We start from the raw sequence: 57,671 nt of genomic DNA, 5'->3' as shown, positions 1-57,671 counted from the left end.
GACCATGGTCCGGAACTTCAGGACCTGGAACTCCCGGCCGCCCAGCCCCACCCGGGTGTGCCGGAACAGCGCCGGCCCCTCGCTCGTGGCCCGGACCGCGACGGAGATCACCAGCATCGGGATCGCGAGGACGGCCAGGACCACCGCGGCCAGGACCCGGTCGAAGACGTTCTTCACCACCTGGTTGATCCCTCCGAAGGAGGGGTGGTCGACGTGCAGCAACGTCATCCCGGCCACCGGGCGGACGCTGATGCGCGGCCCGGCGACGTCCATCAGCGAGGGGGCGACGAACAGGTCGGTGTCGGTGATCTCCAGGCTCCAGGCCAGCCTGCGCAGCGCGGCGCCGTCCAGCTCGGGGCAGGCCAGTACGGCCACGGCGTCGGCCGACGTCCTGGCCACCACGTCGGCGACATCGGTGAGGTCGCCGAGGATCGGCACCCCGTCGACGTCGGGGAGCTGCCCGGCCGCCGCCCCGCCGGGCAGGCAGGCCGCGACCACGCGCATGCCGTACCGGGGCTGGGAGCGCAGCTCCATCACCAGGTCGAGCACCGACGCCCGGTGCCCGACGGCCACGACGCCGTGGGCGGCCTCCCCACTCGGGTCCTTACGCCGCAGCCAGCCGCGCAGACAGCGGCGGAAGGTGAGGGTGAGCAGGATGGCCAGGGGCAGCATGGCCATGACGATGCTTCTGGCGATCATGATTTTGGTGACGTAGGCGCCGATCGCGACGACCGCCGCCAGGCCGAGGCCGCCGTTGAACACCAGCCGGACCTCCTCCAGACCACCGGCCTGGACCCGTCCCCGGTAGGCGCCCACGAAGGACATCGCCACCGGCCAGGCGAGCACCAGGCCCGCCGAGAACACCATCTCGAACCAGGGGACGTAGCCGCCCCACCACCACCTCGCTCCGAGCACCACCTGGTAGGCCAGCAGGGCAGAACCGAGGTCACCGGCGACGAGCACGCGCGTGATCGACCGTCTCCGCCCTCGCCGGGGGGCGAGGGGTAAGGGGAGCAACGCGGACAGGTGGGCCGTGTTGCGCTCAGTCGACGTCGTACTCATACGATCTCACCTTCTTGCCGGACAAGCACAAGAAGGACGCATAATCTCCACCTCAGGTTTACTTGACCACCAAAAACACCAAAAGTCACACTATATGTGACGTTTCCCTCCCAGCATATGGGGCACCCCGCCGCCCACGCCGTCCACCCCGTCCCTCAAGGAGAGCCACGGCCGGCGGCGCCGGCGGAATGGTCTGAGCGACCGGGGAAGCAGCGGGTGGCCGCCGGGCCGCACCACGTGCGACCGGGGCCGCGAGGCCGGGACGACGCGGGCGGGACGACGCGGGCGGGGCCGTCGTTGTCGGCCGGCAGGGGGAGCCGGGTCACCGCGACGGCGGCGCGGACCCGTCCCGCTCTCGCCTCTCAACGTACGAACACGTAAGAAGAGACGGATGGCAGGTCAGTCAGGCTTACCTAGTGATCAAAAGTCACATGAAGGACAATCATTCCCACTGTTCACCCGTGCTGAGACCTCCCGCCGAGGATCCGGGTGACCACGCGCCGCATCATCGGGCGGGCGCTGCGGACGGCGGTGACCAGCCCGGGCAGGGGGTCGTCGGCGGCGAGCCAGGCGAACTCCCGCCTTCCCCCCTCCGGGATCCGGTACTCCCGCACCGCCTCGCGCCGATAGGCGATCCGGGCCGGGACGTCCAGGTTCTCCACGATGATCCTCCGCCCCTCGACCTGCCTCCCCGGCGGGACCGCCTGCCCGGTGAGCGTGAGGTAGTGGGCCCGGACCACGTCGATCCCGGCCTCGGTCTCGAAAAGCCGGAACTGGGCCCCCACCCGGGGGTTGAAGTCGAGCAGCTTGTATCTGCCGTCACGGTGGTCCAGCCGCCAGTCCAGGTCGGCGATGCCGGAGTAGCCGCTCTCCTTGCAGAGCCGGGCGGTCAGGGCGGCCAGCTCCGGATTGTCCACCGAGTAGGCGTACGTCGTCACCCCGACGTGCGGCGGCCACGAGCGCACCTTCACCCCGGTGAAGGCCGCCACGACGTCCCCCTGCCCGTCGCAGCAGACGTGGGCGATCCAGTCCGTCGACTCCGGCCGCGGGAGATACTCCTGGACCAGCGCGTACGGCGCGGCGGGCCACCCCGTGGCCAGCTCGCGCAGCTCCTCCGGCGTGCCCACCACGGTGGAGCGGTTGACCGCCGGCGCGGCCAGCCGGACCCACGGCTCGGAGTTCTTGATCACGACGGGGAAGACGAACTCACGGACGATCTCGTCGATCTGGTCGCGCGAGGTGACCAGCCGCGACTCCGGCGCCGGTATGTCGTAGCGCCGGCAGAGCCGGAACATCTCGTGCTTGCTGGCCAGCAGCCGCGGCAGGTCGCGCGGGACCGGCGGCAGGATCAGGTGTTCCGACAGGGCGTCGGCGTGCTCGGCGAGCAGGATCGCCGCCTCGTCGTCCGTCGCCACCGCCACCGCCCGCCCGGAAAGCGACGAGGCGATCTCCCGCAGCCCCCGCACGAGCCGCTCAGCCGGTTCGGCCCCGGTGGTCGGCCAGACGGTCCGGCCGGACCGGTGCCGGGAGAGCGCGGCGGAGGTGAGGCGCCCCTCGGCGATGACGTGGACGGGAACCCCGAGCCGTCCCAGTGTCCGCACGACGCCGACGGCGCCGTGATGAAGCGGATAGTGCCCGACCTTGATGAGGAGGGCGGGAACGCTCGGGTCCATGATCACTCTTCGGACTCGGATCCACTGTCGGTGGCGATGTAACCCACCACACCGCGCAGCCTGCCCACCGAGACGGCGCCCTGGCGCAGCAGCCGGGGCACGGCGGTGGTCAGGTCGAGAATCGTGGACGGGACGTTGTCGGCGCACGGGCCGCCGTCGAGATAGACCGCCACCGAGTCGCCCAGCTGCTCCTCGGCCTCGGCGGCCGTGGTGGCCGCGGGGGCACCGGAGCGGTTGGCGCTGGACACGGCCAGCGGGCCGGTCTCCTTGAGCAGTTCGAGGGCGACCGCGTGCAGCGGCATCCGGAGGGCGACGGTGCCCTTGGCGTCCCCCAGGTCCCACGACAGCGACCGGTTGGCGCGGCAGATCAGTGTGAGCGGGCCGGGCCAGAAGGCGTCGACGAGGTCCTGGCCGTACGGGCCGAGGTTCTCCACCAGGGCGGTGGCGGCCCGTACGGTGCCGACCAGCACGGGCACGGGCATGTCGCGACCGCGCCCCTTGGCCTCCAGCAGGGCCGTGACGGCGGCCGGCGTGAACGCGTCCACACCCACGCCGTAGACGGTGTCGGTCGGGAGCACCACGAGCTCGCCCCTCGGCACGGCCGTCGCGGCGTCGGCTATACCGGCGGCTCGCTGTTCGGCGTCTGCGCAGTCATAACGTCGGCTCACGGCATGCCATCCTATTCGTGACCTATTCTTGACCGAAACGGGCGGTGACGAAGCGATCCCTGCGAGTGAGGTCCTGACGGCTGCGGACGTCGCGCCAGCCGTTCTCCTCGGGGAAGATCAGGTAGACCGGGGTTCCCTGCTCGTCGGCGTGCTCCACGGCCACGAACCCTCCGGGACGGAGCAGCCGCCTGGCGGTCCGCTCCACGGCCCTGACCTCGTCGAGACCGTCGCTGCCCGAGCCGTACAGCGCGCGGTGCGGATCGTACTCGCGCACCTCGGGGTCGCGGGGCACGGCGCCGGGCGGGATGTAGGGCGGGTTGGAGACGACGAGGTCCACCTGCCCGTCGAGCTCGCGCAGGGCGTCGGCCAGATCCTCCGGATGCAGGTGGACCCGGTCCTGCCCGTGCTCCAGGATGTTGCGCTTGGCCCAGCGGTAGGCGCCGGGGTCGACCTCCACGGCGTGCACGGTGGCCAGCGCGACCTCCTGGGCGATGGAGAGCGCGATGGCGCCGGAGCCGGTGCCGAGATCCACGACCACCGGCGAGGCGACGTCCATCTCCCGCAACCGCTCGATGGCCCACCCCGCCACGACCTCGGTCTCCGGGCGCGGGACGAACACGCCAGGACCGACCTCCAGGGACAGGTAGCGGAAGTACGCGCGGCCGGTGATGTGCTGGAGCGGCTCACGGGCCTCGCGCCGGGCGATGCCCTCCCAAAACAGCGCGTCGAACTCCGCGTCCGCGACGGTGTGCAGCTCACTGCGGCGCACCCCATGGACAAAAGCGGCGATCTCCTCGGCGTCCGTGCGCGGCGACGGCACACCTGCCTCGGCGAGCCGGGCGGTGGCGAGGGCGATCTCGTCCAGCAGAAAGGTCATGGGCGCGTTCTATGAGTGGTCCGCGAGCTTCTCCGCCATCTCGGCGTCGAGGAGGGCCTGGATGACGGCCGTGAGGTCGCCGTCCAGAACCTGGTCAAGGTTGTACGCCTTGAAGCCGACCCGGTGGTCGGAGATGCGGTTCTCGGGGAAGTTGTAGGTGCGGATGCGCTCGGAGCGGTCCACGGTCCGGATCTGGGACTTGCGCTCGGCCATGGCCGCGGCGTTGGCCTCCTCCTCGGCGATGGCCTGGAGGCGGGCGCGGAGGATCCGCATGGCCGACTCCTTGTTCTGCAGCTGGCTTTTCTCGTTCTGGCAGGAGGCCACCACACCGGTCGGAACGTGCGTGATCCGCACGGCCGAGTCGGTGGTGTTGACGCTCTGGCCTCCGGGACCACTGGACCGGTAGACGTCGATGCGGAGATCGTTGGGGTCGATCCGCACGTCGACCTCCTCGGCCTCCGGGTAGACCAGGACACCGGCCGCGCTGGTGTGGATGCGCCCCTGCGACTCGGTCACCGGCACGCGCTGCACCCGGTGCACGCCGCCCTCGAACTTCAGCCTCGACCAGACGCCGTCGTCGCCCCTGGCCTTCATCGCGACCGTGACATCCTTGTAGCCGCCCAGGTCGGAGGGGGTGGCGTCGATCATCTCGGTCTTCCAGCCGACCCGCTCGGCATACCGGAGATACATTCTCAGCAGGTCACCGGCGAACAGCGCCGACTCCTCACCGCCCTCGCCCGCCTTGATCTCCATGATGATGTCCTTGTCATCGTTGGGATCACGCGGGATCAGCAGATGCCTGAGCCTGTGCTCCAGCTCGGGGACGCGGGCCTCCAGCTCCTTGGCCTCCTGGGCGAACGACTCGTCCTCCGGCGCCAGCTCCCGGGCGGTGCCCAGGTCACTCTGGACGCCCTCAAGCTCCCGATAGGTGTTGACGATCGGGGTCAGCTCGGCGTAGCGCCTGCCGAACGTACGCGCCTGGCCCTGGTTGGCGTGCACGGCGGGATCGGCGAGCTTGAGTTCCAGCTCGGCATACTCACTGAGCAGCTCGTCGAGATTCACCGTGCGTCCTCCCTTGAAGTCCGTGCGAAATCCGCCTGATCACCAGGAACGCCGACCCAGGCGCACCCCTTCGGAGAAGCGAGGGGTGGTTCCGAGCCGGCGTCCGGATGTGAGCTACTGACCCGCGGGCTTCTTGCCGAAGCGCTTCTCGAAGCGCGCCACCCGGCCACCGGTGTCCAGGATCTTCTGCTTGCCCGTGTAGAACGGGTGGCAGGCCGAGCACACGTCGGCGTGAATCGTGCCGTTCTTGGCGGTGCTACGGGTGGTGAAGGTGTTACCGCACGTGCAGGTCACCGCGGTGGTGACGTACTCCGGGTGAATGTCGGGCTTCATGTCCTCTAGTTCCTCTCCAAGGCGCGGTCGCCGGGTCGCCACTGTCTCTCGCCGGTGAGGCTTGCGCGCTGTGCACACCGTGGGTGCGCGCGGGCGGGAGCCGGAACCGCTGCGGTTCGGCTACCAGTGTGCCAGATTCTCCAACCACCCCAGGCCACGGACCATTCCCCGAACTGATGGCCCGCGTGTGTAGACGAGTCACATCAGCCCCACTAGGCTCCGGTGCCCAAACCGTAATATTTACCGTTATCTTTACCCGAGTAAGGGGACCAATGATGAGGAACGGAACGCGGTTGCTCATGGCAGCCGCAACGGGGGCCGCCGTCTTCGCCAGCGGTACGGCCTCAGCCTTCGCCACCCAGTCCACTCCCTTCACAGCCACCGCGGCGGCCTGTGACGCCGTCACCACCGACATCTCCGACGTCAAGGTGGGCGACACCTTCGTGCCGCTGAAGGCCGACAACACCGTCGGCTTCGAGGCCACTCTCAAGAAGCCCTTCAAGGACAAGGACGCGAACGGCGCCTGGCCCGTGGAGGGAAACACCAAGCAGGTCGCCCGCTCCGTGACCAAGGTGACCGCCGAGATCACTCGCGCCGACGGAACCGTCATCGCGGCCACCGAACTCGCCCTGCCGAAGCAGCCCGAGACGACGGACACCGAGCACAAGGTCGCCGATGTTCCGCAGACCGCCTCCCTCAAGGGCGACTTCACCATCACCGCCAAGGACAAGGACGGAAAATGGCAACTCCGTCTGAAGATCAGCCGGGTGGGCGCCGACAGCGCGACCTGTAAGGACGTCGACGTCGACCCGCAGGTCAAGTATCTCGGCGCCTCGGTGACCGACCCGGTTGTGATCACCCGCAACGAGGACACCAAGGTGGTCGTCAAGGCCGGCATCATCGGCGCCTCCTCCGTCTCCGCCCGCCTCTTCAGCAACGACGCCACCGACTCCGTCGACCTGCGGCTGGAGAAGGGCAACTCCGCCAACTCCTGGTACAGCACCACCTGGTTCGACAGGGACTTCTCCACCGGCTACTGGACGCTGGAGCTGACCGCGGGACGCGGCAAGGAGAGCGCCAAGTACGAGAAGGCCGACACCTTCACCGTCAGGGCCGGTAAGTCCACGTCCAGGAAGCGCGCGTCGAAGGTCTCGTTCGACGTAACCGCGAACAAGATCAAAAAGGGTAAGTCGATCCGCCTGTTCGGCACCGCCTACCGGGGCGGCTCGGCCTACTCCGGCAAGCTGGTCGAGCTCTACTGCAAGAAGAGGGGCGCGTCCGGCTGGAAGTTCGTCTCCTTCGCGAAGGCGAACGGCAGCGGCAGGTTCGGCAAGGTGGTCAGGCCGAAGTTCGACGCCTACTGGCGTGCCGTGCTCCCGGGCACCGGCAAGACCTACGGTTCCAAGTCCGGTGTCGAGTTCGTGGACGTCCGCTGAACGACCTGACATAGGCGGCATCGCGCCCGTCGCACAGCCGGAGTCCGGCCACCGGGGCAACCGGTAACCGGACAACGCGGAGAACGCGGAGAACGCGACAGCGCGTCACGCCCCCGCGCCACGGCCCCACGCTGTACGACTCGCGTCCCCAACCCCGGGCGCAAGCCGTACAGACGACGGAGCGCGGAACGTCAGCGGACCGCGAGGTCGGGAACGCCCGGTGCCATCGGCACCGGGCGTTCTCTTCTCAGGCGTTCGCCAGGTCCTCCCGGTCACGCCCGCTCACCGCCCCAGATAGGTCAGTACGGCCAGCACCCGGCGGTGGTCGCCGGGGGCGGGTCCGAGGCCGAGCTTGGCGAAGATGCTGGAGATGTGCTTCTCGATCGCGCCCTCGGTGACAACCATCCGGGCGGCTATCGCCGTGTTGGAGCGGCCTTCGGCCATCAGGGCGAGGACCTCGCGCTCCCTTGCCGTCAGGGAGCCCAGCGGATCGTCCCGCCGATAGCGGTTGAGCAGCTGGCCTATCACCTCCGGGTCGATGACCGTCCCCCCGGAGGCGACCCGGCGCACGGCGTCGAGAAACTCCGACACGTCGGCGACGCGTTCCTTGAGCAGGTAGCCGACCGCCGTCGCGCCCCCGCCGAGCAGTTCGGTGGCGTAGCGCTCCTCGACATACTGCGACAGCACCAGGATCGGCAGCCCCGGCCGGAGCGACCTGGCCTCCAGCGCCGCGCGCAGCCCCTCGTCGGTGTGGGACGGCGGCATCCGCACGTCCACGATGGCCAGGTCCGGGCCGTGCTCGGCCACCGAGGCCACCAGCCCGGGACCGTCTCCGGTCACCGCGACGGTCTCGATCCCGCCGTCGGCCAGAAGCCTGGCCAGTCCCTCGCGCAACAGCACCGAGTCTTCCGCGATCACCACCCGCATACGGTCAAGTGTTCACCACTCGCAGGGCAGTTCGGCGCGGATCAGGGTGGGGCCGCCGGGCGGGCTGTCCACGCTCAGTACGCCGTCGATGGTGGCGGCCCGGTCCGCCAGGCCCGCCAGGCCGCCTCCGGCGCCCGGCGCCGCGGCCCCGACGCCGTTGTCGTAGATCTCCACGACCACCCGCCGGCCCTCACGGCTGACCCGGACGGACGCCGCCGTGGCCTCGGAGTGCTTGGCCACGTTGGTCAGGGACTCGGCCACGATGAAGTAGGCGATGCTCTCCACCGCGGCCGGAGGGCGGTGGGAGACCTCCACCGACAGGTTCACCCGCACGGGCGCCCGGGAGGCGAGCGAGGAGAGCGCCGCGTCCAGCCCCCGGTCGGTGAGGATCGCCGGGTGGATGCCCCGCGCGAGGTCGCGCAGTTCGGCGATGGCGGCCTTGGTGCCGGCGTGGGCCTGGGCGACGAGTTCCCTGGCGCCCTGGGGGTCGCTCTCCATCCGCACCTGGGCCCGGCCCAGGTCCATGGCGACGGAGAGCAGCCGCTGCTGCGCGCCGTCGTGCAGGTCGCGTTCGATCCTGCGCCGCTCGGCCTCGGCCGCGTCGACCCCGCGCGCCCGGCTGGCCCGCAGGTGAGCCGCCCTGGCGGCCAGCAGGTCCCTCTTACCCGGGCTCAGCAACCCGACGGCGAGCAGCGCGTGCAGCCACGCCATTCCCCTGGTCGCGTACAGCGCGACGGAGAGGACCCCCAGCCCGGCCGGGACGCAGAGCAGCGCCCCGGGGACGGTGTCGATCAGCAGTCCGTCGATGATCGAGATCGGCCCCCAGCCGGACAGGACGAGCAGCGGCATGAGGATCAGGCCGAACGCGAGACACCACAGGACGGCCGAGACGGTGAACTCCCCGACCCCGACCGGCAGCAACAGCAGCAGGTACAGCAGGTCCTTCCAGGTCGCCGGATCGACGAACATGTCCTTCCAGCGCAGGAGCGGGTTGCCGCCCGAAGACGGCCGGTAGGGGTCGGGGATCACCGTGCCGAAGGCCAGCCGGAGCAGCCGCCGTTCGGCCATCGCCGCGCCGCGCCAGGCGAGCATGGTCAGCGCGAGCAGCGGAAGCCCGATCCAGAGGGCGACCAGGGTCAGCGCGAGCGGGAGCGCGAACACCGGCACGGTGAAGCAGACGATGCCGTAGAACATGCTGAACAACAGGTACGGCACGGCACGCCAGGTCATCGGATCGACGAGCATCCCCAGCGGCCCGTTCGGTCCCAGCGGCACGCGGAGGCGCAGCGGCGTCCGCGTCGCGGACGCGCCCACCCCCGTCTCAGCCGTCATCCGCTCCCCGCCTCCACCCAACCGTGATCGCGGTCACGCCCGGGGCCCCGCCCCGTTCAAGTGTGCCGGAACGCCGGGCGCGGCGGAATGGGGCGAGCAGGCGTCCCGAGGGTGTGGATATCCCGAAGGCCCGGGTCCCGCAGGACCCCGGAGCCGCCGTCCGGAGGCGAGGTCCGAAGACGGGGTCCGAAGACGGCGAACGCCCCGGCCGTGAGGGCCGGGGCGTGAGCCGTACTACGAAAACCGTCAGTCGCGCTCGGAGCTGACCGTGGTCTTCTGGACCTGGAGGAGGAACTCCGCGTTGGACTTGGTCTCCCTCATCTTCTCCAGGAGCAGCTCCAGAGCCTGCTGCATGTCCAGGGCGTGCAGCACCCGCCGCAGCTTCCAGGTGATCTGCAGCTCGTCCTTCGACATGAGGATCTCTTCCTTACGGGTGCCGGACGCGTCGACGTCCACCGCGGGGAAGATCCGCTTGTCCGCGAGCTGGCGGTTGAGCTTGAGCTCCAGGTTTCCGGTGCCCTTGAACTCCTCGAAGATGACCTCGTCCATCTTGGAGCCGGTCTCGACCAGCGCCGTGGCGAGGATCGTCAGCGAGCCGCCGTTCTCGATGTTGCGGGCGGCGCCGAAGAAACGCTTCGGCGGGTAGAGCGCCGTGGAGTCGACACCACCGGACAGGATACGGCCGGAGGCCGGGGCCGCCAGGTTGTAGGCCCGGCCCAGGCGGGTGATGGAGTCGAGCAGCACGACGACGTCGTGACCCAGCTCCACCAGACGCTTGGCACGCTCGATGGCGAGCTCGGCGACCGTGGTGTGGTCCTCGGCGGGGCGGTCGAAGGTCGAGTGGATGACCTCGCCCTTCACCGACCGCTGCATGTCGGTGACCTCTTCCGGACGCTCGTCGACCAGGACGACCATCAGGTGGCACTCGGGGTTGTTCCGGGTGATCGCGTTGGCGATCGACTGGAGCACCATCGTCTTGCCGGCCTTGGGCGGCGAGACGATGAGGCCACGCTGCCCCTTGCCGATCGGCGCGACCAGGTCGATGATCCGGGTGGTCAGGATGTTCGGCTCGGTCTCCAGGCGGAGCCGCTCCTGCGGATACAGCGGGACGAGCTTGTTGAAGTCGGGCCGCTGACGCGCCTGCTCCGGATCCATGCCGTTGACCGTGTCGAGGCGGACGAGCGCGTTGAACTTCTCACGGCGCTCGCCGTCGCGGGGCTGGCGGACGGCGCCGGTGACGACATCGCCCTTACGCAGGCCGTTGCGGCGGATCTGGGCCAGTGAGACGTAGACGTCGTTGGAGCCCGGAAGATAACCGCTGGTCCGCACGAACGCGTAGTTGTCGAGGATGTCCAGGATGCCGGCGATCGGAATCAGGACGTCGTCGTCGCCGACCACGGGCTCGTTGCTGTCGAAACGGTCCCGGCCGCGCCGGTTCCGCTCCCTGAACCGCCCGCGCCGGCCGCGACGGTCGTCGTCGTCGCTCACACCGTGCTGGTCGCCACGGCTCTGCGGACCACGGTCGCCACCACGGTCGCCGCGGTCGCCGGTGCGGTCATTACGATCGCCGCCGCGGTCACGGTCGCCCCGCTCGCCGCCGCGGTCGTTGCCCCGCTCGCCGCGGTCGTTGCCCCGGTCACGGTCGTTGCTCCGCTCGCCGCGGTTCTGGCCCGCGTCGGCGGCGCGCTGGTCGGTACGGCTGTCGCCGCGCTCGCCCCGCTCACGCCGGTCGTTGACGCGCTCGCCGCGCTCGCCCCGGTCGCCGTTGCGGCCACGGCGTTCGCCACGCTCACGGCGGCTCTCGCCACGCTCGGGACGCCCCTCGGTCTGGCCCGCCTCGGCCTGCTGCTCCGCGACGGGAGCGGCGGCGGCGACGGGTTCGGCCACGGGAGCGGGAGCGGAGGCGACCTGCTCGGCCACGGGCTCCACGGCGGCGACCGAGCGGGAACGTTCCCTCCGGCTACGGGCCGGGCGCTCGGCGACCGGCTCGGTCTGAGGGGTCGGCGCCGGGGCTGCCGGGGTTTCCTTGGCGGCGACGGGAGCCGGGGCGCTCTCGGCGGTTACGCCCTGCTTCTCCTGGATGGCTGCGATGAGTTGGCTCTTGCGCATCCGCCCGGTCCCGCTGATGCCAAGACCAGACGCCATGGCCTGCAGCTCAGGCAGCACCATCGCGGACAGGCCGGTGCCGGAGCGACGGCGCGGCTTGGCCGCGGGGCGGGTGGGGGTGTCGCCGGCCGCCGGCGATGCGCCGGTGGCGTCGGAGAGGAGTTCGGTGGTGTCGCTCACTAATGGGTCCTTCCCAGGGGTCGGGCGTGGCCATGATCAGCCAATCGTCCCGGTGGTGCGATCGACCCGGTGGGACAGACCGGGTCGGGTTGCACGTTGCGATCCTCGACGGCCCTTACGGGCCGCCGCCACTGTCGGAGAAGGGCGTACCCAGGCCGTCACCATCGAGATTCGCCGACGGTGGGGCTTGGAGGACACCCCCGGATTGCTACCGGCAACCAGATGTCGAAGTAGATCGAAACGCGCATGTCCCCTCAAACGCCGTCTCTCGTTGCCCCAACCGAATGTGGAGCATTCGGAGGCGACGGATTCGGGGAGGCCACTGCGGCGCTCATGCCCCACGGGGTGGGACATGGTACAGCGATGCGTGGCTGACAAGCACGCACCCAACAAGGGGGCACCTGGTGCGGCTACCAGCCTAACATCACCAGCGCACACAGCTATTCCCTGAAGGTCGAAGAGGTATCAGCGTGTCCCGGGAGGGACAACACAGGCACCGCGGGTTTCGACATCCAGTGGCTGGATGAGCCAATCAGTACCCACTTCCGGTGCGATCAAATCCTGCGTATCCCCTGTGGAAAACGCAAGAATGGTGGGACCCGCTCCCGAGACAACCGTAGGGACGCCGATCCCGCGCAGACGTTGTACCAGATCCGCGGTCTGCGGCATCGCAGGCGCGCGGTAATCCTGATGCAACCGATCTTCGGTGGCGGCCAGCAGCAGCTCCCGCTCGGGCCTGGTGGTCAGTGCCGCCACGAGCAGCGCCGCCCGCCCGGCGTTCGCGGACGCGTCGGCGTGCGGCACGTCCTCGGGGAGCAGTCCCCTGGCGATCTCGGTGGACAACCGGTGCCGGGGAATGATGGCCACGGGCCGAATATCGGCGTGTGGAACCAGTCTCACCATATGCGGTACGTTCGAGTGGTCCGTCCATGCGACGGTCAGCCCACCCGCGAGGCACGGGGCCACGTTGTCGGGGTGCCCCTCGATCTCGGTGGCCAGGGCGAACACGTCGTCGTCGGTGAAGGCGGATACCGTACCGGGGTGGACGTCGGCGGATCCGCCCCGGTGGGGAACGGCCTCGTACGGCGCGCCGGCCAGCGCCCGCGCGGCGAGGATGCCCGCGCAGATCGCCGCGGAGGAGGAGCCGAGCCCCCGCGCGTGCGGGATCCGGTTACGGCAGCGCAGCCGGATGCCACGCGGCTGCGGGACCCCCATCCGGTCGAAGGTGACGCGCATCGTCTTGACGATGAGGTGCCCCTCGCCGTCGTCGAGCTCGCCCGCCCCCTCCCCCTCGACCCCGATGTCGACACTCCCGGGCCGGGGACCGTCGCCGGGCTCGGCCACAGACGCCTCGGCCTCGCCGTACAAAGACGCCTCGACCTCGTCGTAGAGGCCCAGGGCCAGCCCCAGGCTGTCGAACCCCGGGCCGAGGTTGGCCGACGTCGCCGGGACGCGGACGACGACCCTGATCGGAGATCCTGGGCGCGGCCCCCCGGCTTCAGCCGTGGAACGAGCCGGCCCCTCTTGACTTTCGGACATCAGACAGATCCAAACTGCGTGCGGGGCCGGGTTCGCAGCCCGCCTGCGGGGCCCGGGGGAGGGAGGGGCATCGGGGAGACGGTGTCAGGCGAGTTCCAGGGCGACGGCCGCCGCGTGGGCGTCGATCGGGATCGTCACCGGGGTGGGCGCGCCGGAGATGGCCCAGTCCGGGTCCTTGAGACCGTTGCCGGTCACCGTACAGACGATGCGCCCTCCCGGGGCGACAAGTCCCTGGTCGTGGGCCTGGAGCAGACCGGCCACGCTGGCCGCGGAGGCGAGCTCGACGAACACGCCCTCCTCCTGGGCCAGCAGCTTGTAGGCGGCGGCGATCTGACGGTCGGTGACGGCCTGGATGACGCCGCCGGACTCGTCGCGGGCGGCCTCGGCGAGCTTCCAGGAGGCGGGGTTGCCGATCCGGATCGCGGTGGCGATCGTGTGCGGGTGGGTCACCGGGGCGCCGTTGACGATCGGCGCGGCGCCACTGGCCTGGAAGCCGAACATGCGGGGGACCCGCGTCGCGACGCCGTCCTCGGCGTACTCGGTGTAGCCCATCCAGTAGGCCGAGATGTTGCCGGCGTTGCCGACCGGGATGCAGTGGATGTCGGGCGCGTCGCCGAGCGCGTCCACGATCTCGAAGGCGGCGGTCTTCTGGCCCTGGAGCCGGAACGGGTTCACCGAGTTGACCAGCGCGATCGGGTAGTTCTCCGACAGCTTCCTGGTCATCTCCAGGCAGTCGTCGAAGGAGCCCTCCACCTGGAGCAGCCTGGCCCCGTGGACCAGCGCCTGGGCCAGCTTGCCCATCGCGATCTTGCCCCGGGGCACCAGCACCGCGCAGGTCAGGCCCGCGCGGACGGCGTAGGCGGCGGCGGAGGCGCTGGTGTTGCCGGTGGAGGCGCAGATGACGGCCTTCGCGCCGTCTTCGACGGCCTTGCTGATGGCCATGGTCATGCCACGGTCCTTGAAGCTGCCGGTCGGGTTCGCGCCCTCGACCTTGAGGTAGACCTCGCAGCCGGTCAGCGTCGAGATCCGGTACGCCGGGACGAGCGGCGTGCCGCCCTCCAGCAGCGTGACGACGGGCGTCGCCGTGGTAACCGGAAGTCGGTCACGGTACTCCTCGATCAGGCCACGCCACGCCCTGGTCATGATTGCTCCTCCCGCGCGTGGCCACCACGCGCGCCCTACCTGCGCCGTTTGGGTAACGAGTCTACGGGCAACGCTCCCGGCCCCGGGATCCGTTGTCCACCACATGGACACCTCAGGCGTCATTCATCCAGGAAGTCCCGCGTCCGTTGCCCAGGAAACCCTAAGCAAATCCGGGTAGGGTCAACGCGGCCCGAAAAGCGGGAACGCAGACGAGGAGCACCACATCATGACGGGCGGAGCGGCGATCGACCGGCCCCCGATCCGGCACAACGACTACTCCTGCCTGAGGCCGCCCCCACTCGGCGAGTGGACCCCGGCGCTCTCGGTCAGTGTGATCATCCCCGCGCACGGCGGCCAGCGCCGACTCGACCTGACACTCGCCGCCCTGGCCGCGCAGACCTACCCCGGTCACCTCATGGAGGTGATCGTGGTCGACGACGGCAGCGACCCGCCTCTGCGCCTGCCGGAGATCACCCCACCGGGCACCCGGATCGCTCCCGCGGCCCCCGGAGGCTGGGGCATCGCGCACGCGCTCAACACCGGGGCCGCGCTGGCCGAGGGGCACATCATCCAGCGCCTGGACGCGGACATGGTTCTCTGGCGCGAGCACATCGAGGCGCTGGCCCGCTGGCACCACCTGACCGACTACCTCGTCGCCATCGGCGCGAAGATGTTCGTCGAGGACCCGGCGCTCTCCCCCTCCGAGTTACACGACCACGTGCGCGAAGACTCCCTGGCCACCGTCTTCGACCTGTCGAAGGCGCTGGCCAGTTCCACCGAGCAGACGATCATCCGCACCAACGGCCTGCGGGCCAGCCGCAACCCCTACCACGTGTGCACGGGACCGACCGTGTCGATGCGGCGGGAGACCTTCCACGCCGTGGGCGGGGTCGATCCCGAGGTGCTCAGGGGCGAGGACACCGAGTTCGCCTACCGGCTCGCCACGCACGGCGCGGTCTTCGTCCCCGAGCCGGCGGCCAGGGCCGTGCACCTGGGCCTTCCCGCGCAGCGCCGCGACCGGCGGCGGGCGGTCAGCGCGGTCGCCCCCTACTTCGCCCACCGGGTGCCGCTCCGCCGTGACCTGCGCAAGGACCGGGGGCGGCGGTGGCTGGTGCCGTACGTGGAGGTGGTCCTGCGCGTCGCGGAGGGCGAGGGCGGCGAGGAGCGGGTGCGCGGGGCGGTCGGCGCCGCCCTCGACGGGTCGATCGGCGACGTACGGGTCACCCTGGTCGCCCCCTGGTCACAGCTGCCCACAGGACGCCGCCCGGTGCTCGACGACCCGTTCTTCGAACTGCGCCTGCTGCGCGAGTACTTCGCCCACGACGAGCGGGTACGGCTGGCCGACGAGGTCTCCCCCACCCCCGCGCCGACCCCGTTCCGCTACACGGGCCCGGTCTCGGTCCCGCTGGGGCGCGACTCGCTGGAACGGATGATCTCCGCCGTCCAGGACGACCGGTCCGGCCTGCTGGTGATCGACCTCGGCGACGACGGCACGGCCACCCTGGAGCGGACCGAGGCGCTGGGCCGGGCGAGGCTGCTGGACGCCGACGACGTCGTCACCTCGATCAAGGCCACCCACGGCGTACGGCACGGCGACCGAACCCAGTTCTGGCCGGCCCGCCGCACTCCCCCGCCACTCCCCCCCACGCCCGCACCCCCCACCTCCATCGGAGAACCCGCCCCGTCATCCCCCGCCAGGCGGAGGTCCTGGCTCGGCCGACTCCGAGCGGCGATCCGCCCCCGATAAAACGCCCCTCCCTCCCCTGACCCGGTAGACGAGTGGTTCCGGAAACCGCCGGGAAGACAGGCTACGCCGAGCTGACCGCCTCCCGCCCACCCGTGAAGCGAGCGCCTCAACGATGCGCCCGACGCCCACCCCGATCGACAGCCGGGTGCTCTGGCGACTGATCTTCCTAGCTTCGGCCTCGCACTGGCTCCGCACGATCGACATAGCTTGCAAGCACCTCGTCAGGGTCTCGCGCCACGTTGGCCAGCTTTACACGGAACAGATCAGCGTCTCGGGCTGGAAGTCTCAAGAGCGGCCGCCTCAGTTGAGCACTCCACACACCCGGGTCCGGGAACACTTCGAGCTTGGACAGCAAGGGGACGACCTCGACGCCTGTCCCCCAATCGGCCAGCTCTTGCACGTCGATGAGGCAACCACGCGGATAGGTTTTCGCGCCGATCTTCAGCGGTACCTCAAGGAGCTCCACCTGAGATACGACGACGGCACGCCCAACAACTCTTCCCCGGTCACGACCGGGGTTTTGATAGGCGCCGCGTGTGACATAGACGAACAGCTCGTCGCCTGGCTTAAGGTCCCTGACCTCGGAGCGAGCAGTTGGCGGAAAGGCCATGCGCTGCTCGGTGAGCACCCACGCGATAGCCCGTCGTTCCGCAAGCACCAGGAGATAATGATCGACTTGCTTATTCACAACACAACAGCACCCAAACGAAAACGCATTAATCGTCCAATTATCGCCTCACACATGAGCTTCACTTTTCGTACGGCCCAAGAAAGCGCTCACCATTAAAATGGATCAGATGAGTTGGATTATCTGCACACCACGCCTCGGTTTCCCAGGCAATGGCCGATAGATACTTACGCATCTCATTACGAGATGGGAAGCAGGAGACGTATACCAGGCCAGCCGAAGAGCCGGCGAAGAGCGTTGCCAGCTCTTCGTGGCGCTTACTGTCAACAGGCCCATGAGATGACGCAGCCTCCAGCAGGACGAGCCAATTCTTGCCTGGCATATAGACGATCAGGTCGGGCATCTTCCCGTGCTGATCGATGTGGCTTACCCCCAAGGCGGCCAACGCCTCTTTCTCGAAGATGGCAAATTTGGCATCCGCGTCGCCAACATAGAGAACTTGACCGCCCGGCGTGAACTGCGGACAGAACTCTTCAAGTATTTGCTTGATCAGAATGTTCTGTCCGCCGGGACTTAAAGTAAAAGGCTTCCCGGAGGGGAGTACGATTGGAATACGACTAAGCTCACGCGCCCGGGCATACACTTCGATTTGACTGGGAACTTCTGTGAGATACTCTCTGAGTCGCGCTTCAAATACCGAGTCGCCGTAAGACTGAAAAAGCCCAAGCGCCTGAGGGTGAATCCGGTAACAACTCTTGGGGGAGTTGACGGCCCGCTGTGGATCATCCGGATTATGCTCCACCAATACCGCGCCAACAAATTGATGCAAGGTCTGACGGCGAATGGTTTCCCGAGTGTTCGACTTGTAGTCTTTACTCAGCCTTTCACGGAGCCTGGCCATAATTACGTGCGTCGTCATCAACTCGTTGGTGGAGTCGGCCCAAGCCGTCTCAGGGTCGTGGCTTAGCAACGCCAGAAGGGTTAGAGCTGATCGTTCATTGCTCCGCTCCTCATCGAATTTGAGCATCCTCAAGAGGTATTGAGCTTGCTCGATCTTGCGCCTGAGGGGATCATCTTCGATGCTGAACAGACCACCGTCAGTCACGGACGGGCCTCCGCAGTGAGGACGTGTGAAGCAACCAGAGAGTCGATCTTCTCCTGATCGGGCCATGATCCCTGACCAAGAGCAGCGCCCAGACTAGCCAACTGATCGAGTGATGGGTACCGGAGGGACCGAAGATCGGTTGCGTTGACCTGAGTGTGACCGCTGAACATACGGAAGAACTTGTCCACAATCGAACTGTTCAGCCACAAGCAGAGGCCGTAGGAAACTTCGCGATCCAGGCCGCGCTCATTACCACGGAACACGTTGAGGTGGTTCTCAAATCCTACGCGAGGAGCCCTGATATCATCGGGCTCGTAGACCACGGCGACGACTCGACGCCTCTCCTCCTTCGCGGAGAAGCGATTTACCAGTACGAATCGCTCACCCGGAAGAAGCAGCTTTTGGGTATCAGGAAGATCGGCAATAGCTTGCGGCTTACGGAGGGGCAGAGGCCAGCTAACGCGCCCCTCTCTTAGATTTCCCGGATAGATAAGAGGGAGATCTGCCTCTCCCGGCTGTGACTTGATGTGCTCGCGGGCACGGAAGTCCACAACCTTTCCAGTGGACACCTTCATTCCCAGGTCACTTAGTGAACAAGGAAGGTTGGCTATCGCCTCCGCCGTTTCAGTATCACTTTCGTCCGCAGGTATATGAATGAACCGATGAGGATCATCATGCTTCACGACTTCGACATACGAAACGGTGCGAGAAGTAGGCACATCAGCGTATCCTTCGCTGACTGAAAGCACTACCCGCTCTCTCGATCCGGCGCGAGTAGCCGAGAATATGACATTCTCCTGCAGTACTTCCGTGTCGGCGAACACCTTTGATCGCGACTCAAAAACATGAATCCGATCAAGCGCCATACTCTCCAAAAAGAACCGGCGAAACTCTTCAAAATAGGGGCCATTAGCGAAAGAGCGCGGAGTGATTGCCCCCAATTGCCCGCCTGGACGCAGGCTCATTACCCCCAAAGCCATGAAGGCACTATAGATATTCGAGCAGTCGACTCCTTGGGCCGCGAGCGCAAGGCGCTCTTTCTTCTTAGCGCCGAGCTTCTTGTACGGCGGATTCATGATGACCACGTCAAAGCTTTGGGAAAATGGACTTATTTCGCGACTGAGACCTGTCCCGAGCTGGATGAGATCGCCACATATGGCGTTAATCTCTAGCTCGATTCCGTATGGTACGAGCGTTTCAGCACAGTCCTTGAGCGTCTCCTCCAGATGCGGGAACACAATATTATCGATTTCGACTGCAACCACCTCGACACGCCCATGCCATTCCTGACGCGCCAAACGTGCCAGGAACGCGGTTGCGAGAGAACCAACGCCGGCCCCTGGGTCGAGAAGCCGCATGACTTTCACGTCGGCAAAGTGGGGCATCTCTGCAATCAGGTGTGCGGCGAGACTGGGAGTGAAGAACTGGCCCAGCTCGGTCCGCCGCTTCGAGTCGAGCCCAGCGGACACACGCCGGCGGCGCTCTTCAGTACGGCTGACGAGGTCCTCAATCGCGTTCACTCCAGCAGGGTAGCCCTGATCACACCTTTGCCACTCATGATCATTGAAGCCTCTTGACCTATCTGGATACTCCGATAGGTTTTGGGTGCCCCGCCCCTTCCGCTGGTGCGTGGTCGGCGCGGGCCCGGATCGGTCGAAGATCCCCTTTCGGGCCCGCTATGCCAGCGGATTTTCGCTGTTCCGCGCAGCGATCCTCTCGGGTGGCCAGCTCCACCGAGCAGACGATCACCCGCACCGACGGCCTGCGGACCAGCCGCAACCCCTACCACGCGTGCACGGAACCGACTGTGCCGATGCGAGCGCCGCGATCGGCGGCGGACAGTCAGCACGGTCGCCCCCTGGTCAGGGCTGCCCACACGACGCCGCCCGGACTACGCCGAGCTTGCCCCCCCTCCCGCCCCTTTTCCGGGCCGACGCTGTGAGCTGAAGCGCTGTCACGGTGAGGATCCCTGCGGGCAGGCTGTGGCCATGGATTCGGGCTTCCACGGTGAAGTGGCAGACTTCCGACGCGGTTACCCCCAGGCCGTCATCGACTCACTGATGGAGGCGTTCGAGCTGACCGAGGACGACACCGTGGTCGATCTCGGTTGCGGAACCGGCCAGCTGGCTCTGCCGATCGCCGAGCGGGTACGCGCGGTCGTCGGCGTGGACCCGGAGCCGGACATGCTCCTCCGTGCTCGACGCGCCGCGAGCGAGCGGGGCACGACCAATGTGAGCTGGATGATCGGAGCCGACACCGACCTACCAGCGCTGCGCGCACTGCTCGGCGACCGGACCGTGAGCGCGGTGACCATCGGCCAGGCCCTGCACTGGATGAACCACGACGAGGTGTTCCGCGCGCTGGTTCCGTTGGTACGCCCCGGCGGCGGTGTGGCCGTGGTGGCCAACGGAACGCCGCTGTGGCTGCAGGACACCGCCTGGTCGCGAGCGCTGCGCGACTGCCTGGAGAGGTGGTGGGGCCACAGGCTCACCCACGCCTGCGGTACCGACGACGATACCGTGACGACGCTGATCGGCCGGATCAGGGCCGAATCCGCACGGTGAAGCACCAGCCAAACCAGGACACCGCGTTTCACCCGCCCCGCGGGAAACTCATCACCGGCACCGGACACCAAACCCGCGGAGCATCCGGTCGGCGGCCCAACCGGATGCTCCGTGTTCCTGCCTCAGGTCAAGGTGTCGAGGTCGCCGCCCTTGATACCGCCGATGAAAGCACGCCACGCGCTGGGCGTAAAAGTCAGGACCCCGCCGTCAACGTTCTTGGAGTCGCGCACCAGGAACAGGGGATTCTCCGCCTCATGGCCTGAAGTGCCAGAGGCATTGACGACAGCCACTTGCACACAGTCCGCACCGTTAGCACTCAAGCTGCTGGTCCGCCACACAGCTTGCTCAGGAACAGTCATCTCGCAGCTCCCTCCAGCGGATCGATGATCAAAGCTGCTCAGCCACCTTCGCGATGAAAGAGATGGATTCATCGACCCCATACGCAATCGCACGAAGATGATCTAACACGCGCGTATAGCAGTGTACGTCCCTTTCGTCCTCCACCCAGAGGTTACTGGTCAGGGTCTCGATGTAGACCACGTCCTCGTCGTAGCGGGCCGGGAAACTGAGAATCGAGAAGGTTCCCGCCATCGCGGGATGAGCTCCGGAGGCGAAAGGGAGAATGTGGATGGTCAGGTTGGGAAGCTGGGCCAGATCCACCAGATGATGACACTGAGCGCGCATGTCCTCAGGAGAGCCGACCCTGTTGCGCAAGGCCGCTTCGCTCATGATGACCGAGTAGTCGAGAGGTCCGGGCTCCCGCGCGAGAAGCCGCTGGCGGGTCTTACGTGCTTCCACTCGGCGTTCGATCTCTCCCCGAGGCGCAAGATCCATCAAACCGGCGTGAATAACGGAACGAGCGTACTCCTCCGTCTGAAGCAGCCCCGGAATGATCTGAGCCGAGAACCCTCTGATCGACGCGGCTTCGGCCTCCAACGCGATGTACGCGGCGAGTTCTGTGGGGAGGGTGTCACCGTAGGCGTCCCACCACCCCTTGAACCGAGCGTTCCTCGCCAGGTCAAGGAGGATTTGCCGCTTTTCGTCAGGGACCGCGTAGAGATCGAGAAGTACCTGTAGATCCTTCGGCTGAACTCGTCTGGTAGCCGTTTCATAGCGACTGAGCTTGGAGGGGTTCCAGCCCAGCGACTTGGACGCCTGATCACCGGTCAAGCCGGCAACCTCGCGCAGGCGGCGCAGTTCACCCGCCAGCCTGCGGGTTCGGATGGTAGCTGGCCGATCGGCGCTCACACTGACTCTCCCCTGAGTTGAGATCGTTAAGTCTGTCGCCACCTGGGAGACCGGGCAAGCGCCCCGGAAGCTCATCCTGTCATTCAGCTTGGCAATATTGACGATTCTATTGCCAAAAGAGGCGGGGCGCACACATCATGTTCCTACGCCACGTGTGGGTTAAGTCACTCTGAGAAACCTCGGGCCTGCGATTTCGCGTCGCACGGCTGCCGCTCACACCTGTGCGACCTGTCGTATGCCAGCCACCTCGGGAGCCGAGCCATGGACACGCGCGATCCGCAAGAGGAAGAGTTCATCCACCTGGTACGGCTGTGCTGGGACCTGAAGGTTCTCGGGACGCCGACCCTGCTCGTCAGCCCCACTGCCGGTTCGCCGGTTCTGGAGATCCCGTCCGTCGCGGGCGGGCGCACCTGTGTGCGTGTGGTGCGGCGCCCCCGGGGTCCGGTATTCACCTGGCGGCCCCCGGGGTCGACGCTCTGGCTGCGGGGTGAGTGGGTGTGGGCACTCGACGAGCACGCCACGGAGGCGATCATGGCGGCGGTGACCACGTGACGACGCGGGAGAAGACGAGCCTGCGCCACCGCTCACCCCGGACGGCGACGGCCAGGCGATGGGTGCACCTGCACACCCTGCACCAGCGGGACCTCTCCGGGGTACCGCAGTCGGCCGGAACGGCGCGGGCCTGGACGGCGGGACTGCTGGCCGAGCACGTGACGACCGACGTGCTGGAAACGACCACGTTGCTGGTGAGCGAGCTGATCACCAACGCCGTCGTACACAGCGACTCATCCCGGCCGGGCGGTACGGTGACGCTCTGCCTGGGGATCGGCCACGGCATCGTGCACGTGGAGGTCATCGACGACGGCTCGGCCGTCAGCGTTCCCATGATGCGCGCGGCGGACGAGGACAGCGACGGCGGCCGGGGATTGAACTGGGTGAACCTCCTGGCCGACGGCTGGGGCAGCGACCAGGACGACGAGGCGGGAAACGCGGTGTGGTTCCAGATCGCCTACCCGGCCGATCAGGCACCTGTGGCCGCACCGGACACAGACCACGGCGACCGGGCCGGGTGAGAGGGAAGATGCCACCACGTCCCGGCGACCTGGTGCGGATCGTCTCTTTGGAGGGCAACACCTGGACGATGCGCGAGCGGGCCGGGTGGCTGAGCGCTGGACCCCGCAGCCCCCGAGGAGACCGCCCCTGCGCTGCCCGGCACACTGGGGCCGCCGGCTGAGAACGCCCCGCAATTATGAAACGCATCCCCAAGTCAGCAGCATTACCCTAATTCCAATTCAGAGCATAAGCGACAACCACTCCTAGATCAGCTCTAGAGGCTATCCCGTGACGACGTTTCCGCTGTCCAGGCAACTCCACTGGATTATCCCACCAGATAATCGACACCTATTGATTGCGATGCCGACCTCCTTCACAGTGAAGGGTGACGGCGAAAACAAAGCATCACACATGGCAAAAAGGAGCGAATATGGATGAATCTGTCAGCCTGCTGCGCCCGTGGGGTGCCACCCGGCTGGCCCCGTTCCAAGGGCTGGTCGGCATCGGCTACGCCGACCTGGAGCTGGACCCCGAAACACAGACAACCCTTTACTTCGACGAGGCCGGACAGCCCATCGAGATGGGAAAGCACGGCACGAACCAGGCCGTGACCTCCTCCAAGGCGACCGGCGGCGGTGATGGTACAACGCCAACGCCACCCGACGATGTCGCCATCACCGAATACGTGCCCGACTGATGGCGGACCAGCCCGTTCTGGTGGTGACCCGGCTGGATGATCCGACCGCTGACGCGGTCATCTCCGAACTGGGCCGCCGGGGTGTCACGGTGATGCGGCTGGATCCGGGTGACTTCCTGGCAGGCGGGATTGAGCTGGCGGCCCGCTACGGGCCGGGAGGACTGTCGGGAACGCTGTCCACCAGCTCCCGCGCCGTCAGATTGGAGCAGGTCCGGTCGGTGTACTACCGGCGCCCCTCGGAGTATGCGGCCCCAGTCGGCCTGGATGAACAGGACGCCCGGTTCGCCGTGGCCCAGGCCCGGTACGGTCTGGGTGGCGTACTCGCCGCACTACCTGATTGTCGGTATGTGAATCATCCCTGGCACATCATGCGGCATGATCACAAACCTGGGCAGCTGGCCGCCGCCGCGCAACTTGGCTTTCAGGTCTTGCCGACACTCATAACCAACAGCCTCGCCGAAGCTCGCCGATTCGCAGCCGAACAGGGCCCGGTGGTCTACAAACCGCTGCGGATCACCACTTTTCGTCGACATGACGGGCACGCGGCCACCGTGTGGATCCACCTCGTGGACCCCGGCGAGCTGGACGAACGGATCGCGGCCACCGCGCACCTGTTCCAGACCGCTACCCCGGACAAGGTCGCCGACGTGCGTATCACGGTGATCGGTACCGAGTGTTTCGCCGCCCGCATCGACTCTCCCCACCTCGACTTCCGCCAGAACTATGAGCAGGTGACCTATTCGGTATTCGACGTCTCCGCTCAGGTGGCGGACGCGTGCCGCGCCTACCTGGCAAGATTCGGATTGCTGTTCGGCGCCTTTGATTTCGGCCTGAGACCAGACGGTTCGCTCGATTTCTATGAGTGCAACAGCGCCGGTCAGTGGCTCTGGCTGGAAGAGGAGACCGGGCTGCCGATGACGGCGGCCCTGGCGGATCTGTTGGAGACGACCACATGAGCGCCCGCGCCGATGCCTCAGCCGTCGCTCTACGCCGTCGCCTGGCCGATCTTCTCCGGGCGGATGGAGATCTGCGCACCGCGCCGTGGCGCCATGCGGTGGAGCGGGTTCCCCGGGAGCGGTTCCTGGGCGGCCGCGTCTACCGACGTGTGGACGGCCCCGGCGGAACCCTGTGGGAACCGGTCACACCCGCCGAGGTCGGCCAGGCGCGATGGCTGGAGCTGGCCTATGAGAACACCACCTGGGTGACGCAGCTGGATGGCCGATACCGCGAGGACGCCCAGCCGACGCAGGGGACGCCGACCTCCTCCTCCACGCTGCCCGGCCTGGTTGTGAGCATGCTGGAGGATTTGGCGGTGGACGACGGCGACCGGGTGCTGGAGGTCGGCACCGGGACCGGCTACTCCACCGCCCTGCTCTGCCGACGCCTCGGCGATGACCTGGTCACCTCGATCGAAATCGATCCCTCGATCGCCGCCCGAGCCGCCCAGGCGCTTGGCGCGGCCGGATACGCGCCTACCCTGGCCATCGGGGATGGATTGCGAGGACACCGGGCCCGTGCCCCCTATGACCGGATCATTGCGACCTGCTCGGTCCGCACCGTGCCGGCGACCTGGCTCGCCCAGACCAGCACGGGAGGCCGGATCCTGGTCACCCTGTCGGGCTGGCTGTACGGCTCGGGCCTCGTCACCCTGGAGGTGACCGGCGGCGGCCACGCCCACGGCCGGTTTCTGCCGGGCACCGTCTCCTTCATGCCCGCCCGCGCCCACGCCGCCCCGCCACTCAGCGATCTGCCCGCCCGCGGCGGCGAGCAGCGGCCCGCACGGTACGGTCCCGGCATCCTGGACGACTGGATGGGGAGGTTCCTGGCCCAGCTCGCCGCGCCCACCGCCAGTCGCCGTATGCGGGTCACGGACGGCAACGGCGGACAGGCAGCCGAACTGTTGTTCGACCACGCCACCGGATCGTACGCCTGGCTGAGCCCCGTGGGCGAGGGCTGGACCGTCACCCAGGACGGCCCCGTGCGGCTCTGGGACCGGATCGAACAGACCGTCTCCGCCTGGCACGACGCCGACGGACCGGCGCAGCACGAATTCACCCTCACCATCAGCCCGGACACGCAGACCGTACACCTACCCACATCCGGCACCTCGCTGACCTGGACACTACCGCCACAGGGAAACAGGCGACTTGACGGACACCGCCGGCGACGTCCACCACGGCCCGCCAGGTAGCGCACCCGGCCTCCAGATGGCCGCGCCGTACAGGACTGCCCGGTGATCCAAGGTCAAAGGTCGCGGTCAAGCCCACCAACGGCTGGAGGTCGGCGGACGCCATCGCGGACAGCAGATCGGCGACGCCACCACCCAGCTCAAAGGGCAGGGCTGTGCCTGACGGTACCACAAACGACCCCCGGAGCCCCGATGTCGAAACCGGCGACCGCCTGAGCAAACTACGTAAACGAGCCCGGCAACGCCTCTCAGTACGCCGAGCTGGCCATGCTCGCGGGCAACCGGGTAAGGCGGGAGGCAGGGCGTCCCGCCGAACGCCGGTTCGGGCCGCTCAGCGCGGCTCTCATCGGCCCGGAGAACGCCATCATCGCCGGTCGGCCGGGGAAGGCGATCGCTTTGTTCAAGAGGTTGCCCCGCAGCGCCGGTTTGTCGGACCTGTCGACGTGGGACCGTGCCCGCCTGGACGCGGCCCGCGCCCACATTCAGATCGGGGACCCCAGGCGGGCGACCGAGATCCTGTCGGAGTTGAAACGGGCGGCTCCTGAGTGGCTGCGCCATCAGCAGGCCGGTCAGGACACGGTCCGCGAGTTGCTGGATGTCATGCCGCGGTTGACCGCCGAGCAGCGCGCGCCGGCCAGCTTCTACGAGATCACCTGACAGGCAAGAGAGAAAGGGGCGCGTAACGCGCCCCTTCCCTTCCCCTACAGGTTTCTTCTACAACGGCGCGTTACGCTCCTCGACCTGCCTAGTTGCCGTCCGTAGCTTTACCTGCATGGGCGGCACGAATAGGCGTGCATCTCTCGGCCCGTGCGAGGCGGAGGTACTTCAGGCGGAGTTTCCCCGCTACATCATTTGGAGTGGCGATCCACCTGAATGAGGGTGGTGCGGACTTGACTGCCTCTACCCCCGCGGAGTCGCGGGACCTTCTCCTTCAGGGGAAGGCACAGGGCCCAGGCACATTGACGATTCGGTCTGCTGAGGGTTGATTTTCACAGGGCGAATAGGGTGAGCAGATGGCGTGAGGCGCAGCCGTGTCTGCGGCGGGCCTGAGCCATGCTGATGTGACCTTTCTGCCGGAACGCGCCGATCACGAGGTTGCGGATGGCGGCCATCACATGCGGGAGTTGCCCAGTACGCACTTGGCCGGCGTCTTCACGGAAAGTGACGTCACGGACGTAGTACTCGCGGTTCTCCACGCCCCGGTGCTGCCGGGTGTGGTGGTTGACGTCGGCCGGTACCCGGCGGATGGTCCGCTCGCCGGGTGGGTGACATAGCCCGGTGAACGGATCGCGCCGGCAGCCCGGGGGAACGAGCAGCTCTTGCGGCGCTTCAGCGGCCCGGTCGCAGATCGCGGTGATGGAGTCGCCGCCGACCGCGGCGATACCGAAGGTCATCACCGCCGAGATCGCCTCCAGGGGTGCCGGATCTTAGCTGATCTTCGGGAATCGCGCCCTTCTCCGTGCCGTGGTTTGGACAGTTATTACCCGGCTTGCAGGCCGACTCCGACCTCACATCCGCCGTAGGCAAGAATCAAATCCGGTCAAATCCTCGATGTGCCGGGGCCCTGAGGCACGCCGAGCAGTGATCAAATATATCGAAGGCTTCTACAACGCTCGACGACTCCATTCTGCGCTCGGTTGTCGTCCGCCACCAAAAGTGCTCGATGAATGGTCGAAGGACAAGCGGGCCGCATGATAGGGCTGCACATATAGTCATATTTGGGACCGTGCCCGAAACTCGCGGGCTCCTCAGAACGGCATTTCGACAGCCTCGCCGCAGCCAAGGCTTGTGCCATCCTGATGGCAAGACCGACGTACCAGGAGACCTTGTGAACACTACTCCCCAGACTGTGCCTCCCGGCGCTTCTGCCTCAACTCCCTCCGCCGACACGCTCGGGATGTCTGCCGCGCAGGCCCGCAATGCGGTGCTGGAAGAGCTGATCCTCAAGGACCCCGGACAATTTCGTGTGCTGACAGGCGACCGCCCCACCGGCCGCCTGCACCTGGGCCACTACTTCGGCACGCTGCACAACCGAGTACGTCTTCAGGACCTCGGAGTGGAGATGTTCGTGATCATCGCGGATTACCAGGTCCTGACCGACCGCGATGTGGCGGACAATCTGACCGGGCACGTCGAGGATCTGGTACTGGACTACCTCGCCATCGGCGTGGACCCGGCACGCAGCACGATCTTCACGCACAGCGCCGTCCCCGCGCTCAACCAGCTGATGCTGCCCTTCCTCAGCCTTGTCTCCGTCGCCGAGCTCAACCGCAACCCCACAGTCAAGGACGAGATCACCCACTCGCGTCAGTCCTCCGTCAGCGGCCTGATGTTCACCTATCCCGTCCACCAGGCCGCCGACATCCTCTTCTGCAAGGCCAATCTGGTTCCGGTCGGCCAGGACCAGCTCCCCCATCTCGAAGTCACCCGGACCATCGCCCGACGCTTCAACGACCGTTACGGGAACGGCACCGCCGTGTTCCCCCAGTCCGACGCCCTGCTGTCCAGCGCACCGCTCCTGCTCGGCACGGACGGTACGAAGATGAGCAAGAGCCGGGGCAACGCCATCGCCTTGGCGGCCGACGCCGATGAGACCGCCCGACTGCTCAAGGGGGCAAAAACCGACTCCGAGCGCCACATCACCTACGACCCGGCCACTCGCCCCGAGGTCTCTTCCCTCCTCCTGCTGGCAGCTCTTTGCCAGAATCGGCCCCCCCAGCAGGTGGCCGAGGACATCGGCTCTGCGGGAGCCGCTGCGCTGAAGAGGACTGTGACCGAGGCGGTCAACGAGTACCTAGCCCCGATCAGGGCTCGCCGAACCGAGTACGCGCGGGACCGCACCTACCTCCGCCAGACCCTCCGCGAAGGAAACGAGCGAGCTAGGGCTGTGGCCAATGTCACTCTCGCCGAGGTGCGTGCCGCCATGAACAGCAATTACTGACGATCCGGCCCTGTGAGACGCCGTTGTCCTCCTGTGCAGGGAAGGTGTCTCACCACCCGTCGGCTCTGGGGATTCAGGGTTGAGTAGGACGCCCTTGCACGGAGCGTTTTTCATCCTGTCTCCCGGAGTTGGGGCACAAAGATCGCTTTGTTCAGGTGCAGGACACTAGTGTCCTGCACCTGAGATTCGTTGGCAGAAGCGGGCGAGTGAGCCGAGAATCTCTTCGGCCGTCTTGGCCCAGATGAACGGCTTGGGGTCGGCGTTCCAGTCCTTGATCAAGGCGCGGATGTCGGCCTCGAAAGCTTCTGAGGTTGAAAGGCGGAGATTACGGCGGTTCGAGGATGAAGCCGGTCCGAGAGGGCGTTTGATCCCTTTGTGTGGCCTGCGGGCAGGCTCGTCCGGTGGATGGATTGCCGCGTTCGTGGGGTATCGCCGGGTTTTCGTGTCGCGATGATCATCTCATTAGGCTCATGGATGAAATTTTTGGCAGCACAATTTCGACCGGCTCTGGCAAGCATCCTTGCGCCGTTTCATCACGCGCCCGCGAGCTCTTCGCGACATGAACCGCATCTCCGGGCGACGCCCGAACTACCCCTTCACATCGCCCGATTTCTTTCCGGCCGAGGCGAGGGTTCCCCCCAGGAGGACGGCTCCGATGGGCCATGAACGCATGTGTACGGGGAGAGTCACGCACTGGTCTCCGACGCACAAGAGCAGACCCATGTTCACCAGGTCCCGCGCGGCGGCGGCGTATTGCGGGGTCCGGGTCACCTCGGCCCACGCGCATCCCTCCAGAGCTTGAAGGAAGACGTCCATCATGGCGGGATCCTCCACGATGATCCGCCTGCTAGATTCGGGTCGCTGATCGACGACGGACAGGTATTTCGGACCCTTACGGAAGTACAGGAGGCCGAAATTGTTGGAGGAACGCCACTTGCTGACGAATGGACTCCTCTCCTCCAGCACTGTAATGGTGTCAGGGGCGGGGAGGTGATCGAGCTGCGGGATCAGGTCGAGCTGTTCCACGCCCAGGATCAGGGACCAGATGACTCCCGCACCGATCGAGGAACATTCGCGGAGCAACGCGGTGATCCGCACGATCGCGCGATCGGGGAGTGCCGAGAAGTCAGCGGACTCCGCCAGCTGTACCCTGGCGACCGGCACACGGGGCAGGAGCTCCGCCAGCTCGGTGGCCGGGGGAAGTTCGGCCCCGTTGGTGCCGAGGGTCAGCGTCGCGGCCCTGGGCCAGCTCCTAGCCGATGCACGCCCCTGATCCGAAGCTCGTGTCCGGAGTTCACCGATGTCCATCAGCGCGTTCATCATGATGCCGCGACCTCCTTGCCGTTAACCAGCTTCCGGCGGTACGGGTTGACCACTAGGGCGACGCTCACGTACCGTCCCTCGTCCTCGAAGGCCAAGCCGCGATCGACGAAATAACGAAGTATCTCCTCCAGTTCCTCGGCCCCAACGACGTACCCGCTCTCGGCGAGCCGCCGACGTATGCCCTCCCTGGCCGCGCACTGGAACATGCCGAGGTACACGTTGCTCCGGACGTCGTCCAGCTCGATGACTTCCTGCGGCCAACTGGCACGACGGTCCTCGAGGATTATCCTGCCCCGGTCATCGGTCCAGCAGGAGAGGGTGCTCTGCTGGTACGCCTTGGCCCATTCCTCGACTCCCTGCTTCAACTCGTCCTCCAGGGGGCCTGAGATTCCCTGGTTGCCAGTGTCGAACAGGTAGACGAGGTCGTAGAGCTGATCCCGGGGCATCTTGTAGATGAAGTCGTATATTTCGGCCGGACGGCGGAATGTGAATCCCTGAACAGGACCCTCGAAGTAGGGGCTGAACCGCTCCAGCGCTATTCGCCACGCTCCTGTCGGCGGCTGCAGATGCTCAAGTGTGGCGAATTTCTTGAGCACAGTGCGGTAGTCCTCCTCTGTCTCGCCGGGGAAGCCGTAGAGAATGTTCCACGTCACATTGAGACCGAGATCCTCCCCATCGCGCAGCATCCGCACGTTGTGCGCGCCGCTGACCCCCTTGTCCATGAGGCGCAGAACGTGACTACTCAGGCTCTCGATGCCGGGCTGAACGTAGAGGACGTTCGCCTCTTTTAAGCTGCTCAGTTGCTCTCGTGTCATGTTGGACTTGATCTCGTAGTGGATCCTCAGATCGCAGTTGAGGGCGGCTATCGCTGGCATGGCCGTACTGAGGTATTTCATGTCAAGAATGTTGTCCACCATGATCAGGTCGAGGACCTTGTACCGCTCGGCGAGGTTCCTGACTTCTTCAGCGATGCGTTCGGGGGCCTTGCTTCGAAAATTGATGTTCGATCCGTTCAGGCCGCAGAACGTGCATTGATGTACTTCTCCCCACCAGCAGCCGCGGGAAGTCTCCAACACCAGCTTCGGACGGACGTGCTGCTGGAAAAGTGACTTCTCCAGCTCCTGGAAGTAACTGTCGTAATTGGGTGGAGGCACAGCGGCGAACGGCAGCGCTCCCTGGGCGGGCGGATTCACCACTATCTGCCCCTCGTCCCGCCAGCTGAGGCCAGGGATGCCAGCGAAGTTCCGGTCTTCGGCGATGCGCTCCAACAGTGCGGGCAGGGAACGCTCGCCCTCACCACTAACCACGAAGTCGATCTGCTCGAAATTCCGGTGCAGGGCGGGACCTTGCTTTCCGTCGCAGTTGCTGCCGCCGATTACCGTCAGGATGCCCGGTACAAGGCGCTTCAGTTCCTTGGCCAACGCAAGGGACGGCACGTTCTGCATGAAGGTGCTTGTGAAACCGACCACGTCGGGCGGGCCGGTGGCGATCTCGGCCGCGAGAGCACGGATGAATTTCCGGGCGTGCTTCTGCATCGCGGCGGGAACCATTGGGTCCACGTCCCGCTGCCGCAGGAACTCGGAGAACTCATCGACCTTATAAGTGTCCAGATCGTACAGCGCTGAGGTGAACACCCAGTCGCCCACACCGTGGAACACCTGGTCCGCGACATTCTGGTAATCCGCCAACGTGATGACGTCTTTGCTCTCACGCACCAGGTGTTCGGCCCACCGGAGATTGGCATACAGTTCCTCGATGGCCCAGTCGGTGGCGTTTCTGCGGACGCACTGCCCCAGTATTCCGAGTGCGCTGGACGGCGTATCGAGCCCTTGCCACGGCATGCTGATCATCAGGATTTTCATACGATGCCTACCTTAGGATGCCTGTCGACGGCAGAAGACGCTCAGGGTTTTTCGAATGCGGCGACATGATTCGGGGGTCAGGTCCCCGTTCTGACGCTCCTCGTCTCGGCGGCGGGGGCCACATGGGATGCACCACCTCTCAACGTAATCGCCGAATCCTGGCGGGACTGTAGCTGTGCATGTTTGCTCACGACAAGACCCGCACATGTTCGTAGAAACGCACAGATGGCTGGCGATCTCCTCGGTCAAGGCCCGTGCTGTCGGGTCGGGGTAGCGGGCAAGTTGCGAAAAGCCTTCCTCGATGACGGCAAGCACGGAAGGCAGCAGGGGAAGAGCCAGTTCGTTACTGGACAGGTCGAAGGAAATGGACGTACTTCCTGCCGCATTCGACGACTCTGTGCACCGGTAGACCGCTACGCTCTGCAGCGTGCCACGTCCTGCCAACTCTACGTTCACCGCCACAGACTCCTCGTGATGATGAAGGGATGTGATCCGATGTCAGTGATCCATCGCCATGGCTTGCTGGCCTCGCCCAAAGAGCTAAGGACGACCTCGGCGGTGGTGGAATCGCGCTGGCGCAGAGAAGGACAGGGGCGAATTGCGCGGTGCCGAGGTCCTCGCAGGGACCGTCGGTGGTGAGCGCATGCTGTAGCCACCGCGTTGATCGACTCCACGAGGCCCCGATCCACGGGCTTCACTCATTCGTCGCCGTCCGCGATACGCGTGTGTCGAGCAACTCGTAGAGCATTTCGTGGACCGGCGCGGTCCGGCCCGCCCGGTCGGCGAGGCGGACCGCGGCTCCGGTCCATGCTTGGAGTTCCGACGGCTTCCCCGCCAGGATGTCCCGTTGCAACGAGGAGGTCACGTCGGGCTGCTGCCGGTCCATGAGCCCTATCGCTGTGTCCACGGCATCCTCCGGCAGCGCGATTCCGAGCGCGACACCGGTCTCGTGGATTTCCCGCATGCCGGCGATCAGCATTCGCCTGGTGCCGGGGCGCGACCGCAGTTCGCCGATGGTCGCCCCGTCGGTGGCGGCTCCGAGGCTGCCGATCGGCACCAGTAAGAGGAACTTCGCCCAGAGGTCGACCCAGACGTCGCTCGGCTCCGTCGCTGTCATCGAGGCGTCACGGAACACCTCGCGTAGCCGCTTGACCCGATCGGACACGCTGCCGTCCCACTCGGCGAAGCCCAGTGCGGCGGAGCCGCCCACGTGCCTCACCTCGCCAGGACCGGCCAGCGTTGCGACGACCCTGACAGTGCCGGGGAGCACCCGGCCGCGGCCGATTTCAGCCGCGACTTGCTCGGGGGCCTCCACCCCGTTCTGCACAGTGAGCACGGCGGTGTTCTCGCCGACCATCAGGTCCAGTGCGTCGATGGCCACCGGCAACTGCGGAGTCTTGACGCAGAGGAGCACGTAGTCGACCTCGCCGATGTCCTGCGGGCCGTCCGACGCCCACAGGTCCGATACGGACCAACCGCTTGACCCATTGGTGACGTGCAATCCCGTTCGCCTGAGCGCGGCGAGATTTCCTCCGCGGGCAAGAAACCGCACGTCGTGCCCGGCGGCGGCGAGCCGGCCGCCGAGGTAGCCGCCGACTCCGCCGACTCCCACCACGGCGATGCTCGGGCCGCCCGTTTCCCCAGTCATCCTTCCTCGCTTCCAAGAGACTCCGACGACTCGAACCACACGTCCCGCGTGACGTCCTTCCGCAGACCCGTCATCGCGGCAGTCGCCCCCGCAGTCGTAGGGGAAGGGCTTCAAGGCCCCGGCTGAGCGAGCTGTCGGAGATCCAGACGATCTCCTCCGGAGCCACCGCGAGCTCGAATTGCGGCAGTCGGCGCAGCAGCGTCATGAACGCTATCTCGCCCTGGAGCCGGGCCAGCGGAGCGCCGATGCAAAAGTGCGTGCCATGGCCGAAGGACAGGTGGCGGTTTGGCGACCGGGTAATGTCGAAGCGTTCCGGATCGTCGTATACCTGGGGATCGTGCCCCGCGCTGGACAGCGACAGGTGCACGAAGCTCCCCTTGGGTATGTCCACCCCACTGAGTTGCATGTCCTCCGCCGCGACCCGCAGCGAGGCCCAGGCGGCGGACCCCTCGTAGCGCAGAATCTCTTCGATCGCCGAGGGAGTCAGTTCGGGGTTGGTGCGGAGCATTGCGAGCTGCCCGGGATGGCGGAGCAACAACGCCGTTCCGTTTCCCACCATGTTGGCAACCGTTTTGTGCCCGGCGATGATCAGCAGGAGGATCGTTGACAGCAGCTCGTCCTCGCTTAAAACGTCCGCGTCCCTGGCTCTGATGAGCTCGCTCAGCAGGTCATTCCGCAGGTAGGTGCGACGCTCGGCCACCAGTTCGGTGAAGTAGCCCCGAAACTCTCTGCTCGCCCTCTTCAGGTCCGCTTCGGGGTGCTGCAACGGATCCTGGCTAAGGACGTAACTCCATTCCTGGAACAGCGGCCTGTCCTCAACAGGTATCCCGAGGTACTCGCAGATGGTGATGAGCGGCAGCGGCAGAGCGAAAGCACTCAGCAGGTCGATCTCACCCGACTCGGGGAAGGCGTCGATGAGATCGTCGACGATGTCCTGGATGCGCGGGCGGAGTCGCGCGACGGTTCCGGGCAGGAAGGCCCGGCTGATGGGCCTTTTCAGCCGGGTGTGCTTGGGCGGGTCGGCGAACCCCAGGTTGCCGATCACGAGGAGGCTGTTGTCTGCGGCCTTGTCCCGGTACGGGTCGGGCAGGTTCTCGACCTGCTTGGTCAGGCGCGAGTCGCCGAACGCCTGCTCGACGACTCTGTTCCCGAGGACCGCGTACGCCTGGGCGCCGGGGGGGATATTGATCCGGTGAACCGGGCATTTGGCCCTGAGTTCTGCAGTTGCCGCGTGCGGAGACGGCCCGGGATGGGTGAAGAATTCCGGGGGGAGAATGTCCGACATCCTGACTCCTAGGCTCGTGCCATTCTGCTGCCCCCCGCTACCGCCGGGACTATCCACACAACATCTTGGTTCTCCACTTTCGTTTCGAGGCCATTGAGGTCCCTGATGTCGCTGTCGTTCCGATAGACATTGACGTAGCGCCTGACAGACCCTTCTGGACCCATGATCCGTTCAAGTAGACCTGGGCAGGATCGGTCAAGACCAACGAGTACCTCACGGATGCTGTCGCCCTCGACAGGAATCTGCCGCTGGCCGCCGGTCAGCACATGGAAGGCTGCGGGGAGTTTGATGGTCACCACGGGCACCGGAAGACCCTTTCTGGCATCCTGCGAGACCTCAGGCATATCTCATTCTCCTAGATAGGACCTTTTGTTTTCGTTCCGCCAACGCCACACCTATCGCTGGGGCGGCGATTCTACGTCAAATTCGTCGCGGATCGCCAGCGGAATCCGTATGTCAAGGCTTTCGCATTGCCCCAAACTAGACCTCCATCCCGCTACCCGGTGCGCCATTCTGCCACCGCCGCCGCAGATATACCAGATCACGTTCACTGGCCAGCATGTCTGGCCGAAGAGGTATTCATCTATCCTTGTCGGATTTTCGCTGAGCTTCTGGTATCGCTCATGCGGTGGACCGATTTCATGCCAGTTCGGATGCGAATGTATGGACCCCATGAGCTCCAAGCCCTTGGCGGACTGTTTCTTGATCGCTTGCAGCACACCTTTTTTGTCGCACCAGAACCCCCGCCCTGGATTCCTGTACACATTGCCGAACTGTGGGGCGATCGTCTCTTCAAATTCGGCCATGACACTCTCATCGCTGTCGCGAACATTTGTCACGAATTCGATGTCTCCGATAGTTATCTCGGCGCCGTCCGGCTGCCCAAATAAGAGAGCCGAGGCGCGCGGCAGGTGCGTGGGAACTCCGTCGCCGTTACGGCTGTCCAGACATCTCTGGTACTCCTGCACGGCATTGCCGATGAAACGCCTGGCGGGTTCGAGTTCGAAGCGGACGGTCGCCGGAAGATCGCCAAAGATTTCCGCACTGTCGACCGCACTGCATCCCATGGCAGGAGTGCACAATTTTTCATGACTGCCCGTACCTTCCATGCGATTTCCTCGCTGAGATCTTGTATGGGACAGATGGACAGGACTTCTCCATGCTCCACAGAACACAGTAATAACCACTGCCAGGGCATCCATTGTCGGAGAGAAGTCTCATCGTCAGATGATGACTGTCTCCAAAGTGTCATACATGGGCTTGTGTTACAAGTCATATATCACATTTTTTGGAAGTTTAGTACTGCAATCACAGCATGTAAATAAGGTCTGCATGGTGGCGCGAGAATGACTGACCTCTTTGGTTTTGCCTGGCATCCTTATGGCTAATTCGGTCAGGCCGCGATTCCTGATTTCCAATCACCCGAAAAAAGACTTTCTTCCTGCCCAAAAGCTGTCGAGTCGAGTGGAGTTAACCCGGTTTGTTGGACACCTGATCTCTGAGGAACCCTGGTTCCCAGAGGAAGGAATTCACTGAGGCGATCTCAGCAAGATCAATAAGGGCGGTTGCGATTCGATGCCTTCAAAGCGACGTCGGCAGACATGAACCGGGATGGATCGCGATACCCCTGAAACAGGCGTGGAGCTTTCGGTGGAAGAGGTCTCACCACAAGCCGTCATACCGCAACAGGAAGCTCATCGCCTTCCCCCTGGAGCCCTCAGCCGGCGCGCGGGCTCGGCGAGCAGCTCGGCCGGATACCGGCATGTGGCCCGGAACGCGGGCGATCACGGCGGGTGGGTCGGCGCAGGACACAGCGGCCCCTCGACGGGGATCGGCGATGCGTGAATCCATCGCGGAAACGTCTACCAGACTCGCTTTCCGGACTCTACGCTTACGGGCGAACGCTCCGCGTCAGGAGACCGGCGAGGGAAGGAAGACGCATGGGAGACCACTCGGGCAAGCCCGAGCCGCCGCTGCAGCCGTTCACGGTTCCCGGGAAGACGAAACCGGAGTCCGACAGCGGTAAGGACTCGGGCAAGCATGAGAAGCCGAAGTCGAAGTGACCGACGGGGCACCGGAGCGGCGAACGCTGCGTGATCTCCTGCTGGAGACCGGCGTGATGACCCCTGATTGGGTGCAGGCGTATGACGCGGTTCCCCGGGCACTTTTTCTGCCCGAGATGATGTGGCCCTCGGTCGAGGGCCGGGATTCCGCCGTCTCTGCGGTAGGCGATTTCGCCGAGTGGCGCCGCTGGGCCGACAGCGACGCGCCCATCGTCACTCAGTGGGACGACGGCCCCCATTCCGGGGCCACGCGCGGTACGTTGCCGACCAGCTCCAGTTCGATGCCCAGTGTGGTCTTCTCGATGTTCCGGGATCTGTCGGTGTTCGACGGCGCGAAGGTGCTGGAGGTCGGCACGGGCACGGGCTGGTGCGCGGGCCTACTGTCGGCCCGCCTGGGCGAGCGCGACGTCGTCTCGGTCGAGATCGACGAAGCGGTGGCTGATCAGGCGCGCAAGACGCTGGCCGCTGCCGGGTGGCATCCGGAAGTCGTCACCGGCGACGGCCTGCTCGGCTGGCCGGACCGGGCACCCTACGACCGGATTCTGGTGACCGCCGCCGTCCGCGAGGTCCCTCGGGCCTGGATCGACCAGTGCCGGCCCGGCGCCGTGCTGGTAATGCCGTGGGGAACCCGCTATACCGACCAAGACGCCATCGTGCGCCTGGTCGTGGCCGACGACGGCGCCGCGAGCGGACGTTTCACCGTACCCGCCCGATTCATGCAGGTGCGCTCCGAGCGCCTGGAGTGGCCGGAGCAGAGCGACTACATTCCCGATGACGGCTGGCCGGCAGACACCCGCGAGTCGGTGACCGCGCTTACCTCCCCGGCTGTACTGCCGGACGACGCCGACTTCGCCGCCGCCGATTTCATGACCGGCCTGCTGGTGCCCGATTGTGTGTATACCTCGGGGCGGGATCCGTACGGGAGGCTGGCGATGTGGTTGTTCGGGCTGACTGACCTGTCGTGGGCGGCGACTTTCTTCCGTGAGGACGGCTCCGCGGACTCGCGGGTCTACCAGGGCGGGCCGCGCAGCCTGTGGGACGAGGTCGAGGCCGCTCACCGCTGGTGGGACGAGCGGGGGCGTCCGGGGCATGAGAAGTTCGGGCTCACCGTCACCACGGACGGTCGGCAGCGTGTGTGGCTGGGCGATCCCTCCAACGTGGTCTCCCATACGACGGCCGAGCCCGGACAGAGGTGGTGAACGTGTCCATCCGCGAAGCGGAGGCCAACCTGCGACGCCTCGCCCGCCACCGGCGCCGAACCGATGTCGGCGCCGGCGGCCTGGCGGCCTGGCCCACGCCGGGCTGATCCATTCCCGCCGGGATCTTCCCGGCATCAGGAGGACGCCGGAACCACCCTCGGCACTCACCCGGGGTTCTCGTCTATCGGCGGCGGGTGATCACCCGTTTGACGGAGGAGAGCAGGCCGTACTGGACGACCTTTCTGGCGGCGGCCAGCTCCTTGCGCAGGCCACCGACCTCGCGGCGCATCTCGACCGCGCTCTTACGCCAGCTGCCCGCCTCCTCGCGCCACCGGGTCACCTGGCCGCGGAGCCGCTCGACCTCCCCGGTGAGCCGCACGGTCTCCCCGGCGAGACGGGCCACCTCGGCCCGCGCCTCGACTCTGGACCGGTAGGCGCTGCGGCGGCCGGTGAGCGGCCGGGCCTCGGGCAGGAACCCGTAGGTCTCCCCGTCCACCCAGACCGTCCCGAAGGTGTCCTCGACGGCGTCGTCGAGGCACTCCCCCTCCGCGCGCACGATCGCGGCGCGGGCGAACGCCGCGGTGCGCTCCAGCCGGGCCGCGACGATCGTCGTGCCCGGCCCCTCTGCCAGCAGCACCGACACCAGGCCGTACCCCTCTTCCCCGGCCAGATCGAGCAGGCGCGCGAGGCTGTCCTCGTCCGGGACCCACCCCGGGGGCAGCCGGAGCCGGTAGGGCACCCCGGCCCAGGGCTCCGGGCCCCCTCCGTCATCGGCCGGGTACGGCACGGCCGGCACGGCCGGTGGAGGCGAGGCGAGGGTGAACCGCACCCGGGGCTCGTGGGCGTAGTGGCCCCGGATCAGCACCGCGGCCAGGTCCGGGCTGGCCAGCGGCGCGCGGTCGTCGGCCCGGAGGCGGTCCCACGGGCCGGGGACGGTGACCACGACGTCGGGTACGGTACCGGCGAGCACGGCGTCCACGGTCGCGCGGACCTCCTCGTATCCGGGACCGCCCTCACCGCGGACCTCCTCGTGTCCGGGACCGTTCTCGCCGGGGTCGCACGCGGATTCGACCACCACCTCCAGGTAGGGCACCTTCCACTGCCTGGCCGGGTGGGACCGGAGCCAGCGGTAGGCCGGGATCCGGTCGGCCACGAAGGCGTGGCTGACCCGGTCGATCGGCGCCTTGTCCCGCATCCGCATGGTGGGTCCCAGGTGGAAGGCGCGGGCCAGCGGCTCGGGTACGAAGACCGCGCCCGCCTGGGCGAGCCGGTAGCCCATCTCGGTGTCCTGGCCGAGGACGAGGTCGGTGTCCATTGGACCGGCCTGGGCGAGCAGCGCGGCGTTGACCGAGGTGGCGCCGCCCACGTGCAGGCTGAAGGGGCGGGGCGGGTTGCCGGTGAGGCCGCCGGTCCGCTCGATCAGGTCCACCAGCCAGGCGTGCGGCTCGGCGGGTTCGAAGAGGTCGGCCAGGTCGGCGGCGGCGGCCACCGCCTCCGGGGTGGGCGGCGGGGCCGGGGTGAACCGCAGGTAACCGGTCACCGCGAGGTAGGGCGCCGCGTGGTGCCAGCGCATGTGCGCCTCGACCGATCGGCGGTCCAGCACCACGTCGGAGTCCAGCCAGTGGATCACGTCGCCGGTGGCGGCCCGGAGCCCCGCGTTGCGGGCGTGCGCCCGGCCGGGGGTCGCGCAGGCGACCAGCCGGGTGCCGGGCGGCCGGAGGTCGGGCAGGCGCAGCGGGGGTTCGCTGCCGTTGTCCACCACGACGACCTCGGTCAGGCCCGCGGGGTAGGTCTGACCGGCCAGCCCCGCCAGCACCAGGTCGAGTTTGTCCTGGCCGCCGTAGGCGGGGACGACCACGCTGACCCGCAGCGACGGCGTCCAGGCGCCGAGTTCGGCGGGGGTGAGGCTCCGGTAGTCGTTGCCGGAGATCCTCGGGATCACGGGGCCTCCAGGATCAGGCTCGGCCGGAAGCCGTGCCACTGGTTCGACGCGACACGCAGGAAGTGGGCGAGCGGGAGCCGCCAGGTGTGCTCGGTGCTCACCGTACGGCGGAGCACGTAGCCGAGCCCGTGGGTGCGGTAGACACGCGCCCCCGCGGCGTGCGCGGCCTTCAGGAACCCGGCGTCGACGCCGCGCGGCAGCCCGGGAAACCCGCCGAGATCGGCGAACCGGGACCGGTCGACCAGGATGGTGCCCCCGGCCACGTGGTCGGACCAGACCTCGCTGGTGTAGTCGGTACGGCGGATCGTGACGTTCAGCGGCTCCAGGTAGAAGAACTCGGCCGCGACGCCCACGATGTCGGCGCCGGCGTAGGACCTGGCGAGGAGAAGGTCGGCCAGGTGCTCTGGGCCGTACCAGTCGTCGTCGTCCCACTTGGCGACGTACGCGCCGCCCGCCTTGGACGCGGCCAGGTTGAGCACGTCCCCGAAGGGGGTGACCGCGTCGGCCTCGACCACGGTGATCGGCAGGCCGCTCTCCCCCACGGCCCGCCGTACCTCCGGGTGGTCCGCGGCGACGCCGTGCAGGCCCAGCAGGACCTCCACCTCCACCCGCCGCTGCCGGGCGATCTGGGTGAGCGCCGAGCCCAGCAGGTGCGGTCGCATGCTGGACATCACCACGCTCACCGTGGGCGTGGCCGCACAGGTCCTCCCGGTCACCGCCCTGAGGCCGTGGCGGCGCAGCCGTACGCTGTGCTCCTCCCGGCGCAGACCGACCACCGACCGGAGCCCGCCGTCCCCCTCCTCGGGTGTCCAGGCCGCGAGCAGGCGGGCCAGTCCGGGTTCCACCCAGTCCGGGGAGGGTGCCGCGTGCAGCGGCACCCCGGCCGCGGCGAGGGCGGTGACCAGGTGGGCGGGGACCTCGCGGGAGGGCCACCGGACGGTCAGGGCACGTAGCGGTCTGAGCCGGGCGACCTCGGCGGCGTCCAGCCGGTCACCGAGCGGTTCACAGGCCGCCAGCCACTCCTGGCCCGTCCAGGCCAGATCGGCGGTTCTCTCCGGCGCCGATCGGAGGAAACCCTCGGGAGTCGCGAGAGGGGCCGGGGAGACGGAAGTCGGCTGCGCGGGCACCAGGGAAGAATATCGAGGCCACGGCCCCCCTTCCGATCGCACCTCGAACATGACTCCGGCGTTCACTCTCGATCACTCACCGGAGTCATCGAGGGCGCGGGATGCCGCGGGAAGGCCGGTTTCCCCTCCGTCGCCGCACATGCGCTTCACCGCCGGCGGAGCCGATCTTGGCCCCTGGTCGTTCCGGTGGAGACGGGGGACGCCCACCCGGCGGACGGGCCGGGTGGGGTGGGATGAGGCTCAAGAGACCCCTGCCTGTGGGCCGCCACCTATGGAACGTCCTCGCCCTCGACGCGCATGACGCTCACCACGTCACGGACGATGTCCATCTCCCGCAGGCCCTCGATGGTGGCCGAGAGGGCGGCGTCGGTGGCCCGGTGGGTGACCAGCACGAGCTGGGCGTCGTCGCCGTGCCCCTCCTGCCGGACGGTCTGGATGGACACGTCCTGCTTGGCGAACATGTCGGCGACCCGGGCGAGCACGCCCGGCTTGTCGGCGACGTCCAGGGAGACGTGGTAGCGCGTGACGGTCTCGCCCATCGGGTGCACGCTGAGGTCGGCGTAGGTGGACTCCTCCGGCCCCCGCGTCCTCGCCAGCAGGTTGCGCCCCACGGCCACGATGTCGCCCAGCACCGCGCTCGCGGTCGGGGCTCCACCGGCGCCGGCGCCGTAGAACATGAGCTGCCCGGCGGAGCGGGCCTCCACGAAGACCGCGTTGTACGCCTCGCGGACCCCCGCCAGCGGGTGCGTCCTGGGGATCATGGCCGGGTGCACCCGGACCCCGAAGGAACGGCCGTCCTCGGAGCGGGCGCAGATCGCCAGCAGCTTGATGACGTAGCCCATGGCCTTGGCGCCGGCCACGTCCGTCGCGGTGATCTCGGTGATGCCCTCGCGGTGCACGTCGGCGGCGGTCACCCGGCTGTGGAACGCTATCCCGGCCAGGATCGCGGCCTTGGCCGCGGCGTCGAAGCCCTCCACGTCGGCCGTGGGGTCGGCCTCGGCGTAGCCCAGGGCCTGGGCCTCCTCCAGCGCGTCGGAGAAGGACGCGCCGCTGGAGTCCATCTTGTCGAGAATGTAGTTCGTGGTGCCGTTGACGATGCCGAGCACCCGGTGCACGTGATCCCCGGCCAGCGACTCGCGCAGCGGCCGGATCAGCGGGATCGCGCCCGCCACGGCCGCCTCGAAGTACAGGTCGGCGTTGTTGGCCCTGGCGGCGGCGTGGATGGTCGCGCCGTCCTCGGCGAGCAGTGCCTTGTTGGCCGTGACGACCGACTTGCCGCCGCTCATCGCGGACAGGATGAGCGACCTGGCGGGCTCGATGCCGCCGATCACCTCGACGACGATGTCCACGTCGTCCCGGGTGACCAGCGATTCGGCGTCGGTGGTGATCAGGGCCGGGTCCACCTCGGTGTCCCGGCGGCGCGCCGGCCGCCGCACGGCGACACCGGCGAGCTCCAGCGGCGCGCCGACGCGCGCGGCGAGGTCGCCGGCCTGCTCACGCATCAGCCGGATCACCTGGGAACCGACGACGCCGCACCCGAGAAGGGCGACTCTCAGTGCCATGTGGTCGCGCTCCCCGTCTTGTTGGTTCCGCGGCCGGCCTCTTGGGCCGCCCCGGCCGCTCCGCCCGTCCGGCGGTACGGCACTCCAGGTCGTTTCACGCTTGCCCTCTCAGCAGGTCGTCCTCGGTCTCACGGCGGACGATCACCCGGGACTCCCCGGCCTTGACCGCGACCACGGCGGGCTTGGGGAGGTAGTTGTAGTTGCTGGCGAGCGAACGGCAGTAGGCGCCGGTGCCCGCGACGGCGATCAGGTCGCCGACGGCCAGGTCACGCGGGAGCCACAGGTCACGGATGACCATGTCGCCGCTCTCGCAGTGCTTGCCGACCAGGCGCGAGAGCATCGGCCCGGCCGCGCTCTCCCGCGAGGCCAGCCGCGCGGTGTACTCCGCGCCGTAGAGTGCCGTGCGGATGTTGTCGCTCATGCCGCCGTCGACGCTGACGTAGGTCCGCAGTCCTTCGACGTCCTTGACCGTGCCGACCTCGTAGAGCGTCACACCGGCCGGCCCCGCGATGGAACGGCCGGGCTCGACGGTGAGCCTGGGCACCGGCAGGCCGGCGGAGGCTGCCACGTTCACCACGATCTCCCGCAGGCTGTCGGCGATCTCCTTCACCTCGGGGGCGGTGTCGCCCTCGACGTAGGGGATGCCGTAACCGCCACCGAGGTCGAGCTCGGGCAGGGCGACGCCGTGCTCCCGCTTGATCTGCACCAGGAGGGTGGCCAGGCGGCGGGCGGCCACCTCGAACCCGGCGGTGTCGGTGATCTGGGAGCCGATGTGGGAGTGCAGGCCGACGAGCTGGAGCTGGGGCAGCGCGATGATGCGCCGGGCCGCCTCGGCCGCGGCGCCGCTGCTCAGCGAGAAGCCGAACTTCTGGTCGTCGTGGGCGGTGGCGATGAACTCGTGGGTGTGCGCCTCCACCCCCACGGTCACCCGGATCATGACCCGGGGCCGCCTGCCGTGCCTGTCGGCGAGGAGGCCCAGCCGGGCGATCTCCTCGAAGGAGTCGGCCACGATGTGCCCGACGCCGATCTCGACGGCCTTCTCCAGCTCGGCGAGCGACTTGTTGTTGCCGTGCAAGGTGATCCGCTCGGGCGGGAAGCCGACGCTCAGCGCGACGGCGAGCTCGCCCGCGCTGCAGACGTCGAGGCCGAGGCCCTCCCCCATGACCCAGCGGGCGACCTCGCGGCAGAGGAACGCCTTGCCCGCGTAGTGGACCTCGCCGTCGGCGAACGCCTCCCGGTAGTCGCGGCAGCGGGAGCGGAAGTCCTCCTCGTCCACGACGTAGAGCGGGGTGCCGTGCTCCCGGACCAGATCCCTGACGTCCACGCCGCCGATCGTGATCGAACCGTCGACGCGGTTCGACGTTCGCGGCCAGATGGCGGGGTCGAGCGTGTTCAGGTCGGCAGGTGCGTGCGGAGGGCGATCCTCGGGCAGCACTTCGGCGTGCCGGTCACCGGCGGGGTGGGCGAAGCGACTCACCCTATCGAGGCTATCGGACCCGCTGATCCCCATGGGACGGATGACCACGGACCGAGACGCACTCCTCCGAAAACACATGCCTTTTTCGCGCTATTGGCATCCTTGTCAGGATATTTTTACGTTTTATGCTGATCCGGCAGTCAGGACCCGCGGGTCGGCGAACGGTCCCGCGCGACGCGCGGGATATCCCGGGTATCCGGGGATATCCGGCGGGACGGTCAGGACACCTCGTCCGGCGGGGCGCTCCAGGTGTTGCAGGCCGCCATCGTCCCGCCGCTCTCCCCACGGGTTATCCACGCGGCGCTGCTGGTCCCCGAGCCGTGCGACCGCCGGTAGCCCTCCGCCTGGTCGTCCACGGCGTCACTCTCGCCCTCGGCCAGCAGACGCTGGTTCTCCAGGACACGTGGCTCGACCGTCCGCAGCGTCACCGCGGCCAGGCAGTCGGCCTGCAGTTCGAGCCGGCGCGACCACGCCTCGTCGAAGACCTCGGAACCCCGCTCCCCGGCCATCCCGCCGATCTCCTGGACGTGGTGGGCGTACTCGTGGGCGAGCGTGAACATCATGGGAAAGGACCGGTCCTCCTCGACCAGCACGTTGACCACGCGCCGGTCGGGACAGTAGATCCCGGCCCAGTCGTAGTCGTCGATCCCGCAGGCGGCCTCCCCCGGGTCGGCGACCAGCCGTACCTCACCGGGTGGCTCGTAGCCGACGCCGGCCTCCTTCAGCGTGGTGGCCCACATGCGGTCCAGGCAGCGCGAGAGGGCGTTCAGCGTCCTTCTGACATCGGCCTCGGAGTTGTCCGGCAGGGTGTCGCAGCGGGCGTCGATCAGGCCGGTGCCCCGGTAGAGCGGGTGCGTGGCCGCGGCCGAGCGGGGGGAGCCGGGCGCGGTCCCGATCAGCTCTTGGAGATCACCGCGGAGATAGGCCAGGCCGCAGAGGACGACCAGGAAGGCGACGGCCGTCGGCAGCGCCCGCCGGACGACCCCGGGCCGCCGTGACCCACCGGCCCCCCAGCCCAGCGGATCGCTCACACGCCCTCCCAAATATTCTATTTTTCAGGGTTTATCACAACCTGTCGGGTGCCGTCTCGCCAAATACCGCCAGCGTCTCGGCCAGCACGTCCCGTACGGCCCCCGCCAGCCGTACCCGGGCGGCGTGGAGCGCCGTCGGCCCCTCCTCCCCCTTCGGCAGCGCGGGAGCCCCCTCGAACGCGTCGTGGTAGGCCAGGGCGAGCCGCCCGGCGTAGGCCGCCCACCCCGGCTCCCGGCTCCGCCGCCTGCCGTGCACCTCGGCCAGCAGCCTGAGCACCGCCCGATCCCGAGGGCCGTCCAGCAGCTCCGGCCGGAACTCCCCTCCGACGCCCAGCTCCGCGGCCCAGCGCTGTACGGCGACCGCACGCCAGTGGGCGTACCGTACGACGAACCCGGGGTTGCGCCAGGTGCGGGGGAAGTCGGCCCACGGCGACGCCCCCACCAAAAGCCGATCACCGGAGACCCCCCGAGCACCCGAGCCGCCCTCGACGTCCCGGCCGCCCGAGACGCCCGCGGCGTTCCGGACGTTCGAGGCGATCGGAGCGGCCGGGGCGACGGGGGCGGCCGGGCCGATCTCCGTCACCAGCTCCCCGGGCACGGACACCACGATCTCCAGGAGCCCCCCGCCGGACACCCGGACGTCCGCGATCCCGGGCAGCGCGCGCAACCGCGCCGCCAGCTCCCCGGGAGGCCGCTCACGGCGCAGCGCGGCCGAGGAGACGTACAGCGCCTCATCGGCCCACGTCCCTCGCGGGGTCGGCGGCAGGCCGAGGATCTCACCAAGCTGACCGGGCGTCACCCCTGGCAGCCTAGGTCCTGCCCCTCACCGGCCAGACGGGGTCAGGTCGAGGAAGGTCCAGCCGCCGCCGAGCCGTTCGACACCCCGCGCCGTGGTGAGGGATGAGCCGGCGGCGCCCCTCGAACAGGTCGGGCCGCACCGCGCGGTGTGCGACCGAGCGTGCGCGGCGCCGGGCGGGAGCCAGGACGGATCATCCCCGCGGGTGCGGGGCCGACGGCTCGATCCGGGTTCTCCAGTGGTCGCGTTCCGGACCATCCCCGCGCGTGCGGGGCCCACTCACGGGCGTGCTGGAAGAGGCCCACCCGGAACGACCGATCCCCAGCCCGTAAAAACTACACCGGCTCACCCGCCAACCAGGCGAGAAGAGGACCCTGTCAGATCAGGGCGTGCTCCTCCGGCGGCCCGTAGTCGACCAGTTGCGCCGAGCCGAGAAGCCAGCGGTCGCGGTCGCGGAGCCGGACGTACCCGAAGCGGTCCGCAGAGAAGACCTTGATCCCGTCCATACGGCACTGCCGCATCAGCACCTGGTCCCAGCCCTCGGAGACGTCGGCGAACCCGATCCCGCGCAGGACGGTACGGCGGGCCAGCAGCGTGGCCCCGGCGACCTCGGGGAGGTAGGAGTACTCGGCGGACGGCTGGCGCAGCACCGTCGCGGCGACGTCACGCAGATGGGCGTAGTAGGCCGCCTTGCCCACGATGTCGGCCGTGGTGAACAGGAAGGGCCTGGCCAGGTCGGCCAGGTAGTGCTCGCCGTACATGTCCTGGGCGTCCATGACCGCCACCAGGTCGCCCTCGCACAGGTCGAGGGCGCGGTTCAGCCGGGCTCCGACGGTGAGCTCGGGGTCGTGGCCGCGGACCACGACGTCCACCCGGTCGGGCAGCGCGGCCCTGGCCCGCTCCGCGGCGTCCTCGGCGTCCGAGAGCAGCACCAGCTGGACGACGCCCTTCTGCGGCACGACCTGGGCCAGGGTGTGGTCGAGGTCGCCCCGGTCAATCATGATCACCGAGATGTCCAGGGTGGCGCGGGCGCTGGGGAGCCCGACCGCGTCCAGCAGATCGTCGACCTTCTGGGTCATCGTTCCCGTGCCGTAGACCTGGCGGAGCGCCGCGTGGGCCCGGCGTGCGTCGGCACCGCCGCCCGCGCCGGTGCCGGAATCGGCGCCGGTGGTGAGGCCCGCGGCACCGGGTGTGGCGGGTTCCGCGCCCCGCCCGGCCCTCGCCGGGCGCGACGCCACGATCGGCGTGCCGCAGGCGGCCAGCTCGGCCATCCGCCAGGCGTCCGTGCCCGGCGGGCAGTCCACCGCCCTGGGCCACCGGTAGGAGGTGAGCACGTCCGGATACGACAGGTGCCCGGGGAGCAGTTCGTCCAGGGGGAGCACCCGGTCGAACCGGTCTCCGGCCAGCGGCAGCGGGTTGTGCACCCGGGGCTGCACGGCGAACGGCAGCAGTCCCAGCGACGGCGGCCTGCGACCAGGCTCCGGCTCGCGCGCCGCCAGGGCCGCCGCCCAGGCCCCCACCGACTTGGGCAGCGCGGTGACGACGTGCTCGAACAGCGCCGCGGCGGCCACGGAACGCTCTACCTCGCCGCCGGTGTGCCAGAAGACCGTGCGAATGCCCCGCTCGGCGCACCAGGACAGCAGCGTGCGCAGCCCCTCCCCCGGATTGTCCAGCTCCCCGGCCCACGGGCCGGTGGTGACCGACTCGACCAGCAGCAGGTGCGGGACCTCGGCCGCCAGCACCCGGGCGAAGTCCCTGGGCGTGAAACCGGTCGTCTGCCGCCACTCGTAGCGCAGCAGCGCCTCGGCGTGCGGTTCGGCGACGACGGCCGCGGTCAGGTGCGGACGGGTGTTCGGCCCGGTCGGGACGCGGAAGGGTTTGAGCTTGACCGACCTGCCACCGACCGTCCTGGTGGACGTGGTGGCCTGGAAGGACGCGCCGGGGACCGGCTTGGCCGAGGTCTTCTGCGGGACGGGCTGGCGTTTGGGCGCGCTCGGGCGCTTGGCGGGTTTGGCGGCTCCGCGCAGGCCGCGCGCCAGCCTCACCGGGTTGCTCTTGCCCGTCTTGATGGCGTCACCGAGGCGGGACCAGCGGGCCACCTGCACCGACGACAGCTTCCACTTCGCCACCTCGGCCTGGTAACGCTGCTCGGCCAGGTCCCTGCGGAGCTTCTCCTCGGCCGCCTGCACGGCTCGGAGCTGCTCCTCGGTCTCGGCCAGGCGCTCCTGGAGCCCGCGCAGCCCCTCGGCCGCCCGTTCCGCCTCGGTGACCCTCGCCTGTGCCGCGTCCAGCAGGCGGGCCAGCTCCGCGGCCCGCTCCGCCTCGGCCATGGCCTCCCGCAAAGCCAGCCGCGTGCTTTCCAATTGCCCGTCCGCCACGCCGTCCTCCGAATTCGTGAGCCGGGCAAAGGATACCCTTTGGTCAATCGCGACACAGAGGAGTCAGCACGGTGCAGTGGCCGACGTTCAATGTGAGGCCGTACGTCTGCGGCGGCGTCGGCCACCTCGACGAGGCCGCCCTGAAGACGCTGCGAGAGGCCGGCCCCCGGGTGAGACCGGCGCTGCGGACGCCCGAGGCCGCGCTGTTCAGCTCCTCCCCGCTGCCGCCCTACCGGCGGGACGAGCGGACCTGGGCGTTCGCCTGGGGGGAGCGCACCCCGGCGGGGGCCGCCACCTGGATCGGCGTGGCCGAGGAGTTCGAGACGCCCGGCTTGATCAACGACGGCAGGCGGATCGCGCTGCACGCCGGCGGGCTCGGTCTGGTGGACGTCTACTACCTGTTCAGGGACGGGGCGGTCTACTTCTCCTCGCTGCTGGAGCCTCTGCTGTCGCTGGCGCGCACGCCGTACGAGGTCAACTGGGACGCCTGGGCCGCGATCATCCAGCTGACCTTCCCGCTCCGCGATGACACCCCGTACGCGCAGGTCAAGCGGTTGGCCGGGGCCGGGGCGCTGGTCTTCGACCGGGCGTCGGGCCGGATCTCGACCGAGCGGAGGCTGCCGCGCTGGCTGCGCGAGGAGCCGTTCGAGGCGGGGTGTACGACACAGGAGTTGCTGGAGATCCTGCACGAGGTCTACAAGGAGTTCGACGGGCGGCCGCTGCTGGTGCCGGTCAGCGGCGGCTACGACTCGCGGCTGCTCTGCTCGGTCGCGGTGGCGCGGGACGCCGACGTGGAGTCGTGGACGACCAGCCCCGACGACGGCACCGACACCGACATCGACTTCGCCCGCGCGATAACCCGTGAGCTGGGTGTACGGCACCGCGTGATCGCCCAGGACGCCTCGGCCTATCCCGAGGACGCGCTGGCGGTCGCGCGGCGGCTGGAGTTCCTCACTCCGCACCACGCCTGGTACACCCCGTTCGCCCGCGAGGTGCACCAGGCGGGCCGGACGCTGGTGGACGGGCTGGCGGGGGGCCCGCTGCTGAAGAACTTCATGGTCAGCGGGGCCGCGCTGGAGGCATCCTCGGAGGCGGGGCGGAAGGCGGCGCTGCTCGGCTCCCTGGCGCTGGGCGCCCCGTCGGTGCCGTTCCTGTCCGAGGAGGCCGCGGCCTGGATCACCTCCTCGGTCGGCGCGGCGTTCGCCCAGTCGACCTCGATGCTGAACGGTCACCGGGCCGAGCTGCCGCTGTCGGTGCTGCACACCAGGACCGCCAGGGGCATCGCCCGCTCCCCGGTCAACCTGGTCGGCCCCGAGGTGTCGTTCGTGGCGCCGTTCATGCATCCGGCCTTCTTCGACGCCGCGCTCTCGGTGGGGGTGGCCCGCAAGGATCGGGGCCGGTTCTATCGGGAGCTGCTGCACGCGGCCAATCCGCGCGTCGCGGCCCTGCCCTCCACCAACGTGGTCAAGCAGCCGCTCCGCAGGGTCGCGCTGCGCTCGACCGCCGCGCCCGCCAGGGAGTACGGTCACCGGATGCTCTCCCGGGTCGCGGACCGGGTCCCCTCGCTGCTGTCGGAGCAGCTGCACGCGGTGGTGGCCGAGGGGCCGGACGCCCTGGCCCGGTTCAACGGCTGGAACGACCGGTTCTGGGTGCGGAGTCTGGTGCTGTTCGGGGTCTGGCTGGGTGACTACGAGGACCGGCTCCCCGATCTCGCCCCGCCGTGGACGGCCTGACCCGCCTGGGCTCACCGTCGCTCCGCGGCCGGGGCGCCCGCGCCGCCTCTTAGGTAAAACTTCGGACGCCCGGCGACAGGGGCGCCCGGGGGCGCCGCCGATCCCGCGGCCCGGAGGCGGCAGCCGTGGAACCGGCCGGCGGGCGGGCGTTCTCGGGCGGTCCGCGCAGGTCCGGCGGACCGGAAATCCCGGCGGGCACGGACCTGCGCCCACGGCACGCTCCCGGGACGGCGGCCGAGGTCAGCGGGGTGCCTATCGCATGTTTCAGGAAAAAAAACGATAAGTAACAGCATGATTACGGGGGTACGGTGCGATGCCCGGGGAAATTCCGTGGAACCCGGAGGGGGCTGTCTCATCGAGGGGCTTCGAAGCACTCACACGGCTGGTAGTCTTCGGCCCAGAAAGCGCTACAACGGACGGCATCGAATCACAAATTCGGTCCGACCGAGGCCATGGAGTTCGTGGGGATGACGGCTCCCGCCGGCGCGGTCATCACACATCACAACCGGACAATCCGGTGACTTCGTCCTGCCCTTTCTCACTGTGAGCGAGAACACGATGAACGCATCCCCCTGCCCGGAATCCGTGCCCGAGGATTTCATCTCGGCCGATCCGCAGTGGTACAAGCGAGCGGTCTTCTACGAGGTGCTGGTCCGGGGGTTCGCCGACTCCAACGGGGACGGCACCGGAGACCTGCGCGGCCTGATCGAGAAGCTGGACTACCTCCAGTGGCTCGGCGTGGACTGCCTCTGGCTGCTCCCGCTGTACGAGTCGCCGCTCCGCGACGGCGGCTACGACATCTCGGACTACATGAAGATCCTGCCGGACTTCGGTGATCTCGGGGACTTCGTGCAGCTCATCGAGTCCGCCCACCGGCGTGGCCTGCGCATCGTCACCGACCTGGTGATGAACCACACCAGCGACAAGCACCCGTGGTTCCAGGCCTCGCGCCACGACCCCGAGGGCCCCTACGGCGACTTCTACGTCTGGTCGGACGACCCGGCCTCCTACCCCGACGCCCCGATCATCTTCGTCGGCGCCGAGGAGTCCAACTGGACCTACGACCCGGTCCGCAAGCAGTACTACTGGCACCGGTTCTTCCACCACCAACCCGATCTGAACTACGACAACCCCGCGGTGCAGGAGGCCATGCTGGAGGTGCTGCGGTTCTGGCTGGACCTGGGCATCGACGGCTTCCGCCTGGACGCGGTGCCGTACCTCTTCGAGCGTGAGGGCACCAACTGCTCCGGCCTGCCGGAGACCCACGCCTACCTGAAGAAGGTCCGCGCCGAGGTGGACCGCCTCTTCCCCGACCGGGTGCTGCTGGCCGAGGCCAACGGCTGGCCCGAGGACGTGGTGGAGTACTTCGGCGACCCGTCCGTCGGCGGTGACGAGTGTCACATGGCCTTCCACTTCCCGCTCATGCCGCGCATCTTCATGGCCGTACGGCGCGGCAGCCGCGAGCCGATCTCCGAGATCATGTCCCGGACCCCGAAGCTCCCCGACAGCGCCCAGTGGGGCATCTTCCTGCGCAACCACGACGAGCTGACCCTGGAGACGGTCACCGACGAGGAACGCGACTACATGCACGCCGAGTACGCCAAGGACCCGCGGATGCGGGCCTACCTGGGCATCCGGCGCCGCCTGTCCCCGCTCCTCGAAAACCACCGCGACCAGATCGAGCTGTTCACCGCGCTACTGCTGTCGCTGCCCGGCTCGCCGGTCATGTACTACGGCGACGAGATCGGCATGGGCGACAACATCTGGCTGGAGGACCGCGACGCGGTCCGCACCCCGATGCAGTGGAGCCCGGACCGCAACGCCGGCTTCTCCCAGGCCGACCCCGGGCGTCTCTACCTGCCCGTCGTGATGGACCCGATCTACGGCTACCAGGCGGTCAACGTGGAGGCCCAGCAGCGGAACCCCGCGTCGCTGCTCCACTTCACCAGAAGGATGCTCCAGATCCGCCGCGACCACCCGGTCTTCGGCACCGGCCTCTACAACGAGCTGTGGTCCAGCAACCCGGCGGTGCTGACCTTCGTCCGCGAGGACGGGGGCGACGTGATGCTCTGCGTCAACAACCTGTCGAAGTATCCGCAGCCGGTGGAACTGGACCTGCAGCGCTTCGAGGGCATGACCCCGGTGGAGGCCAGGGGCGGGGTGCCGTTCCCCCTGGTGGGCAGCCTGCCCTACCTGCTGACCCTGCCCGGCCACGGCTTCTACTGGTTCTCCCTCACCCGCCGCTGACCCTCTCGGTGCGGCTCCGGCCGCACCGCTTCCCCGCCGGTCGCCTATCTCGCCGTCACCGGGACCTGAGCGCGGGCGGCCCTGCGCGCGGGGATCAGCGTGACCAGCAGGGCCGCACCGATCGCGGTGGCCACGGCCACGGCCAGAGTCAGCGGCGCGGGGGCGCGGCCGATGCCCGCGCCGACGCCGCTGGTCCGTCCCTGCAGGTCGATCAGTTCGCCGACGACCGAGACCCCCGCCAGGGTGCCCGCGATCACACCCAGCACGACGAGCAGCCCGGTCCCGGTGACCAGGGTGGCCGCCACCTGCCTCGGGGTGAGGCCCATGGCCTTGAGCACCGCCAGGTCCAGCGCGTGGTCACGCAGGCCGAGGGCGGCGGCGGTCAGCAGGTTGGCCAGGCCGAGCAGCGCGAGCACCACGATCAGCGCCACGATCACCCCCCGGATCACCACGAGCCGTTCGGCCGGGTTGACCACCCGCTCGACCTCCAGCGCCTCGCCCGAGGCGGCCAGCAGCCGAGCCCGGACCGCCGCCGGGTCGGCCCCCGGCCTGAGCACCAGGCTGTAGAACTGCGGCGGCACCGCGTCCTTGGCGGCCAGGCTGTCCATGCCGAGGGAGAGCACCTCACCGTCCTGGTCGGGCTCCACCACCCGGCCCACGATGTGCACGATCAGCGGCGTGCCGCCGACGGTCATCCGGACGCGGTCGCCGATCTTCACCCCCATCAGGTCGAGCAGCCCCTGTCCCGCGACGGCCTCGCCCCTGGCGGCGAACATCCGCCCCTCCACCACCGAGAAGGGGTAGGGGGCGGCGGAGGTGCCCAGGGCGCGGGCCGGCACGCTCCGGGTCTGCTCGGGTTCCAGCGCGGAGACCTCGCTGCCGGGGTAGACCGCCGCCACATCGGGATCGGCCCCGGCCAGGCGGGCGGCGTCCTCGGCGGGGAGCTTGTCCGGGAGCACGGTGAGCGCCGCCGCCTGGCCCACCCGCTCGGGGTGGCGCAGGAAGTCGTCCAGGGTGGCCCAGCAGCCGAGCCCGATCGTGATCATCATCATCGGGACGGCGAGGCCGACGATGCTCAGCAGCGCGGGGACGCGCCTGGTGAAGGCGTCGCGGGTGCCCAGGACGAGGGCGGGCGGCAGCCGTACCAGGAAGGCCAGCCGGGCCAGCCGCGACAGCCGTCCTCCCGGAGGGGAGGCGGGGGCCGAGGGGATGGGCGGCGTGCGACCGCCGCGCCAGGCGGGCAGGGCCACCGCCACGAAAACGGTCGCGGCGGTACCGGCCGCGATCGCGAGCAGCGGGATCGGTGAGAGCGGCAGGACCGGCATGCCGTCCAGCGCGAGGGCGGCGACGAGCCGCCCGCAGAGCAGCCCGGCGGCGATGCCGAGCAGGCCCAGCGCGCCGTGCTCCGCCATGAGCAGGCCGAAGATCTGGCCACGGGTGTAGCCGAGGGACTTGAGGGTGGCGATGTCCCGGGTCTGGGTGAGCACCCGGCCGCCCACCGCGTTGGCGATGGCCAGGGCCGCGGCGACCAGCCCGGCGACGCCGAACAGCGCGAGCAGCAGGCCGAGCAGCCGGTTGTCCAGCTCCATGGAGGCGCGAACCTCGCGCCAGGTCGACATGCGCTGGACCTGCCCCGCCAGCAGGGTGACCGCGCCGTGCACGACCGGCAGGGTGTCCTCGCCGTCGGCGAGCCGCAGCCCGGTGACCGACTCGCTGCGGCCCAGCGCGGGCTCGATCCCGGCGAGGGTGGAGGTCAGGGTCCAGGCCAGGCCCGGAGTCGTCTCGGGATAGAAGCCCTGGTCGGCGGTGTCGGCCAGGCCCAGCACGGTCAGCGGGTGCGAGGCGCCGTTGAGCGCGGTGACGGTGAAGGGACCGCCCACCCGCAGGTCGAGCGCCTCGGCGAAGGACCGCTCGACGACCACCCCGTCGACGTCGCCGGCGCGCAGCCACCGGCCCCGGCGGACCAGGGGCACGGCCACCGGGGGAGGCGCCGGCTCCATCCCCCGCAGCGCCACCGGGGACTTCCTGCCGTCCATGGTGAGCATGACGGGGGCCGTCCGGTACGGCCCGGCCACCCGGACCACGCCGTGCAACCGCGACAGCGCGGCCACGTCGGGGGCGTCCCTGGTGTGGATCCACACGTGGGCGCCCCTGGACTCGGCGAACAGGCCCCGCCACGGATTGGTCCCATCCTCCAGGAGCGTCGCCGAGGTGATGAGCGCCGTGACGATGCCCGCCACCACGAGCACGGTCAGCAGCGCCTGCCCCCGCCGCGCCCTGAGGTCGGCCCGGATCCACCTGACCGAGGCCCGCAGGGTGCTCACGTCCCGGCCCCCGGGCTCCGATCCGGCCCCGCCGGGCCGGGGGAGACGTCGGGGAAGACGTCGGGGGAACCGCGCATCGGCTATCCCCTCAGCTCGACGACGTCGCCCGCGGTGCCCCGCGGGCGGCGGCGGGTCGCGCCGATGACGCCGTCGTCGACGATCTCACCGTCGAAGAGGGAGACCACCCGGTCGGCCAGACCGGCCACCCGGGCGTCGTGGGTGACCAGGACGACGGTCTGCCCGTCGCGGTGGACGTCGCCGAGCAGGCGCAGGACGTCACGGGTGTTGCGGCTGTCGAGGTTGCCGGTGGGCTCGTCGGCGAGGAGCAGGCTGGGCCGGTTGGCCAGCGCGCGGGCCAGCGCGACCCGCTGCTGCTCACCGCCCGCGAGCTGGGCCGGGGACGCGTCGGCGCGGCCGGTCAGCCCGAGCTCGCCGAGGAGGTACTCCCGGCGCTCGCGGGCCTCGCGGGACGAGGCCCCCGCCAGCAGCGCGGGCAGCTCGACGTTGTCGGCCACGGTCATGTTGGCGACCAGGTTGAAGAACTGGAAGACAAAGCCGATCCTCTTCCGGCGGAGCAGCGCCCAGGCGCTCTCGCCCAGCGTGTCGGCCCGCCTGCCGTCCAGCCAGATCTCTCCGCTGGTGCGGGTGTCCAGGCCGCCGAGCATGTGCACCAGGGTGGACTTACCCGACCCCGAGGGCCCCATGATCGCGACGAACTCCCCCGAGGTCACCCGCAGATCCACCCCCCGTACGGCGGGCACCGGCACGCCCCCGTTCTGGTAGATCTTGACGAGGTTGACCGTGCTGACGACGGGGGGTGGGCTCACAACAGGTCCTCCTGACAGCGTTCGAGCCAGTCGAGGTCGGCCTGCAGGTGCAGCATGGCCCCCTCGATCAGCAGGAGCGCGACGCGGTCCCCGCGGTCGGTCCGCTCGGCGAGCCCGTTGAGATCGCGCATGAGACCGAGGTAGTGACGCCGCTGACGGCTGATCAACGCCATCCGGTCGGCGAGGCCGGTCATCGGGGCCAGCACGAGTTTCATGAAGAACTCGTCACGGACCCTCGGCCCCTCGGCCGGCTCGTCGGCCCAGACGTCCAGAGCCTCACGGCCCGCGGCGGTCAGGTGGTACACCTTCTTGTTCGGCCGGTTGGACTGCTCGACGTCCACGGCGCGGATCAGCCCGTCCTTTTCGAGGCGGCCGAGCGTGACGTAGATCTGCCCGATGTTCGGCGACGGGTACGCGCCGCCAAATATCTGCTCAAGAGACTGTTTCAGCTCGTATCCGTGGGCAGGTTCCTTCGCGAGGAGCGCCAGCAACGACAGCCTCACCCCGTCACCTCCTCGACATGCTCGTTACCTGAGCGTTACGGCACCATCCGTTGACGTCCACATTAACGCTGTGCATAACATGAATGCATCTACCTAACACGTATGTAATCCGCCCGAGGCGAGGAGGCAATCGATGCGTCGACCGCTTCTCGCCGCGCTCGCCGTGACCGTGACCGTGACGGCGGGCTGTTCGGGAGCGGTCGCGCGCAAGGCCGAGCGGCTCGGCGGGAGCGGCCCGTTCACCCTCGTGATCGGGCGTGACACGACCGCCTACCTGCAGCCGCTGCTCGACCGGTGGAACGAGGCGCACCCGGCGGAGCGGGCCACCCTGCTCGAACTTCCCGAGGCGGCCGACGAGCAGCGCGCGCAGATGGTCGCCAACCTGCAGGCCGGGAGCGACCGCTACGACGTGCTCGGCCTCGACGTGGTCTGGACCGCGGAGTTCGCCGACGCGGGCTGGATCGTGCCACTCGAACGCGGCCTGTTCCCGCTGGACCGGTTCCTGCCACCGGTGGTGGACACCGCGCTCTACCGGGGCAAGCTCTGGGCGGTGCCCTACACCAGCAACGCCGGGCTGCTCTACTACCGCGGCGACCTGCTCGCCAAGCAGGGCTTCAAACCGCCCAGGACCTGGGCGGAGCTGCGCGAGCAGGCCGGCGCGCTGCACGACAGGTACGGCATCGGCGGCTACGCCGGGCAGTTCCTGGCCTACGAGGGCCTGACCGTCAACTTCACCGAGGCCGTGCAGTCGGCGGGCGGGCAGATCCTCAGCCGGGACGGCACCCAGGTGACCATGGACGTGGCGAAGGCGAAGGCGGCCCTCGACTTCCTGGTCGGCGGGTTCCGCGAGGGGTGGATCCCCCGGGAGTCGCTCTCCTTCAAGGAGGAGGAGTCGCGGCTGGCCTTCCAGGAGGGCCGCCTGGCCTTCGCCCGCAACTGGCCGCACGCCTACGGCCCGGCCACCACCTCGGCGGTCGCCCGCAAGTTCGGCGTCACCCGGCTCCCGGGACGGAGCGGCCCGGGGGCCGGCACGCTGGGCGGGGTCAACCTCGCCCTCAGCGCCTACTCCAAACGGCAGAAGTCCGCGGTGGAGTTCATCCGCTACTTCACCGGCCTGGAGAACCAGCGCCGGGTGCTCGTCGACGGCTCGTTCCCACCCGTGTGGACCGAGCTGTACGACGACCCCGGCCTGATCAAGCGTTTCCCCTACCTCCCCGTCCTCAAGCAGAGCATCCTCTCCGCCAGGCCGAGACCGGCAGGCGCCAACTACAACCAGGTGAGCCTGGTGATCGCCAGTGCGGTCTCCAACGCGCTCACCCCACCCTTCAAGGAGTCGGGTGACGACGTCGTCACCTCCATGAAAGGCCAGCTCAACGAGATCATCCGAGCTCAGTGACCCGGGGCGGCACTCCCCGCGAGCCGCCGTCCCGCCGGCCGTCCGCGTCAGCCCACCTCAGCCCACCTCAGCCCACGTCAGCCCACATCGATCCGTCTTCCCTCTCTCAGCTTCTCTTCCCCGATGCGCGCATCGGGGGCTCCACCGGCACAGGAGGTCTGTTCAACATGCGTAAATCCATCGCCGTGGTGACGATGTCGGGGCTGGCGCTCGCACTGGCCGCGTGCGGCCAGGCGGAGTCCCCCGCCCCCGCCGCGAGCGGCGGCACGTCCGCTCCCGCGGCCAAGCCCCTGAACGGGGTGACCGTCGAGGTCGCCGCCAAGTGGACCGGTTCCGAACAGGCCAACTTCCAGGAGGTGCTCAAGGCGTTCGAGGCCAAGACCGGCGCCAAGGTCACCTACGCCTCCACCGGCGAGGACACCGGCGCCTACCTCGGCCC

At 68.3% G+C, this 57,671-nt stretch carries 49 protein-coding genes and 1 pseudogene (2 of these 50 cut by a window edge); 17 read left to right on the top strand and 33 right to left on the bottom strand.

What is annotated here, in order from left to right:
* The 6 genes from ABZ194_RS17765 to rpmE form a co-directional block, all read right to left on the bottom strand.
* A protein-coding gene (locus ABZ194_RS17765) for a sugar transferase (protein ID WP_355597421.1) crosses the window boundary here: on the bottom strand, window positions 1-1,062 show its 5' portion. It extends 396 nt beyond the left edge of the window; only the first 1,062 of its 1,458 coding nucleotides appear in the window; the start codon lies at window positions 1,060-1,062; its stop codon lies off the left edge, out of view.
* Window positions 1,063-1,517: 455 nt separating this feature from the next.
* A complete protein-coding gene (locus ABZ194_RS17760) occupies window positions 1,518-2,735 on the bottom strand; it encodes a hypothetical protein (RefSeq protein WP_355597420.1) in 1,218 nt (405 codons plus the stop codon).
* Between the two features lie 2 nt (window positions 2,736-2,737).
* Window positions 2,738-3,403 carry an L-threonylcarbamoyladenylate synthase gene (locus tag ABZ194_RS17755; protein ID WP_355597418.1) on the bottom strand — a complete coding sequence of 222 codons (666 nt, stop codon included), beginning with the start codon at window positions 3,401-3,403 and terminating at the stop codon, window positions 2,738-2,740.
* 22 nt (window positions 3,404-3,425) lie between these two features.
* The gene (prmC, locus tag ABZ194_RS17750) at window positions 3,426-4,280 is read right to left on the bottom strand and encodes a peptide chain release factor N(5)-glutamine methyltransferase (RefSeq protein WP_355597416.1); all 855 of its coding nucleotides are present in this window, start codon (window positions 4,278-4,280) and stop codon (window positions 3,426-3,428) included.
* Between the two features lie 9 nt (window positions 4,281-4,289).
* A complete protein-coding gene (prfA, locus tag ABZ194_RS17745; RefSeq protein ID WP_355597414.1) occupies window positions 4,290-5,342 on the bottom strand; it encodes a peptide chain release factor 1 in 1,053 nt (350 codons plus the stop codon).
* 114 nt (window positions 5,343-5,456) lie between these two features.
* Window positions 5,457-5,675, bottom strand: a complete 219-nt coding sequence (rpmE, locus tag ABZ194_RS17740; protein ID WP_355597412.1) for a 50S ribosomal protein L31 — start codon at window positions 5,673-5,675, stop codon at window positions 5,457-5,459.
* 299 nt (window positions 5,676-5,974) lie between these two features.
* Here rpmE and ABZ194_RS17735 point away from each other — a divergent pair, with 299 nt between their 5' ends.
* Complete coding sequence (locus ABZ194_RS17735) at window positions 5,975-7,111, top strand: hypothetical protein (RefSeq protein ID WP_355597410.1); 1,137 nt, start codon at window positions 5,975-5,977, stop codon at window positions 7,109-7,111.
* 282 nt (window positions 7,112-7,393) lie between these two features.
* On the opposite strand, the gene ABZ194_RS17730 is transcribed toward ABZ194_RS17735, so the two are convergent.
* The 5 genes from ABZ194_RS17730 to thrC form a co-directional block, all read right to left on the bottom strand.
* Complete coding sequence (locus ABZ194_RS17730) at window positions 7,394-8,038, bottom strand: response regulator transcription factor (RefSeq protein WP_355597408.1); 645 nt, start codon at window positions 8,036-8,038, stop codon at window positions 7,394-7,396.
* Between the two features lie 12 nt (window positions 8,039-8,050).
* Window positions 8,051-9,370 (bottom strand): sensor domain-containing protein, encoded by a 1,320-nt coding sequence (locus ABZ194_RS17725; protein ID WP_355597406.1) that lies wholly within the window; start codon window positions 9,368-9,370, stop codon window positions 8,051-8,053.
* A 246-nt stretch (window positions 9,371-9,616) separates the two neighbouring features.
* Window positions 9,617-11,656, bottom strand: a complete 2,040-nt coding sequence (gene rho / locus ABZ194_RS17720) for a transcription termination factor Rho (RefSeq protein ID WP_355597404.1) — start codon at window positions 11,654-11,656, stop codon at window positions 9,617-9,619.
* 465 nt (window positions 11,657-12,121) lie between these two features.
* The gene (locus ABZ194_RS17715; RefSeq protein ID WP_355597402.1) at window positions 12,122-13,195 is read right to left on the bottom strand and encodes a homoserine kinase; all 1,074 of its coding nucleotides are present in this window, start codon (window positions 13,193-13,195) and stop codon (window positions 12,122-12,124) included.
* Between the two features lie 84 nt (window positions 13,196-13,279).
* Window positions 13,280-14,338 (bottom strand): threonine synthase, encoded by a 1,059-nt coding sequence (gene thrC / locus ABZ194_RS17710; protein WP_355597401.1) that lies wholly within the window; start codon window positions 14,336-14,338, stop codon window positions 13,280-13,282.
* A 226-nt stretch (window positions 14,339-14,564) separates the two neighbouring features.
* On the opposite strand from thrC, the gene ABZ194_RS17705 reads away from it, so the two are divergent.
* Entirely contained in the window at window positions 14,565-16,085 is a 1,521-nt protein-coding gene (locus tag ABZ194_RS17705) for a glycosyltransferase (RefSeq protein ID WP_355597400.1), read from the top strand.
* A 166-nt stretch (window positions 16,086-16,251) separates the two neighbouring features.
* On the opposite strand, the gene ABZ194_RS17700 is transcribed toward ABZ194_RS17705, so the two are convergent.
* The 3 genes from ABZ194_RS17700 to ABZ194_RS17690 all read right to left on the bottom strand — a co-directional run bounded on the left by ABZ194_RS17700 (window position 16,252) and on the right by ABZ194_RS17690 (window position 19,338).
* Window positions 16,252-16,773, bottom strand: a complete 522-nt coding sequence (locus ABZ194_RS17700) for a hypothetical protein (protein ID WP_355597398.1) — start codon at window positions 16,771-16,773, stop codon at window positions 16,252-16,254.
* Window positions 16,774-16,834: 61 nt separating this feature from the next.
* On the bottom strand, window positions 16,835-17,818 hold the full coding sequence (locus ABZ194_RS17695; RefSeq protein WP_355597397.1) for a BsuBI/PstI family type II restriction endonuclease: 984 nt from the start codon (window positions 17,816-17,818) through the stop codon (window positions 16,835-16,837).
* Entirely contained in the window at window positions 17,815-19,338 is a 1,524-nt protein-coding gene (locus ABZ194_RS17690; RefSeq protein ID WP_355597395.1) for an Eco57I restriction-modification methylase domain-containing protein, read from the bottom strand. The genes ABZ194_RS17695 and ABZ194_RS17690 overlap by 4 nt, the downstream gene beginning before the upstream one ends.
* Before the next feature lie 492 nt (window positions 19,339-19,830).
* On the opposite strand from ABZ194_RS17690, the gene ABZ194_RS17685 reads away from it, so the two are divergent.
* Entirely contained in the window at window positions 19,831-20,382 is a 552-nt protein-coding gene (locus ABZ194_RS17685) for a class I SAM-dependent methyltransferase (protein ID WP_355597393.1), read from the top strand.
* 122 nt (window positions 20,383-20,504) lie between these two features.
* Here the strand turns inward: ABZ194_RS17685 and ABZ194_RS17680 are convergent, their stop codons facing one another.
* A complete protein-coding gene (locus ABZ194_RS17680; protein WP_355597391.1) occupies window positions 20,505-20,741 on the bottom strand; it encodes a DUF397 domain-containing protein in 237 nt (78 codons plus the stop codon).
* Window positions 20,742-20,769: 28 nt separating this feature from the next.
* Window positions 20,770-21,630 (bottom strand): helix-turn-helix transcriptional regulator, encoded by an 861-nt coding sequence (locus tag ABZ194_RS17675; protein WP_355597390.1) that lies wholly within the window; start codon window positions 21,628-21,630, stop codon window positions 20,770-20,772.
* Window positions 21,631-21,891: 261 nt separating this feature from the next.
* Between ABZ194_RS17675 and ABZ194_RS17670 the strand changes: the two genes are divergently transcribed.
* From ABZ194_RS17670 to ABZ194_RS17645, 6 genes are all read left to right on the top strand, one after another.
* A complete protein-coding gene (locus ABZ194_RS17670) occupies window positions 21,892-22,182 on the top strand; it encodes a hypothetical protein (RefSeq protein ID WP_355597388.1) in 291 nt (96 codons plus the stop codon).
* Complete coding sequence (locus ABZ194_RS17665; protein WP_355597386.1) at window positions 22,179-22,703, top strand: ATP-binding protein; 525 nt, start codon at window positions 22,179-22,181, stop codon at window positions 22,701-22,703. Before ABZ194_RS17670 ends, ABZ194_RS17665 begins: the two co-directional genes overlap by 4 nt.
* Before the next feature lie 410 nt (window positions 22,704-23,113).
* Window positions 23,114-23,380, top strand: a complete 267-nt coding sequence (tgmA, locus tag ABZ194_RS17660; RefSeq protein WP_355597385.1) for a putative ATP-grasp-modified RiPP — start codon at window positions 23,114-23,116, stop codon at window positions 23,378-23,380.
* The gene (gene tgmB, locus ABZ194_RS17655; RefSeq protein WP_355597383.1) at window positions 23,380-24,336 is read left to right on the top strand and encodes an ATP-grasp ribosomal peptide maturase; all 957 of its coding nucleotides are present in this window, start codon (window positions 23,380-23,382) and stop codon (window positions 24,334-24,336) included. Before tgmA ends, tgmB begins: the two co-directional genes overlap by 1 nt.
* Window positions 24,333-25,571: an ATP-grasp peptide maturase system methyltransferase gene (gene tgmC / locus ABZ194_RS17650; protein ID WP_355597381.1), complete on the top strand. Its 1,239-nt coding sequence runs from the start codon at window positions 24,333-24,335 to the stop codon at window positions 25,569-25,571. The genes tgmB and tgmC overlap by 4 nt, the downstream gene beginning before the upstream one ends.
* Window positions 25,572-25,835: 264 nt before the next feature.
* A complete protein-coding gene (locus tag ABZ194_RS17645; protein WP_355597379.1) occupies window positions 25,836-26,225 on the top strand; it encodes a hypothetical protein in 390 nt (129 codons plus the stop codon).
* A 332-nt stretch (window positions 26,226-26,557) separates the two neighbouring features.
* Here ABZ194_RS17645 and ABZ194_RS17640 read toward each other — a convergent pair whose 3' ends face one another.
* Complete coding sequence (locus tag ABZ194_RS17640) at window positions 26,558-26,965, bottom strand: hypothetical protein (RefSeq protein WP_355597378.1); 408 nt, start codon at window positions 26,963-26,965, stop codon at window positions 26,558-26,560.
* A gap of 172 nt (window positions 26,966-27,137) precedes the next feature.
* Here ABZ194_RS17640 and ABZ194_RS17635 point away from each other — a divergent pair.
* Together ABZ194_RS17635 and trpS are read left to right on the top strand one after the other, a co-directional pair.
* Window positions 27,138-27,263, top strand: a pseudogene (locus tag ABZ194_RS17635) (IS3 family transposase); the annotation flags it as partial.
* Between the two features lie 202 nt (window positions 27,264-27,465).
* Window positions 27,466-28,509, top strand: coding sequence for a tryptophan--tRNA ligase (trpS, locus tag ABZ194_RS17630; RefSeq protein WP_355597376.1), 1,044 nt, complete (start codon window positions 27,466-27,468; stop codon window positions 28,507-28,509).
* A 588-nt stretch (window positions 28,510-29,097) separates the two neighbouring features.
* On the opposite strand, the gene ABZ194_RS17625 is transcribed toward trpS, so the two are convergent.
* The 6 genes from ABZ194_RS17625 to ABZ194_RS17600 form a co-directional block, all read right to left on the bottom strand.
* Window positions 29,098-29,832, bottom strand: coding sequence for a DUF5825 family protein (locus ABZ194_RS17625; RefSeq protein ID WP_355597374.1), 735 nt, complete (start codon window positions 29,830-29,832; stop codon window positions 29,098-29,100).
* On the bottom strand, window positions 29,829-31,694 hold the full coding sequence (locus ABZ194_RS17620; RefSeq protein ID WP_355597372.1) for a RiPP maturation radical SAM C-methyltransferase: 1,866 nt from the start codon (window positions 31,692-31,694) through the stop codon (window positions 29,829-29,831). The genes ABZ194_RS17625 and ABZ194_RS17620 overlap by 4 nt, the downstream gene beginning before the upstream one ends.
* 694 nt (window positions 31,695-32,388) lie before the next feature.
* Window positions 32,389-33,342, bottom strand: coding sequence for a 2-dehydropantoate 2-reductase (locus ABZ194_RS17615; RefSeq protein ID WP_355597370.1), 954 nt, complete (start codon window positions 33,340-33,342; stop codon window positions 32,389-32,391).
* Window positions 33,343-33,412: 70 nt separating this feature from the next.
* Window positions 33,413-34,627 (bottom strand): cytochrome P450, encoded by a 1,215-nt coding sequence (locus ABZ194_RS17610; RefSeq protein WP_355597368.1) that lies wholly within the window; start codon window positions 34,625-34,627, stop codon window positions 33,413-33,415.
* 8 nt (window positions 34,628-34,635) lie between these two features.
* Window positions 34,636-34,971 carry a MoaD/ThiS family protein gene (locus ABZ194_RS17605; protein ID WP_355597366.1) on the bottom strand — a complete coding sequence of 112 codons (336 nt, stop codon included), beginning with the start codon at window positions 34,969-34,971 and terminating at the stop codon, window positions 34,636-34,638.
* A gap of 51 nt (window positions 34,972-35,022) precedes the next feature.
* Window positions 35,023-35,736, bottom strand: a complete 714-nt coding sequence (locus tag ABZ194_RS17600) for a hypothetical protein (protein ID WP_355597364.1) — start codon at window positions 35,734-35,736, stop codon at window positions 35,023-35,025.
* A gap of 831 nt (window positions 35,737-36,567) precedes the next feature.
* Between ABZ194_RS17600 and ABZ194_RS17595 the strand changes: the two genes are divergently transcribed.
* Both ABZ194_RS17595 and ABZ194_RS17590 read left to right on the top strand, forming a co-directional pair.
* On the top strand, window positions 36,568-36,690 hold the full coding sequence (locus tag ABZ194_RS17595) for a hypothetical protein (RefSeq protein ID WP_355597362.1): 123 nt from the start codon (window positions 36,568-36,570) through the stop codon (window positions 36,688-36,690).
* Window positions 36,687-37,889 carry a methyltransferase domain-containing protein gene (locus ABZ194_RS17590; RefSeq protein ID WP_355597360.1) on the top strand — a complete coding sequence of 401 codons (1,203 nt, stop codon included), beginning with the start codon at window positions 36,687-36,689 and terminating at the stop codon, window positions 37,887-37,889. Before ABZ194_RS17595 ends, ABZ194_RS17590 begins: the two co-directional genes overlap by 4 nt.
* Before the next feature lie 181 nt (window positions 37,890-38,070).
* Here the strand turns inward: ABZ194_RS17590 and ABZ194_RS17585 are convergent, their stop codons facing one another.
* The 7 genes from ABZ194_RS17585 to ABZ194_RS17555 form a co-directional block, all read right to left on the bottom strand.
* Entirely contained in the window at window positions 38,071-39,831 is a 1,761-nt protein-coding gene (locus tag ABZ194_RS17585) for a glycosyltransferase (RefSeq protein ID WP_355597358.1), read from the bottom strand.
* Complete coding sequence (locus ABZ194_RS17580; protein ID WP_355597356.1) at window positions 39,828-40,958, bottom strand: glycosyltransferase family 2 protein; 1,131 nt, start codon at window positions 40,956-40,958, stop codon at window positions 39,828-39,830. The genes ABZ194_RS17585 and ABZ194_RS17580 overlap by 4 nt, the downstream gene beginning before the upstream one ends.
* Window positions 40,959-41,227: 269 nt before the next feature.
* On the bottom strand, window positions 41,228-42,520 hold the full coding sequence (locus ABZ194_RS17575; RefSeq protein WP_355597354.1) for a homoserine dehydrogenase: 1,293 nt from the start codon (window positions 42,518-42,520) through the stop codon (window positions 41,228-41,230).
* Between the two features lie 94 nt (window positions 42,521-42,614).
* On the bottom strand, window positions 42,615-43,997 hold the full coding sequence (lysA, locus tag ABZ194_RS17570) for a diaminopimelate decarboxylase (RefSeq protein WP_355597352.1): 1,383 nt from the start codon (window positions 43,995-43,997) through the stop codon (window positions 42,615-42,617).
* A gap of 218 nt (window positions 43,998-44,215) precedes the next feature.
* The gene (locus ABZ194_RS17565) at window positions 44,216-45,028 is read right to left on the bottom strand and encodes a neutral zinc metallopeptidase (protein ID WP_355597350.1); all 813 of its coding nucleotides are present in this window, start codon (window positions 45,026-45,028) and stop codon (window positions 44,216-44,218) included.
* A 34-nt stretch (window positions 45,029-45,062) separates the two neighbouring features.
* The gene (locus ABZ194_RS17560; RefSeq protein WP_355597348.1) at window positions 45,063-45,827 is read right to left on the bottom strand and encodes an anticodon-binding protein; all 765 of its coding nucleotides are present in this window, start codon (window positions 45,825-45,827) and stop codon (window positions 45,063-45,065) included.
* Window positions 45,828-46,201: 374 nt separating this feature from the next.
* The gene (locus tag ABZ194_RS17555) at window positions 46,202-48,202 is read right to left on the bottom strand and encodes a glycosyltransferase (RefSeq protein WP_355597346.1); all 2,001 of its coding nucleotides are present in this window, start codon (window positions 48,200-48,202) and stop codon (window positions 46,202-46,204) included.
* 71 nt (window positions 48,203-48,273) lie between these two features.
* Here ABZ194_RS17555 and ABZ194_RS17550 point away from each other — a divergent pair, with 71 nt between their 5' ends.
* Together ABZ194_RS17550 and treS are read left to right on the top strand one after the other, a co-directional pair.
* Complete coding sequence (locus tag ABZ194_RS17550) at window positions 48,274-49,935, top strand: asparagine synthetase B family protein (RefSeq protein ID WP_355597344.1); 1,662 nt, start codon at window positions 48,274-48,276, stop codon at window positions 49,933-49,935.
* 558 nt (window positions 49,936-50,493) lie between these two features.
* On the top strand, window positions 50,494-52,182 hold the full coding sequence (gene treS / locus ABZ194_RS17545; RefSeq protein WP_355597342.1) for a maltose alpha-D-glucosyltransferase: 1,689 nt from the start codon (window positions 50,494-50,496) through the stop codon (window positions 52,180-52,182).
* A gap of 44 nt (window positions 52,183-52,226) precedes the next feature.
* Here the strand turns inward: treS and ABZ194_RS17540 are convergent, their stop codons facing one another.
* The 3 genes from ABZ194_RS17540 to ABZ194_RS17530 all read right to left on the bottom strand — a co-directional run bounded on the left by ABZ194_RS17540 (window position 52,227) and on the right by ABZ194_RS17530 (window position 55,836).
* On the bottom strand, window positions 52,227-54,506 hold the full coding sequence (locus ABZ194_RS17540; RefSeq protein ID WP_355597340.1) for an FtsX-like permease family protein: 2,280 nt from the start codon (window positions 54,504-54,506) through the stop codon (window positions 52,227-52,229).
* A gap of 80 nt (window positions 54,507-54,586) precedes the next feature.
* Window positions 54,587-55,333 carry an ABC transporter ATP-binding protein gene (locus tag ABZ194_RS17535; RefSeq protein ID WP_355597338.1) on the bottom strand — a complete coding sequence of 249 codons (747 nt, stop codon included), beginning with the start codon at window positions 55,331-55,333 and terminating at the stop codon, window positions 54,587-54,589.
* The gene (locus ABZ194_RS17530) at window positions 55,330-55,836 is read right to left on the bottom strand and encodes a PadR family transcriptional regulator (protein WP_355597336.1); all 507 of its coding nucleotides are present in this window, start codon (window positions 55,834-55,836) and stop codon (window positions 55,330-55,332) included. The genes ABZ194_RS17535 and ABZ194_RS17530 overlap by 4 nt, the downstream gene beginning before the upstream one ends.
* A gap of 133 nt (window positions 55,837-55,969) precedes the next feature.
* Between ABZ194_RS17530 and ABZ194_RS17525 the strand changes: the two genes are divergently transcribed.
* Window positions 55,970-57,232 carry an ABC transporter substrate-binding protein gene (locus tag ABZ194_RS17525; RefSeq protein ID WP_355597334.1) on the top strand — a complete coding sequence of 421 codons (1,263 nt, stop codon included), beginning with the start codon at window positions 55,970-55,972 and terminating at the stop codon, window positions 57,230-57,232.
* 167 nt (window positions 57,233-57,399) lie between these two features.
* Window positions 57,400-57,671: the 5' portion of an ABC transporter substrate-binding protein gene (locus tag ABZ194_RS17520; protein WP_355597332.1), read on the top strand. Its footprint extends 1,045 nt past the window's final position; only the first 272 of its 1,317 coding nucleotides appear in the window; the start codon lies at window positions 57,400-57,402; its stop codon lies beyond the right edge, outside the window.

The sequence above is a fragment of the Streptosporangium sp. NPDC006007 genome (assembly GCF_040614315.1).
GTDB lineage: Bacteria > Actinomycetota > Actinomycetes > Streptosporangiales > Streptosporangiaceae > Streptosporangium.
Note: the sequence above shows the minus strand (reverse complement) of the source record. Positions and strands in the feature narration are given on the sequence as shown.

Coding starts and splice junctions, on each gene's coding strand:
- ABZ194_RS17760 (WP_355597420.1), bottom strand. CDS start 2,735: ATGGACCCGAGCGTTCCCGCCCTCCTCATCAAGGTCGGGCACTATCCG.
- prmC (WP_355597416.1), bottom strand. CDS start 4,280: ATGACCTTTCTGCTGGACGAGATCGCCCTCGCCACCGCCCGGCTCGCC.
- rpmE (WP_355597412.1), bottom strand. CDS start 5,675: ATGAAGCCCGACATTCACCCGGAGTACGTCACCACCGCGGTGACCTGC.
- ABZ194_RS17735 (WP_355597410.1), top strand. CDS start 5,975: ATGGCAGCCGCAACGGGGGCCGCCGTCTTCGCCAGCGGTACGGCCTCA.
- ABZ194_RS17730 (WP_355597408.1), bottom strand. CDS start 8,038: ATGCGGGTGGTGATCGCGGAAGACTCGGTGCTGTTGCGCGAGGGACTG.
- ABZ194_RS17725 (WP_355597406.1), bottom strand. CDS start 9,370: ATGACGGCTGAGACGGGGGTGGGCGCGTCCGCGACGCGGACGCCGCTG.
- ABZ194_RS17715 (WP_355597402.1), bottom strand. CDS start 13,195: ATGTCCGAAAGTCAAGAGGGGCCGGCTCGTTCCACGGCTGAAGCCGGG.
- thrC (WP_355597401.1), bottom strand. CDS start 14,338: ATGACCAGGGCGTGGCGTGGCCTGATCGAGGAGTACCGTGACCGACTT.
- ABZ194_RS17705 (WP_355597400.1), top strand. CDS start 14,565: ATGACGGGCGGAGCGGCGATCGACCGGCCCCCGATCCGGCACAACGAC.
- ABZ194_RS17680 (WP_355597391.1), bottom strand. CDS start 20,741: ATGACTGTTCCTGAGCAAGCTGTGTGGCGGACCAGCAGCTTGAGTGCT.
- ABZ194_RS17670 (WP_355597388.1), top strand. CDS start 21,892: ATGGACACGCGCGATCCGCAAGAGGAAGAGTTCATCCACCTGGTACGG.
- tgmA (WP_355597385.1), top strand. CDS start 23,114: ATGGATGAATCTGTCAGCCTGCTGCGCCCGTGGGGTGCCACCCGGCTG.
- tgmB (WP_355597383.1), top strand. CDS start 23,380: ATGGCGGACCAGCCCGTTCTGGTGGTGACCCGGCTGGATGATCCGACC.
- tgmC (WP_355597381.1), top strand. CDS start 24,333: ATGAGCGCCCGCGCCGATGCCTCAGCCGTCGCTCTACGCCGTCGCCTG.
- ABZ194_RS17645 (WP_355597379.1), top strand. CDS start 25,836: ATGCTCGCGGGCAACCGGGTAAGGCGGGAGGCAGGGCGTCCCGCCGAA.
- trpS (WP_355597376.1), top strand. CDS start 27,466: ATGTCTGCCGCGCAGGCCCGCAATGCGGTGCTGGAAGAGCTGATCCTC.
- ABZ194_RS17625 (WP_355597374.1), bottom strand. CDS start 29,832: ATGATGAACGCGCTGATGGACATCGGTGAACTCCGGACACGAGCTTCG.
- ABZ194_RS17620 (WP_355597372.1), bottom strand. CDS start 31,694: ATGAAAATCCTGATGATCAGCATGCCGTGGCAAGGGCTCGATACGCCG.
- ABZ194_RS17615 (WP_355597370.1), bottom strand. CDS start 33,342: ATGACTGGGGAAACGGGCGGCCCGAGCATCGCCGTGGTGGGAGTCGGC.
- ABZ194_RS17610 (WP_355597368.1), bottom strand. CDS start 34,627: ATGTCGGACATTCTCCCCCCGGAATTCTTCACCCATCCCGGGCCGTCT.
- ABZ194_RS17605 (WP_355597366.1), bottom strand. CDS start 34,971: ATGCCTGAGGTCTCGCAGGATGCCAGAAAGGGTCTTCCGGTGCCCGTG.
- ABZ194_RS17600 (WP_355597364.1), bottom strand. CDS start 35,736: ATGGAAGGTACGGGCAGTCATGAAAAATTGTGCACTCCTGCCATGGGA.
- ABZ194_RS17595 (WP_355597362.1), top strand. CDS start 36,568: ATGGGAGACCACTCGGGCAAGCCCGAGCCGCCGCTGCAGCCGTTCACG.
- ABZ194_RS17575 (WP_355597354.1), bottom strand. CDS start 42,520: ATGGCACTGAGAGTCGCCCTTCTCGGGTGCGGCGTCGTCGGTTCCCAG.
- treS (WP_355597342.1), top strand. CDS start 50,494: ATGAACGCATCCCCCTGCCCGGAATCCGTGCCCGAGGATTTCATCTCG.
- ABZ194_RS17525 (WP_355597334.1), top strand. CDS start 55,970: ATGCGTCGACCGCTTCTCGCCGCGCTCGCCGTGACCGTGACCGTGACG.